General features: G+C 67.6%; 53 protein-coding genes (1 of these 53 only partly in view). 30 read left to right on the forward strand and 23 right to left on the reverse strand.

Annotated elements, in window-relative coordinates; translation table 11 throughout:
* Window positions 1–248: 248 nt before the first annotated feature.
* The 3 genes from groES (at window position 249) to FHP25_RS08015 (ending at window position 2853) form a co-directional block, all read left to right on the forward strand.
* Entirely contained in the window at window positions 249–563 is a 315-nt protein-coding gene (groES, locus tag FHP25_RS08005; protein WP_147846401.1) for a co-chaperone GroES, read from the forward strand.
* A gap of 54 nt (window positions 564–617) precedes the next feature.
* Entirely contained in the window at window positions 618–2261 is a 1644-nt protein-coding gene (gene groL, locus FHP25_RS08010; RefSeq protein ID WP_147846402.1) for a chaperonin GroEL, read from the forward strand.
* Window positions 2262–2424: 163 nt separating this feature from the next.
* A complete protein-coding gene (locus FHP25_RS08015) occupies window positions 2425–2853 on the forward strand; it encodes an NUDIX hydrolase (protein ID WP_147846403.1) in 429 nt (142 codons plus the stop codon).
* Here the strand turns inward: FHP25_RS08015 and FHP25_RS08020 are convergent.
* Window positions 2804–3829 (reverse strand): hypothetical protein, encoded by a 1026-nt coding sequence (locus FHP25_RS08020; protein WP_218578258.1) that lies wholly within the window; start codon window positions 3827–3829, stop codon window positions 2804–2806. The genes FHP25_RS08015 and FHP25_RS08020 overlap by 50 nt on opposite strands.
* Before the next feature lie 79 nt (window positions 3830–3908).
* Between FHP25_RS08020 and FHP25_RS08025 the strand changes: the two genes are divergently transcribed.
* A complete protein-coding gene (locus FHP25_RS08025; protein WP_147846404.1) occupies window positions 3909–4673 on the forward strand; it encodes an alpha/beta fold hydrolase in 765 nt (254 codons plus the stop codon).
* Window positions 4674–4719: 46 nt separating this feature from the next.
* Here FHP25_RS08025 and FHP25_RS08030 read toward each other — a convergent pair whose 3' ends face one another.
* The 6 genes from FHP25_RS08030 to FHP25_RS08055 are packed head-to-tail and all read right to left on the reverse strand — an operon-like array spanning window position 4720 to window position 10303.
* Window positions 4720–5946, reverse strand: a complete 1227-nt coding sequence (locus tag FHP25_RS08030) for an ABC transporter substrate-binding protein (RefSeq protein WP_218578259.1) — start codon at window positions 5944–5946, stop codon at window positions 4720–4722.
* Between the two features lie 53 nt (window positions 5947–5999).
* On the reverse strand, window positions 6000–6335 hold the full coding sequence (locus FHP25_RS08035) for a putative quinol monooxygenase (protein WP_147846405.1): 336 nt from the start codon (window positions 6333–6335) through the stop codon (window positions 6000–6002).
* Window positions 6336–6354: 19 nt separating this feature from the next.
* A complete protein-coding gene (locus FHP25_RS08040; RefSeq protein ID WP_147846406.1) occupies window positions 6355–7341 on the reverse strand; it encodes a ketopantoate reductase family protein in 987 nt (328 codons plus the stop codon).
* Window positions 7342–7348: 7 nt separating this feature from the next.
* Window positions 7349–8407 (reverse strand): mandelate racemase/muconate lactonizing enzyme family protein, encoded by a 1059-nt coding sequence (locus FHP25_RS08045; protein WP_178133376.1) that lies wholly within the window; start codon window positions 8405–8407, stop codon window positions 7349–7351.
* A 29-nt stretch (window positions 8408–8436) separates the two neighbouring features.
* The gene (locus FHP25_RS08050) at window positions 8437–8847 is read right to left on the reverse strand and encodes a cupin domain-containing protein (RefSeq protein ID WP_147846408.1); all 411 of its coding nucleotides are present in this window, start codon (window positions 8845–8847) and stop codon (window positions 8437–8439) included.
* A gap of 52 nt (window positions 8848–8899) precedes the next feature.
* Window positions 8900–10303, reverse strand: coding sequence for an amidohydrolase family protein (locus FHP25_RS08055; protein WP_147846409.1), 1404 nt, complete (start codon window positions 10301–10303; stop codon window positions 8900–8902).
* Here FHP25_RS08055 and FHP25_RS08060 point away from each other — a divergent pair, their 5' ends adjacent.
* Window positions 10304–11284 carry a LysR family transcriptional regulator gene (locus FHP25_RS08060; RefSeq protein ID WP_147846410.1) on the forward strand — a complete coding sequence of 327 codons (981 nt, stop codon included), beginning with the start codon at window positions 10304–10306 and terminating at the stop codon, window positions 11282–11284.
* 37 nt (window positions 11285–11321) lie between these two features.
* Here the strand turns inward: FHP25_RS08060 and FHP25_RS08065 are convergent, their stop codons facing one another.
* The 3 genes from FHP25_RS08065 to FHP25_RS08075 form a co-directional block, all read right to left on the reverse strand.
* Window positions 11322–12176, reverse strand: a complete 855-nt coding sequence (locus FHP25_RS08065; protein ID WP_147846411.1) for an SMP-30/gluconolactonase/LRE family protein — start codon at window positions 12174–12176, stop codon at window positions 11322–11324.
* 30 nt (window positions 12177–12206) lie between these two features.
* Window positions 12207–12791 (reverse strand): DUF1330 domain-containing protein, encoded by a 585-nt coding sequence (locus tag FHP25_RS08070; protein WP_147846412.1) that lies wholly within the window; start codon window positions 12789–12791, stop codon window positions 12207–12209.
* A 146-nt stretch (window positions 12792–12937) separates the two neighbouring features.
* Window positions 12938–13816 carry a pirin family protein gene (locus FHP25_RS08075; protein WP_147846413.1) on the reverse strand — a complete coding sequence of 293 codons (879 nt, stop codon included), beginning with the start codon at window positions 13814–13816 and terminating at the stop codon, window positions 12938–12940.
* Between the two features lie 106 nt (window positions 13817–13922).
* Between FHP25_RS08075 and FHP25_RS08080 the strand changes: the two genes are divergently transcribed.
* Complete coding sequence (locus tag FHP25_RS08080; RefSeq protein ID WP_147846414.1) at window positions 13923–14840, forward strand: LysR family transcriptional regulator; 918 nt, start codon at window positions 13923–13925, stop codon at window positions 14838–14840.
* A gap of 21 nt (window positions 14841–14861) precedes the next feature.
* On the opposite strand, the gene FHP25_RS08085 is transcribed toward FHP25_RS08080, so the two are convergent.
* The 6 genes from FHP25_RS08085 to FHP25_RS08110 form a co-directional block, all read right to left on the reverse strand.
* A complete protein-coding gene (locus tag FHP25_RS08085) occupies window positions 14862–15785 on the reverse strand; it encodes a pirin family protein (RefSeq protein ID WP_147846415.1) in 924 nt (307 codons plus the stop codon).
* A gap of 211 nt (window positions 15786–15996) precedes the next feature.
* Window positions 15997–16980: an ABC transporter ATP-binding protein gene (locus tag FHP25_RS08090; protein WP_231712242.1), complete on the reverse strand. Its 984-nt coding sequence runs from the start codon at window positions 16978–16980 to the stop codon at window positions 15997–15999.
* Window positions 16964–17941, reverse strand: a complete 978-nt coding sequence (locus tag FHP25_RS08095) for an ABC transporter ATP-binding protein (RefSeq protein ID WP_147846417.1) — start codon at window positions 17939–17941, stop codon at window positions 16964–16966. Before FHP25_RS08095 ends, FHP25_RS08090 begins: the two co-directional genes overlap by 17 nt.
* The gene (locus tag FHP25_RS08100) at window positions 17941–18831 is read right to left on the reverse strand and encodes an ABC transporter permease (protein WP_231712243.1); all 891 of its coding nucleotides are present in this window, start codon (window positions 18829–18831) and stop codon (window positions 17941–17943) included. The genes FHP25_RS08095 and FHP25_RS08100 overlap by 1 nt, the downstream gene beginning before the upstream one ends.
* Window positions 18831–19847 carry an ABC transporter permease gene (locus tag FHP25_RS08105; RefSeq protein WP_147846418.1) on the reverse strand — a complete coding sequence of 339 codons (1017 nt, stop codon included), beginning with the start codon at window positions 19845–19847 and terminating at the stop codon, window positions 18831–18833. The genes FHP25_RS08100 and FHP25_RS08105 overlap by 1 nt, the downstream gene beginning before the upstream one ends.
* Before the next feature lie 101 nt (window positions 19848–19948).
* The gene (locus FHP25_RS08110) at window positions 19949–21577 is read right to left on the reverse strand and encodes an ABC transporter substrate-binding protein (RefSeq protein WP_147846419.1); all 1629 of its coding nucleotides are present in this window, start codon (window positions 21575–21577) and stop codon (window positions 19949–19951) included.
* A gap of 141 nt (window positions 21578–21718) precedes the next feature.
* On the opposite strand from FHP25_RS08110, the gene FHP25_RS08115 reads away from it, so the two are divergent.
* The 8 genes from FHP25_RS08115 (at window position 21719) to FHP25_RS08150 (ending at window position 30216) form a co-directional block, all read left to right on the forward strand.
* Window positions 21719–22552, forward strand: coding sequence for an IclR family transcriptional regulator (locus FHP25_RS08115; protein WP_147846420.1), 834 nt, complete (start codon window positions 21719–21721; stop codon window positions 22550–22552).
* The gene (locus FHP25_RS08120; protein ID WP_147846421.1) at window positions 22549–23616 is read left to right on the forward strand and encodes a DUF917 domain-containing protein; all 1068 of its coding nucleotides are present in this window, start codon (window positions 22549–22551) and stop codon (window positions 23614–23616) included. The genes FHP25_RS08115 and FHP25_RS08120 overlap by 4 nt, the downstream gene beginning before the upstream one ends.
* Window positions 23613–25193, forward strand: coding sequence for a hydantoinase/oxoprolinase N-terminal domain-containing protein (locus FHP25_RS08125; protein ID WP_147846422.1), 1581 nt, complete (start codon window positions 23613–23615; stop codon window positions 25191–25193). Before FHP25_RS08120 ends, FHP25_RS08125 begins: the two co-directional genes overlap by 4 nt.
* Window positions 25162–25482, forward strand: a complete 321-nt coding sequence (locus tag FHP25_RS08130; protein WP_147846423.1) for a RedY protein — start codon at window positions 25162–25164, stop codon at window positions 25480–25482. Before FHP25_RS08125 ends, FHP25_RS08130 begins: the two co-directional genes overlap by 32 nt.
* A 70-nt stretch (window positions 25483–25552) precedes the next feature.
* Complete coding sequence (locus FHP25_RS08135) at window positions 25553–26587, forward strand: LLM class flavin-dependent oxidoreductase (protein ID WP_178133377.1); 1035 nt, start codon at window positions 25553–25555, stop codon at window positions 26585–26587.
* On the forward strand, window positions 26584–27456 hold the full coding sequence (locus FHP25_RS08140; RefSeq protein WP_147846425.1) for an FAD binding domain-containing protein: 873 nt from the start codon (window positions 26584–26586) through the stop codon (window positions 27454–27456). Before FHP25_RS08135 ends, FHP25_RS08140 begins: the two co-directional genes overlap by 4 nt.
* Window positions 27456–27956, forward strand: coding sequence for a (2Fe-2S)-binding protein (locus FHP25_RS08145; protein WP_147846543.1), 501 nt, complete (start codon window positions 27456–27458; stop codon window positions 27954–27956). Before FHP25_RS08140 ends, FHP25_RS08145 begins: the two co-directional genes overlap by 1 nt.
* On the forward strand, window positions 27946–30216 hold the full coding sequence (locus tag FHP25_RS08150; protein ID WP_147846426.1) for a xanthine dehydrogenase family protein molybdopterin-binding subunit: 2271 nt from the start codon (window positions 27946–27948) through the stop codon (window positions 30214–30216). Before FHP25_RS08145 ends, FHP25_RS08150 begins: the two co-directional genes overlap by 11 nt.
* A 3-nt stretch (window positions 30217–30219) precedes the next feature.
* Here FHP25_RS08150 and FHP25_RS08155 read toward each other — a convergent pair whose 3' ends face one another.
* Window positions 30220–31086 (reverse strand): sulfurtransferase, encoded by an 867-nt coding sequence (locus FHP25_RS08155; protein ID WP_218578260.1) that lies wholly within the window; start codon window positions 31084–31086, stop codon window positions 30220–30222.
* 356 nt (window positions 31087–31442) lie between these two features.
* The gene (locus FHP25_RS08160) at window positions 31443–31847 is read right to left on the reverse strand and encodes a tellurite resistance TerB family protein (protein ID WP_147846428.1); all 405 of its coding nucleotides are present in this window, start codon (window positions 31845–31847) and stop codon (window positions 31443–31445) included.
* A 159-nt stretch (window positions 31848–32006) separates the two neighbouring features.
* Between FHP25_RS08160 and FHP25_RS08165 the strand changes: the two genes are divergently transcribed.
* On the forward strand, window positions 32007–32945 hold the full coding sequence (locus FHP25_RS08165; RefSeq protein WP_178133378.1) for an AEC family transporter: 939 nt from the start codon (window positions 32007–32009) through the stop codon (window positions 32943–32945).
* A gap of 119 nt (window positions 32946–33064) precedes the next feature.
* Complete coding sequence (gene mscL, locus FHP25_RS08170) at window positions 33065–33487, forward strand: large conductance mechanosensitive channel protein MscL (RefSeq protein ID WP_147846430.1); 423 nt, start codon at window positions 33065–33067, stop codon at window positions 33485–33487.
* Between the two features lie 3 nt (window positions 33488–33490).
* Here mscL and FHP25_RS08175 read toward each other — a convergent pair whose 3' ends face one another.
* Window positions 33491–36337, reverse strand: coding sequence for an ATP-dependent DNA helicase (locus FHP25_RS08175; RefSeq protein WP_231712244.1), 2847 nt, complete (start codon window positions 36335–36337; stop codon window positions 33491–33493).
* A 107-nt stretch (window positions 36338–36444) separates the two neighbouring features.
* On the opposite strand from FHP25_RS08175, the gene FHP25_RS08180 reads away from it, so the two are divergent.
* From FHP25_RS08180 to FHP25_RS08195, 4 genes are all read left to right on the forward strand, one after another.
* On the forward strand, window positions 36445–38211 hold the full coding sequence (locus FHP25_RS08180) for a sulfatase-like hydrolase/transferase (protein WP_147846432.1): 1767 nt from the start codon (window positions 36445–36447) through the stop codon (window positions 38209–38211).
* 113 nt (window positions 38212–38324) lie between these two features.
* Complete coding sequence (locus tag FHP25_RS08185) at window positions 38325–39935, forward strand: lysine--tRNA ligase (protein ID WP_147846433.1); 1611 nt, start codon at window positions 38325–38327, stop codon at window positions 39933–39935.
* A 550-nt stretch (window positions 39936–40485) separates the two neighbouring features.
* Entirely contained in the window at window positions 40486–41640 is a 1155-nt protein-coding gene (locus FHP25_RS08190) for an Acg family FMN-binding oxidoreductase (protein ID WP_218578262.1), read from the forward strand.
* Window positions 41641–41642: 2 nt separating this feature from the next.
* Window positions 41643–42137 (forward strand): MarR family winged helix-turn-helix transcriptional regulator, encoded by a 495-nt coding sequence (locus FHP25_RS08195; protein WP_147846435.1) that lies wholly within the window; start codon window positions 41643–41645, stop codon window positions 42135–42137.
* Between the two features lie 36 nt (window positions 42138–42173).
* On the opposite strand, the gene FHP25_RS08200 is transcribed toward FHP25_RS08195, so the two are convergent.
* The 3 genes from FHP25_RS08200 to FHP25_RS08210 form a co-directional block, all read right to left on the reverse strand.
* The gene (locus FHP25_RS08200) at window positions 42174–43031 is read right to left on the reverse strand and encodes a branched-chain amino acid aminotransferase (protein ID WP_218578263.1); all 858 of its coding nucleotides are present in this window, start codon (window positions 43029–43031) and stop codon (window positions 42174–42176) included.
* Between the two features lie 133 nt (window positions 43032–43164).
* Window positions 43165–43557 (reverse strand): YkvA family protein, encoded by a 393-nt coding sequence (locus FHP25_RS08205; RefSeq protein WP_147846437.1) that lies wholly within the window; start codon window positions 43555–43557, stop codon window positions 43165–43167.
* Between the two features lie 105 nt (window positions 43558–43662).
* Window positions 43663–44076, reverse strand: a complete 414-nt coding sequence (locus FHP25_RS08210; RefSeq protein WP_147846438.1) for a VOC family protein — start codon at window positions 44074–44076, stop codon at window positions 43663–43665.
* 171 nt (window positions 44077–44247) lie between these two features.
* On the opposite strand from FHP25_RS08210, the gene FHP25_RS08215 reads away from it, so the two are divergent.
* From FHP25_RS08215 to FHP25_RS08260, 10 genes are all read left to right on the forward strand, one after another.
* Window positions 44248–45765, forward strand: coding sequence for a UxaA family hydrolase (locus tag FHP25_RS08215; RefSeq protein WP_147846439.1), 1518 nt, complete (start codon window positions 44248–44250; stop codon window positions 45763–45765).
* A gap of 322 nt (window positions 45766–46087) precedes the next feature.
* A complete protein-coding gene (locus FHP25_RS08220) occupies window positions 46088–47332 on the forward strand; it encodes a cytochrome P450 (RefSeq protein ID WP_147846440.1) in 1245 nt (414 codons plus the stop codon).
* Window positions 47333–47431: 99 nt separating this feature from the next.
* The gene (locus FHP25_RS08225) at window positions 47432–48454 is read left to right on the forward strand and encodes an NADP-dependent oxidoreductase (RefSeq protein ID WP_147846544.1); all 1023 of its coding nucleotides are present in this window, start codon (window positions 47432–47434) and stop codon (window positions 48452–48454) included.
* Complete coding sequence (locus FHP25_RS08230) at window positions 48447–49172, forward strand: TVP38/TMEM64 family protein (protein ID WP_147846441.1); 726 nt, start codon at window positions 48447–48449, stop codon at window positions 49170–49172. Before FHP25_RS08225 ends, FHP25_RS08230 begins: the two co-directional genes overlap by 8 nt.
* Before the next feature lie 18 nt (window positions 49173–49190).
* Window positions 49191–50321 (forward strand): aromatic ring-hydroxylating oxygenase subunit alpha, encoded by a 1131-nt coding sequence (locus FHP25_RS08235; RefSeq protein WP_147846442.1) that lies wholly within the window; start codon window positions 49191–49193, stop codon window positions 50319–50321.
* A gap of 160 nt (window positions 50322–50481) precedes the next feature.
* A complete protein-coding gene (locus FHP25_RS08240) occupies window positions 50482–50904 on the forward strand; it encodes a response regulator (protein ID WP_147846443.1) in 423 nt (140 codons plus the stop codon).
* 140 nt (window positions 50905–51044) lie between these two features.
* Window positions 51045–51635, forward strand: coding sequence for a cupin domain-containing protein (locus FHP25_RS08245; protein ID WP_147846444.1), 591 nt, complete (start codon window positions 51045–51047; stop codon window positions 51633–51635).
* 7 nt (window positions 51636–51642) lie between these two features.
* Complete coding sequence (locus FHP25_RS08250) at window positions 51643–51945, forward strand: 2Fe-2S iron-sulfur cluster-binding protein (RefSeq protein WP_178133380.1); 303 nt, start codon at window positions 51643–51645, stop codon at window positions 51943–51945.
* A 30-nt stretch (window positions 51946–51975) separates the two neighbouring features.
* The gene (locus tag FHP25_RS08255; protein ID WP_147846446.1) at window positions 51976–53118 is read left to right on the forward strand and encodes an epoxide hydrolase family protein; all 1143 of its coding nucleotides are present in this window, start codon (window positions 51976–51978) and stop codon (window positions 53116–53118) included.
* 342 nt (window positions 53119–53460) lie between these two features.
* On the forward strand, window positions 53461–54711 hold the full coding sequence (locus FHP25_RS08260) for an MFS transporter (RefSeq protein WP_147846447.1): 1251 nt from the start codon (window positions 53461–53463) through the stop codon (window positions 54709–54711).
* A gap of 16 nt (window positions 54712–54727) precedes the next feature.
* On the opposite strand, the gene FHP25_RS08265 is transcribed toward FHP25_RS08260, so the two are convergent.
* Window positions 54728–56113 carry the 3' portion of an acyl-CoA synthetase gene (locus FHP25_RS08265; RefSeq protein ID WP_147846448.1) on the reverse strand. It continues 138 nt past the right edge of the window, so only the last 1386 of its 1524 coding nucleotides appear in the window; its start codon lies off the right edge, out of view — the gene reads right to left on this strand; the stop codon is at window positions 54728–54730.

Here is a 56113-nt window from a genome sequence, read left to right on the forward strand (position 1 = left end):
ACTTAGCAGCAATTGGGTAAGAGTGCTGCCATTCCTGGCGAATGCCGCTGCGGCAACCTCCCGGCTCGGCCGCTAACGGTCGGAGAAATAACGGCAATCCACGCCGCCGCGGCCTTGACTCAAGGCAGGCCGACACTTAGATCAGCGCCGCGCCTTGGCACTCGATCTGATCGAGTGCTAACAGCGATGACACCGGTTGGCCCCAGTCTTCGGCGGGGTCTTTGTTTGATGTTTGGAGGAGGGAGTCCATGCAGTTTCGTCCGCTGCACGACCGCGTCGTGGTGAAGCGCGTCGCGGAAGAGGAGAAGACCAAGGGCGGGATCATCATTCCCGACACCGCCAAGGAAAAGCCGATGGAAGGCGAGATTGTCGCCGTCGGCCCCGGCGCCCGCGATGAGAAGGGCGTGCTCGTGCCGCTCGACGTCAAGGTCGGCGACCGCATCCTGTTCGGCAAGTGGTCGGGCACCGAGGTGAAGCTCGATGGCCAGGATCTCCTGATCATGAAGGAGTCCGACATCATGGGCATCCTCGAGGTCACGAAGAGCGCGAAGAAAGCCGCCTAAATCCGTCCAGCGCCGCCGCGCGGACGGATTTTCCATTTTTGAGAGGTAGGAACGATGGCTGCCAAGGACGTACGTTTTTCAGGTGACGCCCGCGACCGCATGGTGCGCGGCGTCGACATCCTCGCCAATGCCGTGAGGGTCACGCTCGGTCCGAAGGGCCGCAACGTCGTGCTCGACAAGTCGTTCGGCGCGCCGCGCATCACCAAGGACGGCGTCACCGTCGCCAAGGAGATCGAGCTCGCCGACAAGTTCGAGAACATGGGCGCGCAGATGGTGCGCGAGGTCGCCAGCAAGACGAACGACGTGGCCGGTGACGGCACCACGACGGCGACCGTGCTGGCCCAGGCGATCGTGCGCGAGGGCGCGAAGCTGGTCGCCGCCGGCATGAACCCGATGGACCTCAAGCGCGGCATCGACATCGCCGTCGCGGCGGCGGTCGAGGACATCAAGGGCCGCGCCAAGAAGATCTCGTCATCGGACGAGGTGGCGCAGGTCGGCACGATCTCGGCCAACGGCGAGGAAGCCATCGGCAAGATGATCGCCGAGGCGATGAAGAAGGTCGGCAACGAGGGCGTGATCACGGTCGAGGAGGCCAAGAGCCTCGAGACCGAGCTCGACGTCGTCGAGGGCATGCAGTTCGATCGCGGCTACCTGTCGCCGTACTTCATCACCAACGCCGAGAAGATGACGTCGGAGCTGGAGAGCCCGTTCATCCTGCTGTTCGAGAAGAAGCTCTCGGGCCTGCAGGCGATGCTGCCGGTGCTCGAGGCGGTCGTGCAGTCGAGCAAGCCGCTGCTGATCGTGGCCGAGGACGTCGAGGGCGAGGCGCTGGCCACCCTGGTCGTCAACAAGCTGCGTGGCGGCCTCAAGGTCGCGGCCGTCAAGGCGCCGGGCTTCGGTGACCGCCGCAAGGCGATGCTGGAGGACATGGCGATCCTGACCGGCGGCCAGCTGATCAGCGACGATCTCGGCATCAAGCTCGAGAACGTCACGCTCGACATGCTGGGCAAGGCCAAGCGGGTGATCATCCAGAAGGAGAACACCACGCTCGTCGACGGCGCCGGCAAGAAGAAGGACATCGAGGCGCGCATCCAGCAGATCAAGGCGCAGATCGAGGAGACCACCTCGGACTACGACCGGGAGAAGCTGCAGGAGCGGCTGGCCAAGCTGGCCGGCGGCGTGGCCGTGATCAAGGTCGGCGGTTCGACCGAGGTCGAGGTGAAGGAGCGCAAGGATCGCGTTGATGACGCGATGCACGCGACCCGCGCTGCGGTCGAGGAAGGCGTTGTGGCCGGCGGCGGTGTGGCGCTGCTCTACGCCACCCGCGCGCTCGACAAGCTGCGCACCAGCAACGCCGACCAGAAGGCCGGTGTCGACATCATCCGCCGCGCCCTGCAGGCGCCGGTGCGTCAGATCGTCGAGAATGCCGGCGATGACGGCTCGGTTGTGGTCGGCAAGCTGCTCGAGTCGAAGGACACCAACCATGGCTACGACGCCCAGAAGGGCGAGTACGTCAACATGGTGAAGTCCGGCATCATCGATCCGACCAAGGTCGTGCGCACGGCCCTGCAGGATGCTGCTTCGGTGGCCGGCCTGCTGATCACCACGGAAGCGATGATCGCCGAGCGTCCGGAGAAGAAGGCGCCGCCGATGCCGGGCGGTGGCGGCATGGGCGGCATGGGCGACATGGACTTCTAAGTCCGACGCCGTTCCGCTTGGAACAAGGAAGGCCGGGGCGCAATCCCCGGCCTTTTTTGTCATCGGTCTGGCCGGGCCGGGCCAGCGGCGCTCATGATATCAGCCGACGAAGAGCGTCGCTGGAGCCGCACGGTCCGATCAACGGCTACCTTGGAGCGCCACCATGTCGGCAGGAACGCACTGCAACGGGCATCCCGTTTCCGTCAAGGGCGTGCTGCTGGTCGAGGGCCGTGTGCTGCTGCTGCGCAACGACCGTGACGAATGGGAGCTGCCAGGCGGCCGTCCCGAGATCGGCGAGACGTGGCCGGAAGCCCTCGTCCGCGAGATCCGCGAAGAGGCGGATCTGTCGGTCGACGTGGGCGCCTTGCTGGAACAATGGCCCTACGAGGTGCTGCCCGGCCGTTTCGTCTGGATCGCCGCCTATGGCTGCCGGCTCGTGGGGGCGCCGTCGCCATCGGTCAGCGCCGAGCACCGCGAGCTGCGCTTCTTCCGGGCGGTGGAGCTCGATGGCCTGGCCCTGGACGCGGGCTATCGCCGGGCCATCAGCCGATCGTCCACGTCACCTCACCGCCCGGATCGCCCGCCAGCGTGACCGGCATGAACCGGTCGTGCGCCAGGGCGGCACCGATCCATAGCTCATTCCATGCCCGCAGGGCGGCCGGCACGTGCTCCTCCCGGGCGAAGCCGACGCCGCGCATCAGCCGCCAGCCGCGCTGGCGGACGGTGGCCCGGAGGCCATCGATATCGCATGTGACGTCCTCGCCCTGCGCCGCCAGCAACGCAGTCATGTAGCGAGCGAAGGCCGGCGCATCATCGGCATCGATGCCCAGGGCCGAAGCGGTCTCTTCGTGAAGCTGCATGCCGATCAGGCGGGCTGCGCGGCCGATTTCGGCCTCGGCCTCGGCGGTGCCGAGAAGCTCCATCAGGGTCGGCATCAGGGTCCGGACGTACTCCATGGCGTAGGACCGGTATGTCCGGCGCAGGCGCTCCTGCGGCCAGGCGGACGTGTCCAGTCGCGGCTGCTGCGCCAGATCGACCTGCGGCATGCGCTCGTCGGTGACGAAGCGCACGCGCTCCTCGGGCGCAAGCGGACGATCATATTCGTGGTAGTAGCCCTCAAGCCCGGGTGCGCCGGTCGTGATCATGCCGGTGCAGACGAATCCCAGGCGCGGATTGCCCAGCGACACGCCGTTGTGGCCATGCCAGCCGTGGAGCATGGCTTCGTTGACCGGGTGCGGCACCGCGCAGGCGGCGGTGCCGCGCCAGATCCAGCGCGGCGGTGGATAGCGCACCCAGGCCTTGCGGTCGGTCTCGCGCCAGTACTCGGTCTTCACGCCACCCAGCGCGTTGGAATGGTAGTGATAGAGCGCGCAGGCGACCGCGGCCGGCTGGCCGTCAAGCCCCAGCTTCTTCAGGCCGGGCAGGAACTTCTCGTGGTGCTGCCGGCGGAAATGGCGGAACACGAACTCGCGCGCGGTGTCGGCGCCGCGCCGGGTCACCAGCGACAGCACGATGCCGGTCATCAGCGCGTTGTAGAGGGTGGCCAGCGTCTGGTACGCAGCCGACATGTCTTGTCGGGAAGCTGTCGCGGCGGGGACGGTCATCGGGTTAGGCTGCTGCTGTTGAACATCAGGGATCGGCAGCACCATGGCACAGTTCGCATCGGATGGCGTCACCATTGCGTATGACGACAGCGGCAAGCGGCCCAGTGGCCGCACGGTCGTGATGGTCCATGGCTTCACATCGAACCGCTATGAAAGCTGGCGTCGCGTCGGCTGGTACGATGCGCTGGAGCGCAAGGGCATCCGCGGCGTGGCGCTCGATTGCCGCGGCCACGGCGAAAGCGGCAAGCCGCATGACCCGGCTGCCTACGGCCGCGCGGCAATGGTGCGCGACATCGTGGCGCTCATGGACCATCTCGGCCTCGCGCAGGTCGACCTCATGGGCTACTCGATGGGGGCGCGGCTCGCCTTGGCGACCGCGCTGGAGCATCCCAAGCGCATCGACAACCTGGTCCTGGGCGGCGTCGGCGGGCGCCTCCTGGAGCCGTCCCCGAATGACGGGCGCATGGCCGCGGCCATGGAAGCAGACGATCCGGCCAGCATCGAGGATCCGCTGCTGCGCAGCTTCCGGCATTTCGCCGACGAGCAGCGCGAGGATCGCCTCGCGCTGGCCGCCTGCTCGCGCGGCGCCGGCGCGCCGGTCGACCAGGCGGCGCTGGCAGGCCTGCGCATGCCGGTGCTGGTGGTGGTCGGCGCGCGCGACGGCCTGGCGGGCAGCCCCGACGGTCTGACCGCGGTCATCCCCGGCGCGCGTTCCGTGGTGCTGCCGGGCTGCGACCACTTCTCCGCCATCCCGCACGCGCTGTTCAAGGCGGCGGTGTTCGATTTCCTCGAAGGCTACCTGGAGTAGCGGCCAGCGCCGTCGGAGGCCGGCGCTGGCACGTGCGCTGCCGCGTCTACTGGGATGCGGCAGCAACCAGCGGGCAGTTGCCCTCCGCGAGCGGACGGACCGCGTCCTTGCCGGCATTCGTGACCATGTGCTTGTAGATGTCCCAGCCGCCCGTGGATTCCGCGGCTGTCTTGGCCTGGAACACGTGCATCTCGCGCTCGACCCGTCCGTCGATGCGCAGCGGTGCGGATCGGGTCATGAAATCCTCGACCGGGATGGCCCGCATCTGTTTCATGACGGCCATGGCTTCCTTCGTGCCCGCGGCGCGCACGGCCTTCAGGTAGTGGAGCACCGCTGAGGCATTGCCGGCCTGTGTCATGGTCGGAGTCTTGCCGGCACGGGCCTGGAAGCGCTTCGACCATGCGCGAGTGCGATCATCAAGGTCCCAATAGAAAGGCGACGAGAAGACCATGCCGCCGGCGGCCTTGGGGCCGATGGAATAGATGTCGTGCTCCGTGACCACGGAGGCGACGAAACGCTGCCGCCTGGTGATATCGAACTCCGCGCCCTGCTTGACGACATTGACCAGGTCGGCGCCCGCGACCGCGACGCCGATCAGGTCGGCGCCGGACGCCTGGGCCTGCAGCAGGAACGAAGAAAAATCGGCGGTCGCCAGCGGCACGGCGACGCGGCCGATGATCTTGCCGCCTGTCGCCTCGATGACCGCGCGCGCATCCCGTTCCAAGGCATGGCCGAAGGCGAAATCACCGGTCAGGAAGAACCACTTCTTCGGGCCGTAGAGCTTGTCGACCGCCTTGACCGTCGACCGGGCGAGCGCGCTGGTGTCGTACAGCGTCTGCACGGTGTTGGGTGAGCAGAACTTGCCGGTCAGGTCGGAGCTGCCCGCCCCGACGAACAGGGCGAGCCGGCGCTTCTGCTCGACCAGCTCCTTCACCGCCAGGCAAACGGCCGAATTGTTGACATCGACAATGACATCGACGTCTTCCTGGTCGAGCCAGCGCCGGGCGATGCTGGCGCCGATGTCGGCCTTGTTCATGTGATCGGCGCTGACGACCTGCACGGGATGGCCGAGCAGCTGCCCGCCGAACTCCTCGACGGTCATGCGGATGGCTTCGAGCGACCCCTTGCCGCTGGAGTCGGCATACACCGACGAAAAATCCGAGAGCAGGCCGATCTTCACACCCGCGGCCGCGGCGCTGGCGCGCGACGCCAGCAGCGATGCCGCCAAGCCTGTTCCGACCACGAACGACCGACGCCCCATCATGCTACGCATGTGGCTTCCCCTCCCTCTTCATGAATCAAGGCCAGAGCATCTGCCCGGCCGTCTCATCCTGGTGCGCCGCCGCTTGCGGGCGACGGCAGTCCTTTGCCGGCTACGAGCGATAGCCAATGGATTTCCGGCGGTGCGGCCAGCACGGGCTTCAGGCTTGCCAGCACCGCGTCGTGTGTGGCGCTCGTCCGATGAATCTCGAACGCGGCTTTGTCCTGGTAGCGCTCGTAGAACCAGACGACATCCGGTTCGTTGTCCGAGAGGTGCATCAGATAGAGCAGGGTCCCCGGCTCCTTCTCCACCTCGTTGAACATCGGCTTCAGGATCGCGACCAGCTCATCGCGCTTTCCAGGCCGTGCCACGAATCTCACAACATGGCCATGCGTCGCCATCGTCGTTCCTCCTCGCCGATCAGTGACCAATAGCAACCGCGGTCGAAAGCTGCCCGCGCAGCACGTCCGGGGTCATGGTGCCGGGCTGCACGCGCTCGCGCGCCATGCGGCGCGCGAGCTGCTGCAGGAAATCATTGACCGGAGTCGGCACGCCATGGGTGCGGCCCAACAGCGTGATCTCCCCGTTGAGCCAGTCGCCCTCGATGCTGCCGGTGCCACGTGCCAGGCTCTGCCAGGACGAGCCGCCGGGAAACGGCGCACCGTCGACCTGCTTCAGAGGCAGCAGCGCCGCCATCCGTTGCGCCCGCTCCTCGGCCGACGCCCAGGCGATGCCGGCGGCCCGGTAGCACGCTTCGCCCTCGGCTCGCGCCGTGGCGTAGATGTCGCTGGTATCGGCGCCGGGACCGCATGCGGCATGCAGGGCGTTGGCGAGGTTGGCGAGCAGCTTGCCGTGCTTCCATCGCATGACGTCGCTGCGGCACAGACTGTCGAAGCCCGCGCCGGCAAGGTCGCTCGCCACCCACGACGCGAGGCTGTCGGCGCCGTCGGGGTAGCCGCCCACATCGAGCACCCCGTGACAAGGGGCCGTGTAGCCATGCACCAGTCCGGGTGCGAGGTGCAGGCCGAAGATATAGACATACATGCCGTAGACCCGGCGGAAGCGCCGCAGCGCCTGGCTTTCGTTGGCCACACCGTTCTGCGCGCAGAAGATCGGCACGTCGGCAGGAGCCGCGTCGGCCAGCGCATCCAGCGCGGCGGCGGTGTCCTGGCTTTTCACCGCCAGCACGACGGCGTCGTCGGCGGTAATCGCGGCTTCGCGCGGGTGCCCTACGGCCTGAACGGCAAGGATCTGGTCGGTCTCCGGCGTGCGCAGTTGCAGTCCGTCGCGGCGCAACGTATCGAGCGTCGCGCCGCGCGCGATAAAGGTCACGTGCTGCCCTTGCTGCTGCAGGCGGGCGCCGATGATGCCGCCGATGGCGCCCGCGCCATAGATCACGTACCGCATCGGGCCCTCAGGAGACGCGCAGCCTGCGGACGGCGTCAGGATCAAGCTCCAGTCCATGTCCGGGCCGCTCGCTGAGCACGAGCTTGCCGTCCACGAGATCCGGCAGTCCGCAGAAGAGACCCTGGGTCCAGGGCATCCCTTCGACGATCAGGCCATTCGGGATCGCCGCGATGCAGTGGCAAAACACTTCCGGGATCAGATGGCTCGCGACCGGGACGCCGAACGCCTCGGCCATCGCCGCGACCTTGCGGAACTGGGTGATGCCGCCCATCCGCATCATGTCGACCATCAGGTAATCGACCGCGCGCGCCTCCAGCAGCTTGAGCAGCGGCGGCATGTCGTAGTGGTATTCGCCGGCGCAGACCGGCACGTCAAGCGCCCGGGCGATGGCGGCTTGGCCAACCACGTCGTGCATCAGCGTCGGGTCCTCGATCCAGAACAGCTCGAAGGGCTCGAGTGCCCGCCCGACCTGGATCGCGCGCGAGGGAGTCCAGGTCTGGTTCACGTCGTACATGAGATCGACGTCGTAGCCGATCACGTCACGGACGGCGCGGACGCGCGCCACGGCGTCAGCGGCCCGGCCGTGGCGATCCGGCCCTGGCCGCATCTTCATCGCGCGGTAGCCGGCTTTCAGCGCGGCTTCGGCGCCGCGCTGGATGGTGTCGATGTCGACACCGATCAGCATGCCGCTTTCGTAGACCCGCACCCGGTCCGTGGCGCCGCCCAGCAGGCGCCATAACGGTTGCCCGAGATCCTTGCCGACGATATCCCAGATCGCGATGTCGATGGCGCACGCCGCGATATTGAGCATGCCGCCCGGCCCGACCCAGTTGGCTGGGTACAGCATCTTTCCAAGGCACTGCTCGGTCCGCCGTGGGTCGAGGCCGATCAGCGACTCGCCGAGCTCGCCGACCATCGTTGCCAGCGAGCGGGTGAACTCGTGATTCAGCGTGATCGTATGGCCGATACCCTCGATGCCGGTATCGGTGCGGACAATGGCGACGATGGTCGGAAGCTCCTCCCAACGCCGGTTTTCGTAACCGCGGGGAACGGCGCGCGGCATCATCGCCGTCAGCACCTCGACGCTGGTGATCTTCATGGCGTACCCTTCGTGTCGGATCGCGTCGTGGTCGATGTTCCGGGCAGGAAGAAGCGCAGGCTGTCACGCGCGAACGATCCCGCGCAGGGGTCCTTCAGATCGATGATCAGCTCGCGCAAGGTGCGGTCGGGCGAGACGTTGCGCGCCATCTCCGCCTGGTCCGTGCGGGGGACGCAGAGCACCTGGCCGTCGGGGATCTCGAGGTGCGCGCTCGTCCCATCGGCACGCCGGCCCTCGATCGTGGCGCCGTCGACGACCACGAGAAGGTGGTCATGCTCGTGGACATGCCAGTTGCAGATCTCGCCGGGCTTCATGATCAGCTCCCAGATGCGGATCCGATCGTTCTCGAACAGCAGCGTTCCTGGATCGCCAGGACAATCCGGACTCATGCCGGGGATATGAGCCATGGGGTTCCTCCGACGGCCGGGTTGCCGGCGCGTCTCTCGGTAAGCCTTCAGATCAGGCGACAAGCCCCAACCGGTCGGCTGTCGGCGCGATGCGCTCGATCAAGGCGGTGAACTCGCTCTTGCGGACGGGGAAGGCGCGGTGGATGTCCTCGCCGAGATAGCCGCGCATGGCCCGTTCCGGGAGGCCGCCGACCAGGGTGCGCAGATTGTCGAGCCCTGATGGCCAGATACCTTCGCCATGGCCGAGGTCGGCGCCCCACAGCAGGTTCGGAACGGCGCCAAAGGCGTCGCCTTCGAGATCCTGGCGATTGATCAATCCGGAATAGGCGATGAAGCATTGCCGCCGGAAATACGCCGAAGGTGTCATTGACAGCTTCACCTTGCGCGGCGAATCGGAGAAAACCGCGTGATCCTCCTCCGCGTACTTGTCCATCTGGTCCAGCAAGGGGGCGACCCAGTGGGTGCCGAACTCGGTGAACACCAGGCGCAGCTTCGGGAAGCGCTCCAGCACGCCGCCGAATATCAGGCACCACAGCGGGCGCTGGGCAAACCAGCGTGCCTCCAGGCTCCAGATCCGGGAGATCACCCAGGGTTCGCTGCCGACCCATTGCGGTCCGCCCTTGGAAATGTGGCAGACCACGCTCAGGTCGAGCTCCTGCAGAACCGCCCAGAGCGGATCGTAGCGGGGGTGATGGTATAGGGGGAGGTAGTACTCGAGTGGCAGCAGGACTCCTGTCCTGAGGCCGGCATCATAGGCACGGATGATCTCGTTGACGGCCCAGTCGACATCATCGAGCGTGCCGAGGATCGTCAGGCCCAGCAGCCGCTTCGGATCGGCAGAGCAGAAATCGGCAAGCCAGCGGTTGTAGGCGCGGGCGCCGATGCGCTGCCATTCCGGCGAATAAGATTCGTAGCCGCTGCCGGCCACGGCGGCGGTCGCGAGTCCGGAGCCGAACGGCGGATCATTGCTGTTCTGGTCGTCCGGGACGAGAACTTCGGCGACGATGCCTTCGCGGTCGTACTCCTGCAGCCGGAACGCGGCGTCCCAGACGATCGGCGAGCCGCGGGCCGGGTCGAAACCGGCCGTGGTGCGCATCCTGTCATGCAGCGCCGGCTCGAGCAGCGATTCCGGGTGCGCCGGCGACCACAGCCACTTGTGATGCGCCAGGTATTCGTCGAAGGCCGTGAAATACCGGGATTCGAGATACTTCCGATAGACTTCGGTGGGCGCGCCGACATGCCCGTCGGCGGAGGCGAGAAACACTTTGTCAGCAGCAGTCATGATCACCTGCCTTGCGGTCCGTCCCTGGGCTTCTTCGGCGTCTTCGTTCCACGCCGTCTGCATGCGGCCGTGTCGCTGTGCCGGTGATAGGCGGTAGCCGATAGCCACGGAAGTTCGTAATCTGCACGGGTCTGCTGACTTATCCGAACGAATGCCTCCGGAGGAGGGCTGCAAATGGATGTGGAGCTTGCAGCGCTGTTCATCGCTGTTGCCGAGACGGGCAGCCTCGCGGCCGCTGCTCGGCGGCAGAACATCTCGGCATCCTTCGCCAGCCGGCGCGTGTCGCAACTCGAGAGGGAGCTGAACACCCGCCTCCTGAATCGGACCACGCGCAGCCTCTCCCTCACGGAAGCAGGGCGCATGTTCCTGCAGTGGGCCCGGGAAGCCGTCGACCGGAAGGAGCGTCTGCACGAGCAGATCGCGGCGCTCAGATCGGCGCCGGAAGGGTGCGTGCGGGTGGCGATCGACGCCTGGATCGCCTCGTCCTACCTGCCGGACGTGCTGAAGCAGTTCTCAGCCGCGTACCCGGAGATCACGCTGTCGGTCGTCACCTGCGATTATCCCCCCGACATGCTCGACGGAGCGTGCGATCTCGCCGTGCATGCCGGCCTGCCGCCGCGCGACGACCTCGTCGGGCAACGCGCGTACGACTACCGGCGCTTTCTCTGCGCTGCCCCGGCCTATCTGGAACGGCACGGCACGCCGCGCACGCCCGCCGACCTGGACCGCCACAAATGCCTGGTGCATGGCTCGCCGGCGGAGCGGGTTTGGATGCTTCGCTCGAAAACCGGAGACGTGACCTCGGTTGCGGCGCAGCCCTACGTCGAGACCAACAGCTGGCTGCTGCTGCGAACCATGGCGATCGAAGGGCTGGGGATTGCCCATCTTGGCGGGCCGCTGCCCGGCGCCGATATACGCAGCGGGCTGCTCGTGCGCGTTCTGCCGGAGCTCGACGGCATTCCCGCCGGTGGGTCGAGGCTCGGTGTCTGGGTCATCCACGCCGACGCGCATCCGCCGCGGCGGGTCCAGCTTCTCGCCCGCTTCCTTGCCCGCTACCTGCGCGCGACGATCTCGCCGCGGGAGGCGGCGCCCAGGCTGCCTCCCGACACGCTGCTGAAACGCAACACAACACGGCGCCGTCGGCCGGCCCGCTGACGGGCACGTGATTCAGGGCCGAGGGGGCGATGCGTGATCAGCCCAGGGCCACCCGGGCTGGCGCGAGCGGCAGGCCGGGCACATCGACACGGCTGCGGAACACGGTGCCGCAGTTCTCATGCGGGCCGCCGCGCGAGCCGGTCACGACATAGAGGTCGCGCATGTCGTCGCCGCCGAAGCACAGGCTGGTGACCATGGGCAGGGGCACGGCGACATCCGTGCGATGGCTGCCGTCGGCGTTGAACACCGCGACCCGGCCGCCATGCGCGTCTGCGACCCAGACCGAGCCGTCGCTGGCGACCTTCAGTCCGTCGGCGACACCATTCTCGCCCAGGGTCACGAAGCGGCGCCAGGGCCCGACCGAGCCGTCGTCGTTGACATCATAGACCCGCACCAGCCCGCCGCGCGCATCGGAGTGGTAGAGGCGCTTGCCGTCGGGCGAGAAGCCAAGGCCGTTGGTCAGCATGATCCCGTCGGAGATCGTGCGCGCCGTGCCGTCGAGGTCGATGACATGCAGGTGCCCTGGCCGCGGCTCATCGCCGCCGAAGACGCGGAAGGCGAGCGATCCGACATAGATGCGGCCGGCCTGATCGGTGGTCAGGTCGTTGAAGCCGATGGCAACGGGCGTGACATCCTTGGTGAGCAGCGTGCGGGTCTCGCCGCCGTTCCCCAGGCCGACATGGGCGATGTCGCGGCCGCCCACCACCAGGCCGCCGGCTGCATGCAAGGCCATGCCGCCGATGCCGCGCCGCTTGGGAACCGCGAGGGAGACCTTGTCGGCGCGGTCGAGCAGGTAGACCCCGCCATTGGGCACGTCGCTGAAATACAGTCCTGTGGCCGGATCCCACACTGGCCCTTCGATCAGTCCGTAGCCGCTCGCCAATGCCTGCATGATGTGTCCCTCGCTCTATGCGTCGTGGCCTTACACCCCCTCGACCAGGATGGCGCGCGAGCGGGTGGCTGACAGGCGTAGATTACGCAGTGCCTGATAGGCATCGCTGAAGTAGCAGGCGCGCAAAGCGGCCATGTCGGGAAAGCCGACCACGGTCAGCCGCTCGGGCTGCCAGCCGGCCTCGATCGCCTCGGTCTTGTCGGATCGCACCACCAGGCGGCCGCCTTGCGCGCTCACCAGGGGCTGCACCTGCCGGAAATAGGTCGCCAGCGTGGCCGGATCGGTCACGGCGAAATCCACCATCAGGAATGCGTGTGACGGCGCGCAAGCCTCGCCCTCGACCGCCACCGCCCGCGAGCGGCCGGCGTCCAGGCGCATCTGCAGCACGGGCTGGTATGCCGGTGCGGCGTAGAACGCCTTCAACGCCGCCATATCCGGGAACTCGATGAACACGATGCGCTGCGGCTGCCAATCGCCCTCGACGGTCTCGGTGGCACCGCCGCGCACGGTGAAGCGGCCGCCGAACTGGCCGACGAGGCCGGGCGTGTGCTTGCGGTACTCGGTCATGAGCTCCTGGTTGTGAGTCTCGACCTCGACCAGCAGATGGGCAGGCATGACGGCTCCTGTCGATTGCGAACGACAGGCTGGATAGCGCGAATCGCGGGAGAGCGAAAAGGGGGACCGGCGATCATGCGCCGCGCCGGATGACCCGGCCGGGAGATGCGGCGGGCGGCTGTGGCGCCGCCCGCCGATCCTTGTCCTCAGAACCGTCCGGCGTTGTAGTCCTGGACGGCCTGGATGAGCTGGGCCTCGGTGTTCATCACGAACGGGCCGTACTTGGCGATCGGCTCGCGCAGCGACCGTCCGGCGACGAGCAGGGCCCGTGCCGGCCCGCCGTCAGCGTGCAGCGTGATGGTGTCGCCTGCGTCCAACACGCCCAGCTCGCCGCGCCGCAGGCTGTCGCCGTCGGCGCCGCCGCCGATTCGGATCGATCCCTCGAACGGGTAGACGAAGGCGGCGTAGTCCGTCGGCACCGCGTGGCTGAACGTGGTGCCGGCGGGCAGGCTCACGTCGAGGTAGGTCGGGTCGGTCGCGACCGCCCGCACGGCGCCCTCGACATCACCCACGCGCCCGGCGATGACCTTGACGCGCACCCCGTCCGCCAGCTCAAGCACGGGGATGTCTTCCGGCTCGATGTTCTGGTAGCGCGGCGCCGTCATCTTGTCGGCCGCCGGCAGGTTGACCCAAAGCTGGAAGCCCCACATCAGGCCGTCCTCCTGCTCGGGCATCTCGGAGTGCACGATGCCGCGTCCGGCGGTCATCCATTGCACGCTGCCGGGCCGCAGCAGGCCGCTGTTGCCCTGGTTGTCGCCGTGGCGCATCCGCCCGGCCAGCATGTAGGTGACCGTTTCGAAGCCGCGATGCGGGTGATCCGGGAAGCCGGCCAGGTAGTCCGACGCGGTATCGGAGCGGAACTCGTCCAGCATCAGGAACGGATCGAGGTCCGGCAGACCGGGGCGGCCGATCAGGCGGGTGAGCCGCACGCCGGCGCCCTCGCTGGTCGGCATGCCGTCGTAGCTGCGCTCGACGCGACGGGTGGTGGTGCCGGCGGTGGCGGCACGACGGGTGGCTGTGGTCATGGCTCTCTCCTGGGTCGGAGGGTTCTTGGCATGGGCCTCATGTGGGTATCGGCAGCAGAGCATGGAATGCGTTCCACGCGAAGGCGGTGTTCGCTAGGATCGAACGATGAAGTGGCGTTTTGACGATGTCCTCACCTTCCTGGAGGTGGTTGAAGCCGGCGGCGTGACGGCTGCCGCGAGCCGGCTGAACGTGTCGAAATCGGTGATCAGCAAGCGCATTGCCGACCTCGAGGCGGCGCTGGGTGTCGACCTGTTCCAGCGCTCCAGCCGGCATCTGCGGCCCAGCGACAACGGCACGGCGTTCTATGAGCACATCCGGCCGCTGGTGCAGGCGATCAACGAGGCCGCCGAGCGGATCGGCAGCCGCACCGAGGCGCTGCAGGGCCGGTTGCGCGTCACGGCGCCGATGACGTTCGGCACGATGTATCTCGGGCCGATGATCTTCGACTTCGCCAAGGCGCATCCCGGCCTGGAGCTGGCGCTGGACTACGATGACCGTATGGTCGAACTGGTGCGCAATGGCTACGACGTCGGCATCCGCATCGGCATCCTCAAGGATTCGAGCCTGGTCGCGCGCAAGCTGTGCACGGTCCGCCGTGTCGTGTGCTGCAGCCCCGGCTATGCCCGAGACAAGGGCCTTCCCGAGAGCATTGCGGCCCTGTCGTCGCATGATTGCATCGACTACGCCAACGTGCACACCAGTCAGCTCTGGCAGTTCCAAGCGCGCCGGCCGGGAGGCAAGCCGGCAGCGGTGATGCTGCGCAGCCGCATCGTCGCCAACAACGGCGAAGCCATGCGCGATGCCGCGATCGCCGGCCTGGGGCTGGCGGTGCTGCCGATGTTCCTGGCCGCCGCGCCATTGCGTGAAGGCCGGCTGGTGGCCGCGCTGCCCGGCGAGACGCCGCCGCCCTACGCCATCCATGCGGTCTATCCGCCAACCCGTCACGTTCCGGCCAAGGTCAGGGGCTTCGTCGACCATCTCGCCAAGGCGTTCCGGCCCACGCCGCCCTGGGAGCGCGATTGATCCAAGCTGCGTGATGCGGCGTCACGGCCCGTCGGGCAGCGGAATGAACTCGGTCTCGCCCGGCACCACCATGTCGAACCGGTTGCGCGACCAGTCGGCCTTGGCCTGCTCGATGCGCTCGCGGCGGCTGGAAACGAAGTTCCACCAGATGTGGCGTGGGCCGTCCATCGGTTCACCTCCCAGCACGACCAGACGCGCTGCCGTGCGGGCGGCCACGACGATCTGTCGGTTGGGGGTGAGGACCAGCAACCGTCCCGGCTCGAACGTGGTGCCGTCGATCTCGACCGTGCCTTCCAGGAGGTAGGCAGCGCGTTCCTCGTAAGCCGCGTCGAGCGCCAGTCGCGCGTTGGCCGTGAGCGCGACATCGGCGAAGAAGAGGTCGGACAAGGTTTCGACGGGCGACGTCTTGCCGAAGGCCGTGCCTGCGACGAGCCGCACGGTGGCGCCGTCGCCCGCGATCTGCGGCAGGCCTGCGGCGCCGTAGTGCTTGAAGGCGGGCGCGGTCTCCTCATGCCGCTCGGGCAGGGCGACCCAGAGCTGCAGGCCGTACAGGTCCTGAGGCGCCTTGCGCAGGTCCTGGTCGGACCGTTCGGAATGGACAATGCCGCTGCCGGCCGTCATCCAGTTCACGTCGCCCGGCGTGATCAGCTGCAGGCTGCCCAGGCTGTCGCGGTGGATGATCGTGCCTTTCAGCAGATAGGTGACGGTCGCCAGGCCGATATGCGGGTGCGGCCGCACGTCGATGCCGGTGCCGGCGTCGAACCGGGTGGGGCCCATCTGGTCGAGGAAGACGAACGACCCGACCATGCGGCGCTGCACCGAAGGCAGGACACGACGGACCTCGAAGCCGCCAAGGTCCCGCGCGCGCGGGACGATGACCGTCTCGACCGAGTTGCATTGCACGGTGTCGTCCGTGCGGGGCGTGTCGCAGGGAACCCAGCTCATGGCGATCTCCGTTGTGGGGAAGACGAACCATAGGCCTGGCACGCGTCGAAGTTAAGCCGTTCTACCGTCAACACCGGGTTCTGCCCCGGCAAACCTTTTTGGACCGCGCGCGTCCACGCGCGCACTCGCTCGCAGCGAAGCGGAGAGCGAAACCTTGTCGGCGCTGACGCGCCGATGCGCGCGTGGACGCGCGCGGTCCAAAAGAAATTTTTTAGCCCTTACCCACGAGGTGGCAGGCGACCCAGTGGCCGGGTGCCGCCTCGCGCAGGGGGACCGGCTGGGCGCAGATCGGCTGCGCCAGTGGGCAGCGCCCGCGCAGGCGGCATCCTGCGGGGATGTCGACCGGGCTGGGCACCTCACCCGCCAGCGCAAACCGCTCGCGCCGCGCATCGGGATCGGGGATCGGCACGGCCGAGAGCAGGGCGCGCGTATAGGGGTGCAGCGGATTGGCGAACAGCTCCCGGGTCTCGGCCTGCTCGACGATGGCGCCCAGGTACATCACCGCGACGCGATGCGCGAGGTACTTCACCGTGGCGATATCGTGCGAGATGAACAGATACGAGAGCCCACGATTTTCGCGCAGCGCTTCGAGCAGCAGGATGATGCGCGAGCGCAGCGATACGTCGAGCGCCGAGGTCGGCTCGTCGAGAACGACGAAGCGTGGATCGGTGACGATGGCGCGTGCGATGTTGACACGCTGCTTCTGGCCGCCCGAGAGTTCGTGCGCGTAGCGCGCCGCAAAGTCGGGCCCCAGGCCGACCGCGACCAGCACGTCATCGACGCGCGCGCGCCGCTCGCTCGGCCCGAGCGTGGTGTGCAGGCGCAGCGGCTCCTCGACCATCCGGCGCACCGACAGGCGCGGGTTGAGCGCCGCGGTCGGGTCCTGGAAGACCATCTGCATGCCGTGGCGCAGGCGTTGCAGAGCTGATCCGTTCAGCCGCGTCACCTCGGTATCGTCGAGCCGCACCGAGCCTGATGTCGGCTCGACCAGGCGCAGCAGGCAGCGTGCCACCGTGGATTTGCCGCAGCCGGACTCGCCGACCAGCCCCAGGGTCTCACCCGGCGCGATGTCGAACGACACGCCGTCGACGGCGCGCACGTCGGTGCGCCGGCCGCGCATGCGGTCGAGCATCGGGCCAAGCCCGCGCATCGGAAAGCTCTTTGAAAGGCCTTCGACCTTAAGCAACGGCGGCACGATTCGCCTCCAGGGCGTGACATGCGACGCGGTGATCGGCCTCGACCACGTCCAGCGACGGCTTGTTCTTGCGGCACACCTCCAGCGCATGCGGGCATCGCGCCATGTATCGGCAGCCTGGCGAGGCATGCAGCAGCGACGGCACCGCACCAGGGATCGGCTCCAACGCCACCTCGCGGTCGATGCGCGGAATCGAGCGCACCAGAGCGCGTGTATAGGGATGCAATGGCTGACGGAACAGCGCCCGCACCGTGCCGGTCTCGACCAGCTGGCCGGCATGCATCACCGCGACGCGATGGCAGGTCTCGGCGACGACGCCGAGGTCGTGCGTGATGAGGATGATGGCCGCGCCCGTCCTGGTGCCCAGCTCGCGCAGCAAGCCCAGGATGCGGGCGGCGATCGAGACGTCGAGGCCGGTCGTCGGCTCGTCGGCGATCAGCAGCTGCGGCGAGCTGGCCAGGGCCATTGCGATCATCACGCGCTGGCAGGTGCCGCCGGACAGCTGGTGTGCGTATTGCCCCATGCGGCGTGCGGCATCGGGCACGCCGACCTGGTCGAGGGCCTCGATGCCGCGGTTCCAGGCGGCGCGGCGGGAGAGGTCGCCGTGCAGCTCGAACAGGCGTGCAATCTGAGTGCCGATCGTGATCACCGGGTTGAGCGCCGTGCGCGGACTTTGCGGCACGAGCGCGATGCGGGCGCCGCGGATGCGCCGCATCTCCTCCTCGGGCAGGGTCAGAAGGTCGCGCCCGTCGAGCCGGACGGACCCGCGCACGATCCGTCCGGGCGGACGGATCAGGCGCAGGATGGAGAAGCCGGTCACCGACTTGCCGGAACCCGATTCGCCCACAAGCCCCAGGATCTCACCGGCGCCCACCGACAGGTCGAGGCCGTGCACGGCCTCGACAGGGCCGTCGTCGGTGGCGAAATGCACGGTGAGTCCGCTGACCTCCAGCAAGCTCATCACCGGACTCCCCGCATGCGCGGATCCAGCAGGTCACGCAGGCCGTCGCCGATCAGGTTGAAGGCAAGAACCGTGGCCATGATGACAAGGCCTGGAAACACGAACAGCCACCACTCGCCGGTCACCATGTGGCTCGCACCCTCGGCGGTCATCTCGCCCCACTCGGCGTCGGGTGGGCGGATTCCCAGGCCGAGGAACGACAGCGCCGCCATGGTGAGCAGCGCGAACCCCATGGCGAGCGTCGCCTGCACGATCAGGGGTGGGATGCAGTTGGGCAGCAGGTGCACCACGACGATGCGCCAGGACGGATTGCCGACGGTGCGCGCCGCCTCGGCGTACTCCATCTCGCGCACGCGCAGCATCTCGCCACGGATGAGGCGGATGTAGATCGGGACCTGCGTGATGGCGAGGGTCAGGATGATGTTGCCGATGCTGTTGCCCAGCGCCGCCGTCAAGCCCATCGCGAGCACGAAGGCGGGAAACGCCAGCACGGCCTCGACCATGCGCATGATGACCTGGTCGACCCAGCCGCCGCGGTATCCCGACAGCGCGCCGATCAGGGCGCCGATCACCAGAGCGGCGGCGGTCGACGCGAACGGTATGATGAGGTCCAGACGTGCGGCGTGGATCAGGCGCGAAAGCTGGTCGCGGCCATAGACGTCGGTGCCCAGCAGATTCTGCCAGGTCGGGGCCGACAGCGCGATCGCAGGATCGGTCGCCTCGGGGTCGAACGGCGCCACGACCGGTGCCAGCACGGCGACAACGGTCAGGACGACGATCACGCCCAGCGCGCCCAGTGTCACAGGGTTGCGCCGCAAGCGCCGCCACATCGCGGCCAGGGGCCCGCGGCGCTGCGCCGGCAGGGGGAGTGCGGTTGCCGCGTCGGTCATCAGCTCAGCCGGGTGCGGGGGTCGACGACCGCATAGAGCAGGTCGACGATCAGGTTGACGATCACATACATCACCGCGACGAACAGCACGAACGACTGGATCGGGCCCGAATCCTTGGTCATCAGGGCGGTGACGGCGTAATTGCCGATGCCGGGCCAGGCGAACACGGTCTCGACCACCGCGTTGCCCGCCATCAGGAAGCCGAACACGACACCCAGCGTGGTGACGACGGGGATCAGCGCGTTGCGCAAGGCGTCGCCATAGATCACGCGCCGGCGCGGCAGCCCTGCCGCCCAGGCCGCCGTGATGTAGTCCGACTGCAGGATTTCCAGCATGGTGGCGCGCACCATGCGCGCCACCGGCGCCATGACGCTGAACGCCAGCGTGGCCGCCGGCAACGCCAGCTGACCCAGGCTCGACCACAGCGTGCGCCAGTTCCCGGTCAGCAGCGAATCCACGACGTAAAGGCCGGTGATCGCGGTGGGCGGCGTCAGGCCCGAGGCCAGCCGTCCCAGCGGGGCAGGCGCGATGCCGATCAGATAGAAGAGCACGTAGATGAACAGCAGGCCGGTCCAGAAGGTGGGCATCGCGACGCCGGCGACGCCGACGATGCGTCCGACATGGTCGATGGCGGTGTCACGATGCACGGCCGAGAGGACGCCCAGCGGCACGCCGATCAGAATGGCGAGGATGAGGCTGGCCAGCGTCAGCTCCAGCGTCGCCGGCAGGCGCTGGGTGAAGTCCTGGAGCACCGGCCGCCCGGTTGCGGCGCTTTCGCCGAGATCGCCGCGGAACAGGCCGCCGACATAGCGGCCGTACTGGACCCACATCGGCTGGTCGAGGCCCATCTGCCGCTCGACCTCGGCCAGATACTCGGGTGTCGCCAGCGGACCGGCCTTCACCTGCGCCGGATTGCCTGGGAGCATGTAGGTGAGGAAGAAGCTGATCAGCGTGACGCCGAAAAGCGTGGGAATGACGGACATCAGCCTGCGCAGGACATAGAGCGCTAGCGCCATCGTGCTTCGGCCTCACTCTGCATGCATCTCAAGAGCAGAAAGTCCGGGATGCACGGATCGAGCCGGATCCCGGACGCAATCTTTCATATGAGCGTCGCCGCTCAGGCAAGCTTCATGCCGTAGTAGCGCTCGAACGTGTCCCAGCGCTTTTCGACGCCAACCAGATCGGCGCGCATCACGCGTGTCCAGCTGTCGTACCACAGAAAGCCCCAGACGGCATCGTCGATCAGGATCTGCTGCGCCCGCCGGGCGGCGGCCAGGCGGCTGGAGCCGTGGGGGCTGCGCATGTTCTCCTCGATCAGCTTGTCGAGCTCGGGATTGGCGTAGAACGCCGTGTTCGTGGTGACCGACTTGCTGTGGAAGTTGAAATGGAGGTGGTAGAACGGATCGTTGATCCACGACTGCCACGTCTCGATCGAGAGCTGGTGGCCGCCTTTCGATGCGACCTGCCGGAAGGTCGCGTCCGTCTCCTTGACGATGTTCACCTTGAAGCCGATCTGCTCCAGCTCGCGCTGGATCCACACTGCCGCCTGCTCGTGCGGCTGCCAGCCCACGCGCACGGCCAGCTCGATCGTGATCGGCAGCGGCCCGACCCCGGCTTCGCTCATCAGGGCCTTGGCCTTGGCGATATCGTGCTTGTAGGGCGAAAGCTTGTCGTCGTAGCCCGGCGTCAGGCTCGGCACGGGGCTCTTCATCTGCGTGCCGTAGCCGAACAGCACGCTGGGGATGATGGCGTTGATCGGAATGGCGTAGTTGATCGCCTGCCGCACCTTGACGTTGTCGAACGGCGCCTTCTTGGTGTTCATGCTGAGCCAATGGCAGGTCGTGTCCGGCACGCTGAAGATCTTCAGGCCGGCCTCGCCTTCGAGGCTCTTCACGTTGCGCGGTGACAAGCCGGGACGGCCGGTCACGATATCGACCGCGCGGCGCTTGAGCAGCAGCACGCGGTCGGCCTCGCTGGGCACGAACTTGAACACCAGCCGCTGAAAGAACGGCTGCGGCCGCCAATAGTTCTTGGCTGCCTCCAGCACGACCTCGACACCCGGCTCGTTCTTCACCAGGCGATAGGGGCCGACGCCGGCGACGTTGCGCTTCAGCCAGTCCGTCGCCCACGGATCCTTTTCGCTCGCATGTGCCTTCACCTCGTCGGGGTCGAGGATGGCGTTGTTCGACAGCGCCAGCACGTCGAGCGCCATGGGGCTGGGAGCCGGCATCTCGATCGCCAGGGTCTTGTCGTCGCGCACGACGATCTGCTCGGGCTTCGTGACGCCGAGCAGGACCGGGAACAGCAGCCGGATGTAGCCAGGCGACTGCAGGCCGCGGTCGAAGGCGTATTTGACGGTATGGGCGGTGACGGGCTTGCCGCTCGGCAGGGTGAGGCCGTCGCGGATCTTGAGCACCACCGTGGCGCCGTCCTTCTCGAACGACCATGCCTGGGCGGCGCTGGGATCGAACTCGCCAGGCCGCGAGCGGAACAGGCCGGGCTTGCCTTGCTCGGGCTGCACCTTCCACATCAGCGGGCTGTCATAGACATTGGCCTGGACCACGTAGGCGCCGATCGACTTGAACGCCGCAGGGTCCAGCGTGTCGATATCGGTGTCCCACGCGATGGTGAGCGTGCGCACATCCTGCGCCGCAGCGCGCTGCGTGAAGGCGGTGCCCGCCAGCGCCAGCGAGGTCGCGCCGCCCGCCAGCTTGAATACGTCCCTTCGCCTCAGATCGTCGACCATCGCGCTCCCCTTTATCGCCCTGTGATGGCGGCCCGTCACCGAGCGCGCCGGAACTGCCGTTCCTCCACGTCACCAGTGTCCGGCGCGGGTCTTGCCCCGCGTTCCGAGACGTCCCCGCACGCAAGAGAGCTTGAATAAATCGTGTGGTTGCATTATTGTCAACTCCAGTTCCATTTTTTGCAACTTTCAACGATGTCAGCCCTCTCGAACGCAGTATCCGTGCTGCGTCTCTTCTCCACGGAACGGCCGGAGCTCTCGGTCACCGAAGTCTCGCGGCTGCTCGACATGCCGAAGAGCTCGGCCTCGCGGCTGCTCAAGTCGATGCTGCGGGAAGGGCTGCTGGCGAACGTGGGGGCGACACCGCGCTACCGCGTCGGCCACGTGTTCTTCGAGATCTCGCGTCTGTACGGACGCAATTCGACCTTGATGGATCTCACCGACAACGCGTTGGGCGAGATCTGTCGCGCGGTGCGGCACGGCGGCTATATCTCCATACTCGACGGCGCTGATGCGCTGGTGCTGCGCGCCTATATCGGACCCGAGACCCTGCGCGTGGTGACGCCCTTGGGCAGCCGCATGGCGGCGTTCGCGACCTCGACCGGCCGGACGCTGCTGGCACGGCTGAGCAACGAGGCCATCAAGGCGTTGCATCCGCAGCCGCTCGTGCCGCCTTCGCCGAACGCGCCGCAGAACATGGGCGAGCTGATGGAGCGCATCGACCAGATCCGCCGCTGCGGCTGGTGCGAGGCGATCGACGAAGGCGTGCCGGGCGTCGGGTCGGTGGCGGTCAGCATCGCGGATCGGGCAAGTGCGGAGACGCTGGCGTTCTGCGTGTCGTTCCCGGCGCATCCGGTGTCAGAGCTGGAGCGCCGTCGCTTCGCCGTGACGCTGACCGATGCCGCGCGGCGCCTGGCGACGCAGGTCGATGATCAATTCTGGACGCGGGTGAAGGCCCCCAAGGCAGTTGCGGCATGAGAGAGCTTTCCGCTGACGATATCGAAGCGCTGGCCGTGGGTGCCTGGATCCTGGGCACGGGCGGCGGCGGCAGTCCGTATCACGGGCTTCTCAACATGCGCCGGCTCTACGACGAGGGGCTGCGCGTGACCCTGATGGACCCGCAGGCGCTGGCCGATGGCGACGACGTCGCCGTGGTGTCCTACATGGGCGCGCCGCTGGTGACCCAGGAGCGCCTCGTCGACAGCCGCATGACGGCGCGCTCGGTCGAGGTGATGGAGGAGTATATCGGCCGCAAGTTCAGGGCGGTGATGGCGATCGAGATCGGCGGCGGCAACGCGATGCAGCCGCTGATGGCCGCGGCGCACCTGAAGATCCCGGTGGTCGACGCCGACGCCATGGGCCGGGCCTATCCGGAAGCGCAGATGACCACCTTCGCGGTCGGTGATCTCGCGCCGGCACCGCTCACGTCGATCGACCCGCGCGGCAACGAGGTGATCGTCTCGCGCGCCGCGACCTGGAAATGGATGGAGCGCACCAGCCGCAAGGTGTGCACCGAGTTTGGCTCCATCGCTGCCACCTGCAAGGCGCCGCGCACCGGCGCGGAGGTCAAGCGCTGGGGCATTCCCTACACCACGACCAAGGCCATCAACCTGGGCAAGGCGGTGATGGACGCCAACCGCCGCCACGAAGATCCGATCGCGGCGATCCTCAAGGCCGAACGCGGCAAGCGGTTGCTGGCCGGCAAGGTCGTCGAGGTCGAGCGGCGCACCACGGAAGGATTCCTGCGCGGCCGTGCCGTGCTGGAGAGCGACGGGCGCGAGACGATCGTGCTGGATTTCCAGAACGAATGGACGGTGGCCTGGCACGACGGCCGGCCGCTGGCGTCGACGCCGGAGCTGATCTGCGTGCTGGACAGCGACAGCGGCGAGGCGATCGGCACCGAGATGGTGCGCTACGGACAACGCGTCACCGTGATCGTGCTGCCGTCGCCGGAGATCTTCCTCACGCCGCGCGGCCTGCAGAACGTAGGGCCGCGCGCGTTCGGCCATGACATCGACTTCCGCTCGGTATTTTCATCGTGAAACGCATCGGTATCGACGTCGGCGGCACCAACACGGATGCCGTCCTGATCAATGACGGCCGTGTCGACGGCGCCGTCAAGGCATCGACCACCGCCGATGTGACCGGCGGCATCCTCGCCGCGATGCGTGCCTTGCGCGCGCAGTCGGGTGACGGGGCCGACGTCGACGCCGTGCTGGTCGGCACGACTCACTTCATCAACGCGGTGATCCAGCGCAAGCAGCTGCACAAGGTCGCCGCCATCCGGATCGGCGCGCCGGCCACGACGGCGTTGCCGCCGTTCTGCGACTGGCCCCGCGACCTGGCGCACCTCGTGGACGGCGGCATCTGGATGATCGAGGGCGGCCACGACTACGATGGCCGCCGGTTCATGCCGCTTAACGTCACGCAGGTGCGCGAGGCGGCGCGCGAGATCAGGCGGCGCGGGCTGGCCTATGCGGCGGTCACGGCCATGTTCTCGCCGCTCGATCCCTCGGACGAGGATGCGGTGGCGGCGATCCTCCAGGAGGAGGTGCCGGGGATCTCGGTCACCTGCTCGCACATGCTGGGCGGCATCGGCGTGCTGGAACGGGAGAACGCGGCGCTGCTGAACGCGGCGCTGATCGCACTTGCCCGCGATACCGTCAAGGGCTTCGAGGAGGCGATGCGCAGCAGCGGCATCGATGCGCCGCTCTTCATCACGCAGAACGACGGCACGGTGGCTGCCGCGGCGCACGCCGTCGCGCTGCCGGTCTACAGCTTCGCCTCGGGGCCGACCAACTCGATGCGCGGCGGCGCATACCTGTCGTCGCTGCAGGAGGCGGTGGTGGCCGATGTCGGCGGCACCACCACCGATTTCGGTCATCTGCAGAACGGCTTCCCGCGCCAGGCCAACACGGTCGTGCATATCGGCGGCGTGCGCACGCTGTTTCGCATGCCCGACCTGATCTCGATCGGGCTTGGCGGCGGCAGCCTGGTCGATACCGAAAAGATGACCATCGGGCCGCAGAGCGTCGGCTTCCGGCTGACCCAGGAAGCCCTGGTGTTCGGCGGCACGCAGCTCACGGGCACCGATATCGCCGTGGCTGCCGGCTTGCTCGACATCGGCGAGCGGCAGCGGGTTGCACATCTGCCGGCGGCCCTGATCAAGGGCGCGCTGAGGCGCGCCCAGGCCATGGTCGAAGAGCATGTCGATCGCATCAAGACGGCGGCCGGTGGCGTGACCCTGCTGGCGGTCGGCGGCGGCGCGTTCCTCATCCCCGATCGCCTCGAGGGCGTGGATCGCGTCATCCGCACGGAGCATGGCGGCTGCGCCAATGCCGTGGGTGCGGCCATTGCGCAGGTCAGCGGTGACGTTGACCAGGTCTTCCAGGACCTGTCGCGGACCGAGGCTGTTGCCAAGGCCCGCGCGCTGGCCGATGAACGCGCCGTGGAGGCGGGGGCCGATGCCAGCACGCTTTCGCTGGTCGAGGCCGAGGACATCCCGATCGCCTACCTTCCCGGCAACGCGCTGCGCGTGCGCGTGAAGGTCGTCGGTGACATCAATTCCAGGCAAGGGAGCACGCCAAATGCCCGTGACGTTCGTCATCAGCACGCTTAAGCCGGGCGTCGACCCGGCCGACTATGAGCGCTGGGTGCGTGAGCGCGACTACGCGTACACGCGCAGCAATCCGAATTTCATAAGCTACGTCGTGCATCGCATTGATGCGCCGGTCGAAGGCGTCCCGAATGCCGGCTGGCGCTACGTCGAGCGCATCGAGGTGAAGGACGCCGAGCAGCATCGCAAGGACCTCGCCTCGCCCGAGGGCAAGGCCCTGCTCGATGAGCTCTACGGACAGTTCCTGGACCGCACCAAGAACGTCTATATCCGGACCAACGTGGTCGACTAGAACGTCCCTTCTCTCCGCTGCGCGGAGAGAAGGTTGGAAGCAGCACTTCACTCCACCCGGGATCCGTATCATGACCATCGAGCTGCTCGTTCTCGGCGATTCCTCGATCAACCGCATGGTCGAGAGCGTCAAGCTCGCCGAGGCCAACGGCTTCGACAAGGTCTGGCTTGCAGACGAGCGCTTCTACCGCGAGGTCTATTCCTGCCTCTCGATCTTCGCCGTCAACACCTCGCGCGTGAAGCTCGGCCCCTGTGTCACCGATCCATTCGCGCGGCACCCGGCGCTCACCGCCATGGCGATCGCGACCCTGGATGAGATTTCCGGCCAGCGCGCCATTCTCGGCCTCGGGGCCGGCATCTCCGGCTTCGGCGAGCTGGGCATCGTCCACAACAAGCCGCCGCGCGCGATCCGCGAGTCGATCGCGCTGATCCGGGAGCTGCTCAAGGGCGGCCAGGTCGATTTCCAGGGCGAGGTCATCAAGTTCAACGACGGCCATCTGAGCTTCAAGCCGGTGCGGTCCGACATCCCGATCCATGTCGCCAGCAACGGCCCCCTGGGGCAGCGTGCGGCAGGGGCCGTCGCGGATGCGCTCATCATGGAGGCTTGCGGCTCGGTGGCTGAGGTGCAGGCGCTGAAGGCCGAGATCGTGCGCGGGGCGCAGAAAGCCGGGCGTGATCCGGCCGAGGTCAAGCTGGTCGCGCGCCTGAACGCCTGCGTCGACAACGACGGCCGCGCCGCCCGCGATGTCGTGCGGCCCGGTGTCGCCCGCCTGCTGGGCCGCGGCTCGCTGAAGCTGGCCACTGCCGAAGCGGAGGGCCTGACGCTGCCGGCCGACGCCGTCGCCTCGGTGGGACCGGCGCCCTACGCCGAGGGCGTGAAGCCCTATCTGAAGCTCCTGCCGCTGGTCTCCGATCGTCATGTCGACGCCTTCACACTGGCAGGCACCGCCGATGAGATCACCGAGCACGTGATTGCGTTGCGCAAGGCGGGTATCGATTCGATCATCATCCGGCCACTGGCCAGCCCGGGCTGCTCGATCGACGATACGATCAGGATCTTCGGAACCCGTATCTGGCCAGCGGTGGAGGCTGCGACCCCGGCATGAGCTTCCAGGTGCACCATCCGCAGTCCGTCGCCGACGCGATCGCGCTGTCGCAGCAATTCGGCGATGCAGGGCGCTTCATCGCCGGCGGCACGGATCTGGTCATCCAGATCAACCGCAAGCGGCAGACGCCGGCGCACCTGATCGATCTCAATCGCCTGGACGAGCTGGCCGGGATTGCGCAGACGCCGGATGGCTTCGCGATCGGCGCGCTCGCGACGCACAAGGCGGTCGAGCGGCATCCGCCGTTCCAGGACGCATTGCGTGGCCTGGTGGAAGCCGCGCGCGTGGTCGGTGGGCATCAGGTCCGCAACATCGCGACCGTCGGCGGCAACATCGCCAACGCATCGCCGGCCGCCGATGTCGTCGTGCCGCTGCTGGCGCTGGACGCCCGTGTATCGCTGGTCGGTCCGCGCGGGGCGCGCACATTGGCGCTGGGCGATTTTCTGCTCGGGCCCGGGCGCACGGCGCGCGAAGCCGGCGAGCTGATCGATTGCATTCACATTGCACGGCTGCCGCAACGCAGCGCCACGGCGTTCCTCAAGGCTGGCCGCCGCAAGGCGATGGAGATCTCCGTGGTCTGTGTCGCGGCACGCCTCACGCTCGATGACGAAGGGCGCTGTGCGGCTGCTTCCCTCGCTCTGGGCGCCGTCGGCGCGACCGCCATGCGGGCCGGAGAGGCGGAGAAGGCCTTGGTCGGCCGCGTTCCGGACGACGCCGCGTTGCGCGACGCCGCGCAGGCGGCGGCGGCCGCCTGCAACCCGATCAGCGACGTGCGCGCCTCGGCACGCTACCGCCGCCTGCTGGTGGAGGCGCTGGTGCCGCGCGCGCTGCGGATCTGCGTCACGCGGATCCGGGAGGGGCGGACGTGATGCGCAATCCCCTGACGCTGACGATCAATGGCGAGCAGCATGACCTGCTGATCGAGCCGCATTGGACGCTGCTGCACGTCCTGCGGGGCCAGATCGGCCTTGCCGGCAGCAAGGAGAACTGCCTGGAAGCCGAATGCGGCGTCTGCACCGTGCTGCTTGACGGCAAGGCCGTGAATTCCTGCATTCTGCTGGCGTCGCTGTGCGCCGGACGCAGCATCGTCACCATCGAGGGCCTGGGCGACCCCGAGCATCTGCATCCGCTGCAGGCGGCATTTGTGAAGCACGGGGCCGTGCAGTGCGGCTACTGCATCCCCGGCATGATCCTGACCGCCAAGTCGTATCTCGACGAGCACCCGGATCGCATGCCGTCCCGCGACGAGATCCGCGAGGCGATCTCCGGCACCCTCTGCCGCTGCACCGGCTACCAGAAGATCATCGACGCCATCGCTGCGGTGGCGGCCGAGCGCGCCGGGAAAGGGGCACAAGAAGATGCGCCCTAACCAGAACACGGTCGCCGGTCGGCGGCTGCCGCGCCTCGATGGCGCCGCCAAGGCGACCGGCCGCTACGTCTACGGCACGGATGTCACCTTGCCGGGAACGCTCTACGGCAAGGTGCTGCGCAGCGACATGCCGCATGCGCGCCTGACGCGGATTGATGTCAGCGCCGCCCGCGCCATGCGCGGCGTGCGCGCCGTCATCACCAGCGCCGACGTGCCGCAAGTACGCTACGGCAATGCCGTCAAGGACCAGACGGTGTTCGCGACCGACACGGTGCGGTTCGTCGGGCATCCACTGGCGGCGGTGGCAGCCGACACGCTGGAGATCGCCGAGCAGGCGTTGAGCGCGATCGCGGTCGAGCTCGAGCCGCTGCCGCCGCTGTTCGATCCCGAGGCGGCGCTGGCACCCGACGCGCCGCTGCTGCATCCGGACTGGCAGGACTACGTCGCGCTGCCGGTGATCGCCCGCGAAGGCAATATCGCCGGTCGCTCCCGCATGCGGCACGGCGATGTCGAGGCTGCCTTCGCGCAGGCCCATCGCGTCTACGAGCACCGCTTCACCACGGCGCTGCAGCACGCCGGCTATACCGAGCCGCGGGCGGCATCGGCGGCGTGGGACAGCACCGGCGTGCTCACCGTGTGGTCGAACGGCCAATTGCCGTTCGAGGTGCAGGCCACGCTGGCTGACATCCTGGAATTGCCTGTTTCGCGCATCCGCGTGGTGGTCCCCGGCATCGGCGGCGGCTTCGGCGGCAAGCTGCGGATCGGCGTCGAGCATTTCGCGGCGCTGCTGGCGCGCCAGTCCGGCCGTCCGGTGAAGATGATCACCACCAGCGAGGAAGAGCTGATCGCGGCGCATCCGCGCCAGGCCGCGATCATCACGGTGAAGACCGCGGTCAGCGCCGACGGTCGGATCCTGGCCCGCCAGGGGCGTGTGGTCGTCGATTGCGGCGCCTGCTCGGGCTCGGGGCCGGGCACCGGCGCGGTCGCGCTGCAATGCCTGGTGGGTCCGTACCGCACACCGAACCTGCTGATGGAGAGCCTCGCCGTCTACACCAACAAGGTGCCCAGCGGCTCGTTCCGTGCGCCGTCCGGTCCGATGGCGAACTTCGCCGTCGAATCGCAGATGGACATCATCGCGAAGGATCTCGGCATCGATCCGCTGGAGATCCGGTTGCGCAACATCGTGCGTGAAGGCGACCTCGGGCCGGCCGGCGAGGTCCTGAAGGATGTCAGCATCGAGGAATGCCTGCGCCGCGCCGCCGATGCCATCGGCTGGCATGACCGCGCCGCAGAGCCGGGCCGTGGCAAGGGTATCGCCTGCAGCTGGTGGATGACCACGGGCGGCTCGTCGGCCGTGTTCATCAAGCTCAACGGCGATGGGACCGTGGCCCTCACCAGCGGCGCCGTCGAGCTCGGCACCGGCGCCCTCACCGGCGCGGCGCAGATCCTGGCCGAGGAATTGTCGCTCGATCTCGAGGATGTGCGGGTCGCGACCGTCGACACGCTGCATGTGCCCTACGACTATGGCGCGCAGGGCAGCCGTACCGCGTTTTCCGTCGGCAATGCCTGCCGGGCCGCGGCGGCCGATCTGCGGCAGCAGCTGTTCGCGCTGGTCGCGGCCCAGCATGGCGTGCCGGCCGAGGAGATGATGCTGCGCGACAAATGCGTGGTCGCGGGCGACAAGCGCATTCCCCTGGCCGACATTGCGCGCCAGCAATACACGGGCGGCGGGCTCGTCGCGCGCGGCACCGCGCTCAATCCGCCGCCGGCCTACGATCCCGCACGCGTGGAGAACCACCCGCTGCCGGTCTGGAACACGCCGAGCTTCCACGCGCACGCCGCCGATGTGAGCGTCGATACCGAGACCGGTGAGGTGACGATCAATCGCTACGTGGTGGCGCAGGACGTCGGCTATGCGATCAACCCGACCTACATCGAAGGCCAGATCGAGGGCGGCGTGAGCCAGGGCCTGGGCCAGGCCTTGTCGGAGGAGATCGTCTACCAGGACGGGCGCGTGCTGAACGCCAACCTCACCGACTACAAGATGCCGACGTCGCTGGACGTGCCGCCCATCGAATCGATCCTGGTCGAATGCCCGAGCGCCGCCGGCCCATACGGCGCCAAGGGTGTCGGCGAGCCGCCCTGCATCGAGCCGCCGGCCACCATCGCCAACGCCGTCGCCGCGGCGACCGGGTTGTGGATCACCTCGCTGCCGATCACGGCCGAGAAGATCCTGCTGCGCTTGAAGGGCGAGCCGTAGCGCCTACCGGCCTGCGGTCGCCATCGGCAGCGACGGATCCGTCGCCCACTCCTGCAGCGAGTTGTCGTACACCGTCACGTCACGGTGTCCCAGCACGGCCTTCAGCGCGAAGGCATCGCCGGTGGCGGCGATGCCGCCGCCACAATAGGCGACGACCCGCCTGCCGTCGCGCGCGTCGACAGTCTCGAAGATCTTGGCGAGCTCGGCAGGCGACTTGAAGGTATTGTCCGGATTGAACAGCCCGGCCGCCGGCACGTTGAGGCTGCCGGCAATGTGGCCTGGCCTGCCGTAATGGACGGGGCTGCTGCCGTCATGCTGTTCCGGCCGCAGGCAATTGACGACCACGGCGTTGTTGTCGTCCAGGGCTGCAAGCACGCCCTGCTTGTCGACAAAGGCCTCCGCCCGCGGCCGCGCCGTCAGCGCCGCCGGCGGATAGGTGCGTGCCGCCTTTTCCAAGGGGCGTCCCTCCGCCATCCACTTCTTCAGGCCACCATCGAGGACGGCGGCACGGTCGAAGCCGATCGACCAGAGCAGCCACCAGACGCGCGTTGCCCACCAGATGTCGCCGTCGCAGTACAGCACCACGTCGCTGTCGTCGCCGATGCCCTTGTCGGCAAAAGCACGGGCCAGCGTGTCGGGCCGCGGCGCGGTGAAACGCAGCTTGCTGGCCGGATCGGAAAGGTCGGCCTGCAGGTCCAGCAGCACGGCACCGGGAATGTGGCCGCGCTCATCGTAGAGCCGACGGCCGGTCTCGATCGTGAAGCCACCCTCCGGCCGCGGCCGCAGGAAGGTCGTGCAATCGAAGACGAGCGGAGCCGCCGGGCTGCTCAGCCGCGCTGAAAGGTCAGCCGTTGAAATCAGGACATCCACGATCACCTCCGCCATGGCCGGCGGCGAGAATGGATCATGATGGGGGAAGGGCTCAAGGCCATCGGCGTTCGCAGTGCGAATATCTGCGACACGCCACACTTTGCGACCTAATATCTGCACGCCCTTGGATCCGTATGGGGATCCAAGGCCGGCCGGCGCAGGTCGCAATTGCACCGGCCGGCAGGAGGATGCGTTCGCATATAACTTAACGAACGCCTTGTTTCTAACTTTCCCAAAGACTTGTGTCAATCCTGTGATGTGCTGTGACAATCCCGTGGATGTGAATTCGCATTCATTGTGTTATTTGCACGCGCGACCTACGATGGGCGGTAGGTATTGTTCCGCAGTGCGATTGATCAGGGCTTGGCGTAACGCGCCCGAGCCGCCGTTTCCAGTGCCGCGCAGGTAAGCGAATCGATATCGAACAGCTCGGCCAGCAGGTCCAGCACCCCGATTTCGGTGTCGCGCACCTGGCCTTCGGAGGCGATCAGATCGCACGCCAGGGCATAGGCCGTCTCGCCGAAGCGCTTCGGCACCGTCTTGCGGATGAAGGCTGTCACCTTGTCCAGCCCGCCATCGGCGACCAGCGCCGTGGCGCAAGCCTCCGTCACCGTCGGCAGGCGGTCGGCTTTGAAGCCTCTGAAGACGGGCAGGTGCTCGACGAGGTCGCGCATGGTGTCGACCTCGGCCGGAGACAGGTCACGGTCAGCCGCCGATGCCAGCACCATGGTCCAGATCAGGCCGTCCTGCAGTGCCGACATGGTCGCTCCTTCTTCCGATTGAATCGCTGTCGCCCGGTGTGCCCGGCGTGGCGAGACGGGTCAAGCGGGCGGCCGGCTCGACGTGCCGGCGTCCGATCTCTATGGTGCGTGGCGCGGAGCGTCCCGCTCTGTCCCGTCGTCTCGTTCCGTGCGGGCCGCGTGCACGTCCTTCTCACCGTCGCCTTTCCCGTCTTCGCCCTGATCGGCATCGGCTGGCTCGGGGGCCGGTTGCGGCTGCTGGGACCGCACGGCACGATGGCGCTCAACGGCTTCGTCGGCTGGTTCGCGCTGCCGGCCATGCTGTTCACGGCGCTGGCCAAGGTCAGCATCGCCGAAGTGCTGAACGGCGCGTTCGTCATCGTCTTCGGTGGCAGCATGCTGCTCACCTACGTCGCCGGGATGGTGGCTGCGCGCCTGATGTCGGGGGCGCGGCTGGCCCATATGAGCCTGTTCGGCCTGTCGGCATCATTCGGCAATGTCGGATACATGGGCATCCCACTTTGCGTCACGGCATTCGGGCCTGAAGGCGCGTTGCCGGGAACCCTGGCGGCTGTCCTCGGCGCGGCCGGCATCCTCACCTTCGGGCTCATTCTTGTAGAGGTCGATGTCCAGCGCGGCCACGGCGCTCAGGCTGCGCGCGGGCGCGTGCTGCGGGCGGTGCTGCGCAGCCCGATCGTTCAGGCGGTGGCGCTGGGCGCGATGGTCAGCGCGCTGCGCATTGCGGTGCCGGAGCCTGTGATGCACTTCCTCGACCTGCTCGGCTCGGCGGCCGCCCCCTGTGCCTTGTTTGCCATCGGCCTCTTCCTGTCGGACAAAGGGCTGGGCTCTGCGCGGCGCGAGGTTTTCGTGGCCAGCCTCGGCAAGGTGCTGCTGCAGCCGTTGATCGCACTGGCGCTGCTGCCCTGGTTCCTCGACCTGGGGACGATGTGGGGCAAGGCTGCGGTCCTGTGCGCGGCGTTGCCGACGGCGGCCAACGCCTTCGTGGTGGCGAAGGAGTATGAGACGTTCGTCGAGGGCGCCTCAGGCACCATCCTGCTGTCCACGGTCGCGTCGGTGGCCACGGTGTCGGCGCTCCTGGTGCTGCTGAGTATCGGCTGATGCGATAGGTAGCGTGCGCGCGCGCCGCTACCCACAAAAGATTTGATGAAGGCCTATTGCGCGCGTCATACTTTCGCGTCCGCGGAAGCGCATCGCGGTCATGCGAAGGAGTGGGGAATATGCTCCAGGAGTTCAAAGAATTTGCAATGAAGGGCAATGTCCTTGATCTCGCCATCGGCGTGATCATCGGCGCTGCGTTCGGCAAGATCGTCGAATCCTTTGTGGGCGATATCATCATGCCGATCATTGGCATGTTCGGCACGGTCGACTTCTCGAACCTGTACATCGTGCTGAAGGGCAGCGTGCCGGCGGGCGCTTCGCTGGCCGACGCCAAGAAGGCCGGCGTCGTGCTCGGCTATGGGAACTTCGTCACGATCGCCATCAACTTCCTGATCATTGCCTGGGCCTTGTTCATGGTGGTCAAGGGCGTGAACCGCATGAAGCGCGCGGAAGCGGCCGCCCCGGCGCCGGCGGCGCCGTCGCCGCCGACCCGCGACCAGGAGCTGCTGATCGAGATCAGGGATCTGCTGAAGAAGCAGTAGAGCTCAAGCCGGCCCGCCGGCCGACTCCAGGAACAGCCTGGTCTCACGCACTGCGTCGGCGAGGCCGATGCGGTGGATCGGAACGCCGGCCGGGAAGGCTGTCATCAGCCGCGATGGCAGCCGGTTGTCCAGCATCACGAACACGCCGTGGTCGTCAGCGCGCCGCACCAGGCGGCCGAAGGCCTGCTTCAGGCGGAAGCGGGTGAGCATGTCATCGTACGCGTTGGGCGGATGGCCCTCGGCACGGTAGGCGAGCTTGCGTGCCCGGTGAAGGATATCGGGTCGCGGCCAGGGCACGCGGTCGAAGACGATCAGCCGCAGCGAGCGCCCCGGCACATCGACGCCGTCGCGCACCGCGTCGGTGCCCAGCAGGCAGGACCGTTCCTCGGCGCGGAAAATATCGACCAGGGTGGCTGCGTCCATGCCGCCGATATGCTGCGCGTAGAGCGGGATGCCGTGCGCTTCCAGCGGCTCGGCGATGCGGCCATGCACGGCCCGCAGCCGGCCGATGGCGGTGAACAGTCCCAGCCCGCCGCCATCGGCGGCCAGGAACAGCTCGCGATACGCGGCGGCCACCTGCTCCAGGGAGTCGCGGCCGACGTCGCGCACCACCAGAACCCGGGTCTGCGTCGCATAGTCGAAGGGCGAGGCGACGGCCGCCCGGATCGCCGGCGCGGTGAGGTGCCGTGCGCCGGTGCGGGCCTCGGCCACCTGCCAGTCGGCGGCCTCCTGGGTGGCGACCCCGATCGGCGGCGCCGGTGGCGGGTCGTTGGCGCCGCTCCAGTCGCGCAGGGTCGCCGATGTCACTACGACGCCATGCGCCGGCTTCACCACAGCCTCGGCGAACGGTTCCATCGGGTCGAGGTAATGCCGGTACATGCCGACATCGATCTCGCGGCCTTCGATGCGCGCGATCGCGAACCAGTCGACGAACGCCTCGCTGGGGGTATCCGACTCCAGCGCCCGCAGCATGGCGATCCATGCCCGCAGCTGCAGCTCACAGCGATTGAGCAGCGAGCGCGAGACGCCTTCGATGCGATTGCGTGTCGCCGTGTCGAGCTCCGCCGCCTCGTCGTCGAGCTTGGCGCGCAGCGCCTGGCGCAGCGCTGCAGCCGGACGCAGGAGCCGCTCCAGCGTCTCGACGCAGCTCTGCGCCGCCCCGACGAGGCCGGGCGCCGTCGGGCGGACGTCACATTCGATACCGTAGGCGTTCTCGTCGGCGGTGGAGCGCGCCAGGACCTGCTGGCGCACGAGGGCGAGAAACTCCTCGGGTGCGCCCAGCACGGTGCCGTCGGCCAGGCGCGTCTGCCAGTTGGCGGCCGGCAGCTCGCGCGCCGCCGCCAGCAGGGTGCGAAGCGCGCCGGCGATGGCTGCGTCGTCCTCGGCCAGCTCGGCGACACGGCGCTCCAGTCCGCGTGCCCGGCTGCCGCGCCGTCCTTCGGCGCCCAGCAGCCAGCGCCGCAGATCGGCGGTCTCGATGCCGGTCAGGTGGGCGGCGAAGGCGCCATCGGCAGCGTCGAAAAGATGGTGGCCCTCGTCGAACACATAACGGCTGGGTCGCGCATTGTCGTCCAGGCCGCCCGTGGCTGCCTGCATCATCACCAGGGCGTGGTTGGCGACCACGATGTCGGCATGCCGCGCCCGGCGGATGGTGCGTTCGACGAAGCAGCGCCGATAGTGCTCGCAACCGGCGTAGATGCACTCACCCCGATGGTCGGCCAGCCGCATCAGGCGGCTGCGCCCGATCAGGGCGCCCAGCCACGCCGGCAGGTCGCCGCCCACCATGTCGCCGTCGCGGGTGGCGCTGATCCAGCGCGCCAGCAGGCCCAGGCCGACAGCATTGGCAGGATTGGTGATGGCGCGCTGCGCCGCTTCCTCGAAGTTCAGCAGGCAGAGATAGTTCTCACGTCCCTTGCGGATCACGACCTTGCTGCGCTTGGTGATGCGGTCGGGGTGCAGCCGGTCGAGCTCGTTGTCGATCTGGCGCTGCAGATTGCGCGTGAAGGTCGCGATCCATACCGGCGCCCCGTTCTTTTCGGCCCATAGCGAGGCCGGCGCGACATAGCCGAGGGTCTTGCCGACGCCGGTCCCGGCTTCGGCCAGCACGACATGAGGCTCGCCTTCGCGCTCGCGCGGCCGGAAGGCCAGCGACACGGCCGAAGCGTAGTCGCTCTGCGTCGGCCGCGGCTCGGCCGGTGCGCCGCCCCGCGCCAGGAGCTGCGCCAGCCGGCTGCGGGCTTCCGGCGGCTCCACCGGATGCGATGCCGGCGGCGTCGCCGGAGGATCGTCCTCCCAGATGGGCAGCCGCTTCCAGACGTCGAGCCCGGCCAGGCCGCGCGGCCGCGGCGTCTGCGGCGCGATGCCCAGCGCCTGCAGCACCGCCGCTCCCCATGGCCATCCGCCATGGTGCATCGCCAGCGCCAGCGCCTGGGTTTCGGGTGGCTCGCGATGGGCGCGGTCGGCGATCTCGTCGAGCAGGGCCGAGATGACCGCGAGCAGGGTGCGCGCCTCGGCTTCGGTGCTGGTCGGGAGCGGCAGGTCGAGGGCTTCCGCCAGACCCCGCACGGTCGGCAGGCAGAAGGTCGCCGGGCGTGCGAACGCAAACAGCTCCAGGGCGTCATGGGCCGGGAAGTCCTCGAGGCCCAGCCGCAGGGCGGTCGCCGGAAAATGGCAGACCACCGGCATCTCCAGCGTCGCGCGCGCCCGGGCCGCGCTGTGCGTCAGAGTCTCGACCGCGCCGTCCCAGCCTGCCCATGCCGCCGTGCTCGCGGTCACGACCAGTGCCGCGGGCTGGCTTCGGGCACCGCCGGCGGGTGGCAGGCTCTGCATCATGGCGCGGGCATAGCACACCCGGCGCAGGCTCCGGATGCATTCACGGATGCGATCGGCTTTTTTTCGACAGAATTGTTACATAGAACATTACGGTCCCAAGACGGAATAATGACAAGGCCCGCAACGTGGTCACCGACCGCGCCGCAGTTGATTCCCTCCGCCCGTCACGCACGAAGGCCATCCTGAGCGCGCTGCTGCTGGTCGCGCAGCTGCTCTGTGCCGGCTGGATGGCCTATCTCGTGCAGCGTGATGAGAGCGGGCTGCTCCAGCAGACCTATGTCTTCCTGATCTTCGGACTGCTGGCGCTGCTGGTGTATGGCGTCACGCGCCGGCCGGCTTTCAGCCTGGGGCTTGTGTCGCTGTTCATCGTCGCCATCCACGCGCTGTCGCTGGCCAAGTTCGAGTATCTGCGGGCCCCGATGCTGATCGAGGACGTCTCGCTGCTGCTGCGGCCTGAGATCAGCGACCTGCTGCTGCAGGGCTATCCGCAGCTGTCGTGGATCTTTGTCGGTGGCCTGGCCGTGTTCACCGCCTACTGCATCGCCGCGGTGCGGCTCGAACCGCCACGACCGGCCCGGAACCGCGCATGGACGTCGGCCGGTGCTATCGCCGTCGCATTGGCAGGGCTTGTCGTGGTGGTTCCCGGCCCCGGGCCGCTGTCGGTGGCGACGGCGGAGGATGCCGATCCGTCGACGGCCAACAGCGACTGGGACGTGATCAGCCGCTTCTTCGCGTCGTCCATGCATATGGGCCTCAAGCGGCCGGTCTTCGCGGCGCCGATCAGCCCCTGGCTGGCCACGGGCGTGGCAGCATCTCCGGCGGTCTCGGCAAGGCGGCCCGACATTGTGGTGGTGTTGGAGGAATCGACCTTCAACCCGCAGCGCATCCTGCCGTTCTGCACGCCGGACCTTTGCGAAAAGCCGTTGCTGACCGGCATGCCCAACAGCGCGGCCGTCGGTCCGCTGCGGGTGCACGTGGTCGGCGGGCTCACCTGGCTGTCGGAGTTCGCCCTGCTTGCCGGGATGCCGCATTCGCTGTTCGGCCAGGCCGGGCAGTTCGCGCCGTCCAAGGTCCTGCCGCGGGTCAAGTACACATTGCCGCGCTGGCTGAAGATGCTGGGCTACCGCACGGTTGTGGTCTACCCGGTCGAGAAGCATGCCTATGGCGGCGCGGTGTCCTATCCGCTCTATGGCTTCGACCAGGTGCTGCCGCACCCGCTGATCACCAGCGGCCATCGCCAGGGCTACTGGGACCTGTCCGACCGCGAGATGCTGGCGTATGTGCGGCAGGTGATCGCCGAGGAGGACGCCAAGCCCGACCGGGCGCCGCTGTTCATCTTCATGCTGACCCTGCAGCAGCACGGGCCGCATGCTGCCGCGCTGAACGGTCAGCCCCCACGCGACGACCGGCCGACGTTTCCCACCATCGAGCGCGAGCTGAACGCCAAGCTGAACGACTACCTGACCCGGCTGGCGTGGTCGAGCGACGCCATGCGCGATTTCGATGCGGCGATGGCCCGGCGCGGGCAGCCCTATGTGCTGGCCCATTTCGGCGACCATCAGCCCTCCTTCGAGGGCCTGCTGCGCGGCGTGCCCAAACGCCCGCAGCCCCAGCGGGCGCCGGCCGACTTCGTCACCTACTTCAACATCCAGACGGGCGGCGGCCTGCCGCGGTCCGGCTATCGCGTGTCGGCAGCCTATCGGATGCTCGATGTGGCGCTGCTGGGCGGCCTGATCCTCGATATCGCCGGGCTGCCCAAGGATCCATATTTCGCGGCCAATGTCCGCCTGCGCGAGCGTTGCGAAGGCCTGTTCACCGAGTGCGCCGACACCGAAACGCTCTCAGCGTACCAGCAATACATCTTCGACGAGCTGAGCGCCGTCGCGTTCTAGCTCGTGCTATGGCTTGTCGCGGCCCTGGGAGATTGACGCTGTGCCGGCGCGTCCCTAGGTTGGCCGTTTCCGCGCGGACGCGGATTTTGCGGCACACCTGAAAGCAGCGACTCATGAGCACGGAGCGGCAACTGGCGGAGCAGGCACGAGCCTGGCCTTTCGAGGAAGCGCGCAAGATCGTCGCGCGGCTCGGCGGGGCGGACGTGTCGAAAACGCCGGCCAAGGGCTACGTGCTGTTCGAGACCGGCTACGGCCCTTCAGGCTTGCCGCATATCGGCACCTTCGGCGAGGTCGTGCGGACCACCATGGTGCGCCAGGCATTCCGTCGCCTGTCGGACATCCCGACCCGGCTGTTCTGCTTCTCCGACGACATGGACGGGCTGCGCAAGGTGCCCGACAATGTCCCCAACAAGGAGATGCTGGCAGCGCATCTGGGCAAGCCGCTGACGTCGGTGCCGGACCCGTTCAGCAACGAGCATCCCAGCTTCGGCGCGGCCAACAACGCGCGCCTGCGGGCTTTCCTCGATTCGTTCGGCTTCGACTACGAGTTCCAGTCGGGCACCGACTGGTACAAGTCGGGCCGCTTCGATCCCATGCTGCTGGCCATGCTGCGGCACTACGACGAGATCCTGGCCGTGATGCTGCCGACGCTGGGGGAGGAGCGGCAGCAGACCTACAGCATCTTCCTGCCGATCTGCCGCAAGACCGGCCGCGTGCTGCAGGTGCCGGTGGTCAAGATTGACCCCGACGCCGGCACCATCGTCTACCGCGACGAGGACGGCAGCCTGGTCGAGACACCGGTCACGGGCGGCAACGTCAAGCTGCAATGGAAGGCCGACTGGGCCGGACGCTGGTTCGCGCTGGGCGTCGACTACGAGATGTACGGCAAGGACCTGATCCCGTCGGCCGAGCTCAGCGCCAGGATCGTGAAGATCCTGGGCGGGCGACCGCCGGAAGGGTTCAACTACGAGCTCTTCCTCGACCAGGAAGGCAAGAAGATCTCCAAGTCCAAGGGCAATGGGCTGTCGGTCGAGGAGTGGCTGCGTTACGCACCGCCCGAGAGCCTGGCGCTCTACATGCATCAGCAGCCGCGGCGCGCCAAGCGGCTCTATTTCGACGTGATCCCGCGCGCCGTCGACGAATACCTGTCGCTGGTCGAGAAGCTCCCGAAGGAGGAGCCGGCCAGGGTGATGGAGAATCCCGCCTGGCATGTCCATGACGGCAAGGCCCCCGAGCATCATGCAGGCGGCGTCAGCTTTGCCATGCTGTTGAACCTGGCGGGCGTGGCGCACACCGACGACAAGGACGTGCTGTGGCAGTACCTGCGCCGCTATGTGCCGGGCGCCACGCCGCAAAACGCGCCGTACCTCGATCGGCTGCTGGCCAACGCGGTGGCCTACTACGTCGACTTCGTGAAGGCGCACAAGAAGTTCCGGCTGCCGACGCCGGCGGAGCGGGCGGCGCTGGCCGATCTCGCCGACACGCTGCGCCGTCTGCCGGAGGATGCCAGCGCCGAGTTCATCCAGAACGAGGTCTATGAAGCCGGCAAGCGGCACTTTGCGCAGGCCGAGCTGCGGCAGTGGTTCAAGACCCTCTACGAGGTGCTGCTGGGCAGCGAGCAGGGCCCGCGCATGGGCGCCTTCATCAAGCTCTACGGCCGCGATAACGTCGTGCACTTGATCGACCGTGCGCTGGCCGGCGACGATCTCGGCGAAGCCGCATAGGCGGCCTCCCAGCCGTTTGAGAGCCTTTGTGATGTCGTCGCCAGGCTTGTGGTCGAGGTGGCTGGCGACGCTTTCGGCCAAAGCCGACACGGATGGCTTTGGCAGCCAACTGGGTTGAACCTTTTCATAGTCCGGCTTTGTCATAGTGGTCGTCGGTCCACAATTGTCTGAAGCGCCTTGCCTTGAAAGGTACGAGTTGCTCCCACGGCAGCGAGAGTGGGTTTTTGTACCTTATTTGTGCACAATTGTCAAGCTCTTCTCGTCAGATACGAGCAAATGTCACGACGCCCACACGAGGTAGATGCGCTGTCGGACTGACTTCGCGAGTGGCAGTGGCCGTGTAGCGTGGGGGCGCCTTCATCAAGCTCCGCCGCCAGGACAACATCGCGCGCCTGATTGAGCGCGCTGGCCGGCGAAAATCTCGCAAAGTCGCATAGGCTCATTTCAAGTTCCCGGAGATACCTTCGGCCAGGGCAGTCTGCGCTTGCCATAATATATTCCGTAGAATATAAAATGAATTCCATGGAATGTTATGGGGATCGACATGGCCATGGCCCGACGCAATTTCATCCGCGTGATCGGCGGCGGCATCGTTCTGGCAGCAGGGACGGCGGTGGCGGTGCCGCGGCTGGATGCCATGCCGGCGGCTGCGGTCGAGGGTTGGCGCGGCCCCAGGCCGCAAGAGCGCGACCCGCGGCGGCGTGCGCTTGCGTGGGCGATGCTGGCGCCCAATCCGCACAACATGCAGGCCTGGCTGGTGGACCTGAGGCAGCCGGACGAGATCGTGCTGTATGTCGATCGCGAGCGGTTGCTGCCGCAGACCGATCCCTTCAGCCGGCAGATTGTCGTGGGGCAGGGGACGTTCCTCGAGCTGCTGGTCCTGGCGCTGGCAGCCGACGGCTATCGCGCCGAGATCGTGCTGTTTCCCGGTGGCGAGTTCGAGGCCGAACGCATCGATGCGCGGCCCGTGGCGCGCGTGCGGTTGGTCAGGGACAGCACGATCAAGGTCGACCCGCTGTTCGCCCAGATCCCGCACCGGCGCTCGATCAAGACCGAGTATGCGAAGCAGCCCGTGTCGGCGGCGCACCTGGCGGCCCTTGCGGCGGCGCACCGCGCAGTCAGCGACCTGACGCTCGATTTCGCGACCGATCCAGCGGCGCTCGATGCGCTGCGTGCGATTGCCGCCGGCGCGAGCGAGGTCGAGATGATGACGCCGCGCACTCACAAGGAAAGCATCGACCGCCTGCGCATCGGCGCCGATGAGATCGCAACCCATCGTGACGGCCTGGTGCTCACCGGGCCGATGATCTGGGCGCTGCGCCACGCCGGCATCTTCACGCGCGACAAGGCGATGACCCCCGGCACGCTGGCCTGGAAAGGCGGCCGCGACGTCATCATGACCGGCTATGCCAGCGCTGTCGCCTTCGGCTGGATCGCGACACCGCTCAACACGCGCACGGCCCAGATCGCGGCGGGGCGTGCCTATGTGCGGCTCAACCTGAAGGCCACCGAGCTGGGGGTGGCGATGCATCCGCATAGCCAGGCCCTGCAGGAGTTCGCCGAGATGGCTGACATGCATCGCGCCATCCACAAGGCGACCGGCATGCCCGATGGTCACACCGTGCAGATGTTCTTCCGCCTCGGCTATGCTGCCGATCCTGGGCCGACGCCCCGTCGGTCGCCCGACAGCATCGTGATGGCCTGAGCATGCCAGCAGCGCGCCGCACCCCGCAGCAGGACACGGCATCGCCGGCGCCCGCATCGGCAAACCCGCTGCCCTTCCGTATCGTCAACTGGATCGGCATCATCGACCAGCTTGTCGGCACGCAGGCCAACCGGCTGCTGAAGGATCATGGCTTGGCGCTGCCGCAATTCATCATGCTGAACCACTTCAGCCACCGTCCGGCCGAAGGGAAGACGGTGACGAGCGTGGCGCGGGCCATGCAGCAGCCGCAGCCCGGCATCACCAAGACCATCCGGAAGCTGCTGGCCAAGCATTGGCTGCGCGAGGAGGCAAATCCCGAGGACGGCCGCTCCAAGCTGCTGTTCCTGACGCCGGCCGGGTTGGCACGCCACAATCAGGCCGTCGCCGTTTTCACGAACGCATTGACGCCGGCGTTCGACGGCTGGTCATCGGCCGAGCAGGAGCAGCTGTTCGCCCGGCTCGACCGGCTCAAGAGATGGCTGGATGACAACAGGTGACGCCGCGGGCGACGTCACCCGGCAACGGCAGAATCCTCAACAGATCCGCTGCGTGTGCGCGTAGTCGCGGTAGAGCTGGGCAGCCTTGCGCCCGATCGGGCCCGGCTGCAGCTCACGGCTTTCATAGCGGATCACCGGCTGCACCTTGCCTGCGTTGCCGGTGGTGAAGATCTCGTCGGCGCTGTCGAGCTCGCCCGGCAGCACGGTGCGCTCCTCGACACGGGTGCCGCTGCCACGCAGCAGCTGGATCGTGCGGTTGCGGGTGATGCCGGCAAGGAAGGTGCCGTTGGCGATCGGCGTGATCGCAACGCCGTCCTTCACCAGGAAGATGTTGGAGCTGCAGGTCTCGGCCACGTTGCCCAGCGCATCGAGCACGACGCCGTTCTGGAAGCCGCGGGCCAGGATCTCGGCCACGCCGCGCGACGAGTTGGGGTAGAGGCACGACGCCTTGGCGGCGGTCGGTGCGCTCTCCGGCGTCGGCCGGCGGATCGTGCGGCACAGGCCCAGCGACAAACCCTGCCCGTTGGGCAGCGGCGAGACATAGACGCAGAGGCAGAACCTGGTGCTGGTGGGATCGATCGAGATCGGGCCGGGGCCCCCCTTGGTGGCCCAGAACATCGGCCGCACATAGAGCTCGGCCTTGCTGCCGAACCGTCTCACAGCTTCCTTGGACAGCGCCAGGATCTCGTCCGCCGTCTGGGCAGGCTGAAGCCCCAGGGTTCGCGCCGAGCGCACCGCCCGGGCGGCATGCAGGTCCAGGTCCGGGCCGCAGCCCTCATAGGCGCGGCCGCCGTCGAACACGATCGAGCCCAGCCAGAAGGCATGATCCCGCGGCCCCATCAGGGCCGGATTGCCCTCGTGCCACTTGCCCTCCCAGAAGGTCAGGGTATCCATTCTTGTCCCTCCGCCCGTGCGGGCCATTGGAGGGCGGAAAATAGCAACTTGGCTGACCTATTCGAGTCAGAAATTGTCCGGTTACACCTATCCGGATTGCACCCTGGTGAATGCTGGATCGCCGTTACCTGGATCAGCGGGCCCAGGACGTCCACGCCCACCAGATGAGGCCAGCCGCAGCCAGGATGGGCAGGATCACGACGAGGGCAGCGGTAGTGCGAGAGAGGCTCAGGCCGGCGTCCAGGCGGCGTGCCGCCTCGTTGCGGGCGTCGCTCAGCACGATCGCCGGGGTGAGGTGCAGCGCCCCCCACAAGATCAGCGGCACCACCACGGCATCGTCGAGCAGGCCGACCACCGGGATGGCATCCGGGATGAGATCGATGGGGCTGAAGGCATAGACGGCCGCGCCGAACACCAGGAACTGCACGGTCCAGGGCGTGCGCGGATCCTGTGCCGCCAGCCAGACGGCGAGCGCCTCCTGTTCCAGGCGGCGTGTCCAGCCATGCGGGGGTGCGATATGGATCATCCGTCCCTCCCTTGTTCGCGAAACCGGCTCGCAGGGTCAGGTCTGTCGGGACGCTTGGCAGTTTGCGCCGGCGCGCGGTGGACGTCCAGCGATGCGTGATGCCCGTCAGGGTGCGTGGACGTACTCCAGCTTCAGCCCGTCCGGATCGGTAAAGAAGACCGCGTAGTAGCCGGGGCCATACTGCGGATACTCGGCCGGCGGGTCGAGAATGGTGGCCCCGAGGTCCATCAGGTGTGCGTATAGCTGATCGACGTCGGCGCGACTGTCCGCACGCCATGCAACGTGATGCAGACCCGGCGCATACCGGTCATGGGGGCGTGTGCGCCCGTCGCCTTCGGCCTTGACGATGCCGATCGAGCACGAACTGCTGCCGTTCGGCGTCACGAGATCCCAGTCGAAGCCACGCGCGTCTTCCTTGACGCACCGATAGCCCATCAAGCCCAGCACCGCCTCGTAAAAGGCACGCGAGGCCCAGGGGTCCTTCACGGTGAGATCGAGGTGATGGATGGCGCCGCGCATGGTTTGATTGTGCCTTCGTTAAGCCAGTCATTCAGGATGAAACCCGCTTGTCGAGTATAGACAATCTGGCGATTTCCCAAGTCAATGGCAGGGGCCGGTTGTGTCCGCTGGCCGACAGAGGCCTCTCGGGTCTAGACTGCATCGAACGAAGACCATCGGAGGGCACGCCCCATGACAGCCCCGCTCGCCATCCGCCTGCATGCTGCCGACAACGTCGTGGTGGCTCGCATGGACATCCTGCCGGGCACCGATGTCGAGCCCGGCGTGGCGGCGATCCAGCGTGTGCCGCCTGGCCACAAGATCCTGACGGCGCCGGTGGCCAAGGGCGCGCCCATCCGCAAGTACAACCAGATCATCGGCTTCGCCACCGAGGACCTGCCGCCAGGTACACATGTCCATACGCACAACTGCGTCATGGGCGATTTCGAGCGCGATTATGCCTTCTGTGCCGATGCGCACCCCACCGACTACGTGCCCGAAGCCGAGCGCGCCATGTTCCAGGGCATCGTGCGGGCCGATGGACGCGTCGCCACCCGCAACTATATCGGCATCGTCACCACGGTGAACTGCTCCGCCGCCACCAGCCGGATGATCGCCAACAAGGTGACACCGCTGCTCGACGCGTTCCCCAATATCGATGGCGTTGTGCCGCTGACGCATGGCACCGGCTGCGGCATGGCCTCGGCCGGGCTGGAGATGGATGTGCTGCGCCGCACGCTGGCCGGCTACGCGCGCCATCCCAACATGGCGGCGGTCGTGGTGCTGGGGCTGGGCTGCGAGGCCAACCAGGTGGCCGGCCTGATGAATGCCGAGAAGCTGAACACCGGCCCGATGATGATCCCGATGACCATCCAGGACGAGGGTGGGGTATCCAGGACGGTGATGCGCGCCACGGGCTTCATCAAGGAGTTGCTGCCCGAGGCCAACGCCGTGAAGCGCCAGGCCGTGCCGGCCAGCCACCTGACCTTGGCGCTGCAATGTGGCGGCTCCGACGGCTATTCCGGCATCTCGGCCAATCCGGCGCTGGGCGCGGCCGTCGACCTGCTGGTGCGCCATGGCGGCGCGGCGGTGCTGAGCGAGACGCCCGAGATCTACGGCGCCGAGCACCTGCTGACGCGCCGGGCGGTCAATCGCGAGGTCGGCGAGAAGATCGTCGAGCGCATCCGTTGGTGGGAAGATCACTGCGCCAGGACCGGCGGCGAGATGAACAACAATCCCTCGCCGGGCAACAAGGCCGGCGGGCTGACCACCATTCTCGAGAAGTCGCTGGGTGCCGTGGCCAAAGGCGGCACCACTAATCTGGTCGAGGTCTACAAATACGCCGAGCCGATCACTGCCCGCGGCTTCGTCTACATGGACACGCCCGGCTATGATCCGGTCGCGGCCACCGGCCAGGTGGCGGGCGGCGCCAACGTGCTCTGCTTCACCACCGGCCGCGGCAGCGTGTTCGGCTGCAAGCCCACGCCGTCGATCAAGCTGGCGACCAACAGCGCGCTGTACCGCCGCATGACCGACGACATGGACATCAACTGCGGCACCGTCGTCGACGGCGAGGAGAGCATCCAGCAGGCCGGCCAGCGCATCTTCGACCTGATCCTGCGCGTGGCCTCGGGCGAGAAGACCAGGAGCGAGGCGCTGGGCATCGGCGACGACGAGTTCGAGCCCTGGAAGATCGGCGCGACGATGTAGGTTGGCTGGTCGACGCGCAGGGCAGCATCGTCGAGCGCTTCTTCGTCACGGTCGGGAGCGTTGATGACGAGCTGAGCGCGACGCTGTTCGCCATCGAGGACCACGCGCTCATGGCCGAGTCAGACGCTCAGGAGCAGGTCGGCGCGATGAACAATGCCGCGGCGTTCGCGCTCGCCGCGCGCGGTGTGGCGCGTGCCCGCACGCTGCTGGCGGCGCAGCTTGATGACTGAGATCGCAAATATCCCTTGGCGACTTGCAGTCCGCGCCGGTCTAACCTGGAGCTACGGCCGGACAGCACAACCATGCCATCGACGAGGCAGCGATGAGTGTGCAGATCGATTCGGCGAAGCGAGTCGGGGAGCATGTCGCCATACCGCCGCCCGATGGCGTGCCGGTTTGGGATATCGATCCTTATGGCGATGATGTTCTCGCCCATCCCGAGGCCTACTACGCCGAGCTTCGGGCGCGGGGCCCGTTCGTCTATATCCCGCGCTACGCGCTGCTCGCCTGTGGCCGCTACCCGGAGACCCGGGAGGTCTTCTCGGATTGGCAGCGCTTCGTGTCGTCGCGCGGCGTCGGCCTGACGGATTTCAAGCTGGAGAAGCCGTGGCGGCCGCCCAGCATCATCCTCGAGGTCGACCCGCCCTATCATGCCAGGACACGGGCCGTCATGACGCGCGCCATGTCCCCGCGCGCCGTTGCCGCGCTCAAGTCGTCGTTCCAGGATGCGGCCGATGCGCTCGTCGACAGGCTACTGGAGAAGGGCACCTTCGACGCGGTGCCGGATCTGGCCGAGGCCTACCCGACGTCCGTGTTTCCGCGCGCCGTAGGGTTGACGGAGGTCGATCCGCGGCGGCTGATCGACTATGGCGCCATGGTCTTCAATGCCCTGGGGCCCGACAACGTGCTGCGCCGCAACGCGATGGCCAAGGGGCCGGACGTCGTCCCCTGGATCATGGAACAGTGCCGGCGGGAGCGGCTAGCGCCCGACGGGTTCGGCGCCACGATCTACGCCGCCGCCGATAGCGGCGAGATCACGCCGGACGAGGCAGCCATGCTGGTGCGGTCGCTGCTGTCGGCGGGCGTCGACACGACGGTGAGCGGCATCGGCAGCACGATCTGGTGCCTTGCCATGTACCCCGCCGAGCTCGAGCGACTCAAGGCGAACCCCCGGCTGGCGCAACCGGCCTTCGAGGAGGCACTGCGCTTCACATCGCCCGTCCATTCGTTCTGCCGCACCGCGAACCAGGCCACGACGGTGAATGGCGTCCCGATCCCGCAGGACGCGAAGATTCTGTGCGTGCTCGGCGCCGCCAATCTCGACCCCGACCATTGGCCCACCGCGGATCGTTTCGACATCACCCGGCGGCCAATCGGGCACCTGGCTTTCGGGGTCGGCATCCATGGCTGCGTCGGGCAGAACGTCGCCCGCGCCGAAGCCGATGCCCTGCTGACAGCAATCGCCAACAAGGTCGGCTCGATCGCGCTCGCCGGCGATCCCGTCTGGCGCCCCGGCAATGCGATCCACGCCTTGGAGAGGCTGCCCCTCACCTTCAAGGCGAAGTAGGCACGGCGTGCTTCGCCTCGACGCTGCAAGGGCTTGTCACGCGAGCGCCGCGGTCGTCTTATCGCGCATCGCTGACATCATATCGGAAACCGCCCCATGATGCCGAAGACCCATCGTCGTGTCGTGCTTGTGCGCCGTCCACCGGGCGAGCCGGCGGAGAGCGATTTCCGCATCGAGGAGGTGCCGGTGCCGCAGCCCGGCCCGCGCGAGGTGCTGGTGCGCGTGATCTACCTGTCGCTCGACCCCTACATGCGTGGGCGCATGCGCGATGCGGCGTCCTACGCCGCGCCCGTGGGCATCGGCGAGGTGATGACCGGCGGCACGGTGGGCGAGGTCGTGGCCTCGAACCATCCCGGCTTCAAGGTCGGCGACATCGTCGAGGACCGGCTGGGTTGGCAGGAATATGCCATCGGCGGCGGCCCGGCGCTGCGCCGGATCGACCCGTCGCTCGCGCCGATCTCGACCGCCAACGGCGTGCTCGGCATGCCGGGCATGACGGCCTATTTCGGCCTGCTCGAGGTCGGCCGGCCCAAGCCGGGCGAGACCGTGGTGGTGTCGGCAGCGTCGGGCGCGGTGGGGCAGGTGGTGGGCCAGATCGCCAGGATCATGGGCTGCCGCGCGGTTGGCATCGCCGGCGGCGATGCCAAGTGCGCCTTCGTGAAGGACACGCTCGGCTTCGACGCCTGCATCGACTACAAGGCCACGGACGATCTCGATGCCGCGCTGCGCGCTGCCTGTCCCGACGGCATCGATGTCTATTTCGACAATGTCGGCGGCCCCATCACCGATGCCGCGCTGCGCAACCTCAACGTCCATGCCCGCGTGGCGCTGTGCGGCTCGATCTCGCAATACAACGCCACGGCGCCGGAGACGGGCCCGCGGCTGCTGGGCACGTTCGTGGGCAAGCGCGTCACGGCGCGCGGCTTCATCGTGTCGGATTTCGCCGCCCACTACGGCCCGGCGCTGCGCCAGATGGGTGCCTGGATAAAGTCAGGCCGGCTGAAATACCGCGAGGACATCGTCGAGGGCATCGACAAGGCGCCGCGTGCCTTCATCGGTCTGCTGCGTGGCGAGAATTTCGGCAAGCTGCTGGTGAAGCTGGGACCTGAGCCGCGTGCCTAGCCCGGGGCCGGCCGGCAAGGGCGTCAATTGGCGGGGGCTGCTGTTCCTCGCGGCCCTGGCCGTCGTCGGGCTGGGCATCATGCTTCACTACGGGGCGCCGAAGGACATCCTGACCGACATGGTCAAGGCGGGTGGCGACCTGCACCGCCTGATTGCTGACTGGGGCGCGGTCGCCGCTGTCCTGTTCGTTATCGGCTATGCCGGACTGATGATGAGCTTGTGGTTCCCGGCCTGGCCCTGCACCGTCGCGGCGAGCTTTCTCTTCGGGTATTGGCACGGGGTGATCTGTGCGCTTGCGGGCGCAACCCTGGGGGCAACCGCCGTCTTCCTCTTGGCGCGCAGTGGGCTTGGCGCGCTTGATCGGCGGGCGGCGCCCTTCGTCCAGCGACTCGAAGCGGGGTTTCGCGAGAATGCATTCAACTACGTCGTCGCGCTGCGGTTGTTTCCGTTCGTCCCGTTCACCATCGTCAACATTGTTTCCGCCGTCGCCGGCGTACGCCTGTGCACGTTCGTGCTGGGAACCATGATCGGCATTGTTCCCGGCACCCTCATCTATGCGATGATCGGCCAGGCTCTCGAGGAACTGCTTCGGGAAACAGGAGAAATACCGGATATCTGGTCCCGCCCGGCATTTTATCTGCCGATCGTCGGTCTCACCGTGCTCGCCGTGGCTCCGGTCGGATATCGCTATCTCGTGAGCCGATCCTGCAAGAAATAAAACCAGGATGACGGCCACATGCACGCTTCGAGCCTTCCCGCCTGGATCTACACCGACCCGCATTTCTTCGAGCTCGAGCGGGCGCGGATCTTTCGCCAGGCCTGGCACATCATGGGGCATGTCAACGACGTGCCCGGCGCCGGCGACTACATTACGTTGGATATCCTGGGCGAGCGGGTCGTGACGCTGCGCGATGCTGCCGGCGTCGTGCGCAGCTTCCACAATGTTTGCCGCCATCGTGCGTCCCGCCTGGCGCCGGATGCGCGCGGCTCATGCGGGTCGCGTCTGGTGTGTCCTTATCACGCCTGGACCTACGGGCTGGATGGCCGCCTGGTCGGCGTGCCGTCCTGGCAGGGCTTCGAGGATCTGGACAAGGCCGTCCATGGCCTGCAGCCAGTGCTGCAGGAGATCTTCCACGGCTTCATCTTCGTGCGTTTCGAGACAGGCCTGCCGAGCGTGGCCGAGATGATGGCGCCTTATGCAGCGGAGCTCGAGCCCTATGCGCTGACGGCGCTCGTGCCGCAGGGCCGCGTGACGCTGCGCCCGCGTGACGTGAACTGGAAGACCATTGCCGACAACTATGCCGACGGCCTGCATATCCCCGTCGCGCATCCCGGCCTCAGCCGCCTGTTCGGCACCAGCTACAGGATCGAAGCGCGCGATTGGGTCGACAAGATGTCGGGCGTGCTGCAGCCGGCCGCGTCGGCCCGCTGGTCGGAGCGTGCCTATCTGGCGCTTCTGTCGCAGCTCGATACCGTGCCCGCCGAGCAGCGCCAGCTTTGGGCCTACTACAAGCTGTGGCCGAACGTTGCCTTCGATGTCTATCCCGATCAGGTCGACTTCATGCAGTTCATTCCGCTGTCGCCGACCCAGACGCTGATCCGCGAGATTGCCTACGTGCACCCCGATGCCAGCCGCGAGATGAGGGCGGCGCGCTACCTCAATTGGCGCATCAACCGGCAAGTGAATGCCGAGGACACGGCGCTGATTGCGGGTGTGCAGGGCGGCATGACCTCGTCCAGCTACACGACGGGTCCGCTCTCGCCCCATGAGGTGTGCCTGCGTGCCTTCGCCGACCGCATGCGGGCGCTGATCCCGCAGGCACGGCTGGGGCGTGCGCCGGTCGCGCCTGGGCAGTCCGCACCGTGAGCGGCGGTTCGCCCCCGGCGCCCACGGTCCAAGGCGGACCAATTGCACACGCTTGACGCCAATTCGCGTCGAACCTGTCAGGGTTTCCGCCTATAGTCGGCACCGATCAGTGCGTACCTTATGCTGCGAGCAATGGTGTTGTTGTTGGGAAACCGGCGCAATGAAGATTCTCCTGGTCGACGACGAGCCTGAAATCCTGGATGAGCTGCGAGATGTCTTGAGCCGGCGCGGCCACACGGTGATGTGCGTCGATGGCGCCATGGCTGCGATCCACACGCTTGGCCGGAACGGGCCGTTCGACGTGCTGCTTACCGACATCCGCATGCCTGATGGCAGCGGCATCGACGTGGTGCGGGCCTGCCTTGACCTGCAACCCAAGGCGGCGCGCTACGTGATGTCCGGCCATGCCGGCGATGAGGAGATCGCGCGTGCCCGCGACGAGGGAGCGCTGGATTATTTTCCCAAGCCGGTCGCCTTGCGGTCGCTTATGCAGGTCCTGGCTGGACTGGGCGGAGAGCGCGACGCGGCCCCGCTGGCACGTCCTGCCAAGCGCCCGTCGCCGAAGACATTGCGCCGCCACTGACCTCATCCATCGAATCTGCGCGTAGCTGCTGCCCGGCGCCGCCATGCGGGCGGGATGACGGTGCATTGCGGCCTTGCAGGATCCGGAGATAACCTGCGCCTGCGGACGTAGAATCAGTTCACTGGCTGACGGAGACGCCGATGGCCAACCGGTCGGATGTGGCGACGCGGCGGGCGCGAGCCTGCACGGCGTTGCTGGCGCAGGTGCACGCGATCACGGACAAGGAAGGCATCACGCCTTCGGCGCTGCACGCCATCAAGCTGAGGCTGGTGGCGCTGGCGAAGCGCGCCGAGCTGTTTTCGTTGGCCGACTTCGCCATGCCCGAGGCACAAGGGCGCACGCATCCTCTGCTGCTGGAGGACAATGACGGCCATGGGCTCTACCTGACCATCAGCCTGCCCGGCAAGGAGGCAGCACCGCACGACCATGGGATCTGGTGCGTCAATGCCGGCATCGCCGGATGCGAGCGCAACGTGCTCTATCGCCGTACCGACAACGGCAGCAAGCCCGGTGTCGCTTCGGTCATGCAGGTGGGGGAGGTGCTCGTGGCGCCGGGCAACGGCATGGCGATGGCCGATCACGACATCCACAGCACCGAGGTCGTTGGCGCCGAGCCGTCGGTGACGCTGGCGTTGTACGGCTACGCCCTGGCCCGGTTTCCGTCGGTGACGTGGTTCCATCCGGCATTCTCGTCCGTGCGCACGACACCGTCGCGCCGGCATGCGGCGTGAGGCGGACATGACCGGGACATCGGCGACATTCCAGGTCACCATCGCCAACCGGGGGCGGACGATTGCCTGCGCGGCGGACCAGACCATCCTGCAGGCTGCGATCGCCGCCGGCATCGCCTATCCTTTCGCCTGCGCCACGGGCAATTGTGCGACCTGCATCTCGAAGCTCGACGACGGAACGGTGTCGCTGCTGCCCCGCACCGACGCCGCGCTGCGAGAGGCGCAGGTCAGGGCCGGACTGACACTGACCTGCCGGGCGCAGCCACGCAGCGACGTGACCGTCACGTGGCTCGCCCGGGTGGCGGACTAGGCGACACTGCAACGTTCCGTAGGGGAAACCATGACCAGCGCCATCAGGCCTTTCCGTATCGCCGTCGATGACGGCGTGCTCGACGATCTGCGCGCGCGGCTGCGCAGGACGCGCTGGCCTGAAGCGGAGCTGGTCGGCGACTGGAGCCAGGGCGCGCCGCTGGCCTGGATCCAGGACGTCTGCCGGTACTGGGCCGAGGACTATGACTGGCGGCGGCGGGAGGCGCTGCTCAACCGCTTCGCGCAGTTCACCACCACCATCGACGGGCTCGACATCCACTTTGCGCACGTCCGCTCGCCGCATCCGGAGGCCATGCCGCTGATCATCACCCATGGCTGGCCGGGCTCGATCGTCGAGTTCCACAAGGTGATCGAGCCGCTCGCCGACCCGACCGCGCATGGCGGCAGCGCAGCTGACGCCTTCCACGTGATCTGCCCGTCGCTTCCCGGCTTCGGCTTTTCGGCCAAGCCGATGGCCACCGGCTGGGGCGTCGATCGCATCGCCGCTGCCTGGGCCGTGCTGATGGACCGTCTGGGCTATGCCCGCTACGGCGCGCAGGGCGGCGATTGGGGATCTGCGGTGACCACGTCGCTGGGCGCGCAGGATCCCCGGCACTGCGCCGGCATCCACATCACGCTCGCCATGGCGTCGCGGCCCAAGGTCGAGGGCGAGCCGACGGCGGAGGAGGCGCGGGCGCTCAAGGGCATCAAGCACTATGCCGACTGGGACTCCGGCTACTCCAAGCAGCAGTCGACCCGGCCCCAGACCCTGGGCTACGGGCTGACGGACTCGCCCGCCGGCCAGGCCGCCTGGATCCTCGAGAAGTTCTGGGCCTGGACCGACTGCGGCGGGCACCCCGAGAACATCCTCGGCCGCGACGAGCTGCTGGACAACGTCATGCTCTACTGGGTGACGGCGACAGCCGCGTCATCGGCGCGGCTGTACTGGGAGAGCTTCGGCGCCGGGCGCCGCGCCGACAATCGGGTCACCGTTCCGACAGGGGTCGCGGTGTTCCCCAAGGAGATCGTCACCCCGGTGCGGCGCTGGATGGAGGACCGCTACAGCGATATCCGGCACTGGCGCGAGATGCCCAAGGGCGGCCATTTCGCCGCCTTCGAGCAGCCGGCGCTGTTCGTCGACGATGTGCGTGCCTATTTCAGGACTCTGCGCTGACGGTATCGCCTTGTCGTCGGGTGCCGGACGCGGCATACTGCGGCTTCGTGTTCAACATCGGAAAGGAGGTGATCCAGTGTCTCATTGTCATCGTCGGCCAGTTTGTGCCGGGACCTGGGTCCTCGTCGCTTCCCATCGGAACGCCGATTGATCAAGAGATCCGGCCCTCGGCGCAAACCGGGGTCGTGACAATGGAAGGGCCGCTCCCGTATCGGAGCGGCCCTTCTTGTGTGTAGCCTGTGCCGGATCCGGTCATGTCGGCCGGCAGCTTTTCTTGTCCGGAAGATCGCTGATCCCTTTCCCGCAGCAGCCGGCATCACCGACCCACGATAGAGGCGGCGCATGCGGCTGATCGCGCGCGTGCCGGCGTTGGCGCCGTTCGGCGTGCGCAGCTTCCGCTTTCAATGGCCGGCCGACCTCGCGACGTCGTGGGCGTTCGAGATGGAGACCCTGATCCTCGGCTGGTACATCCTGGTCGAGACCGGCTCTGTCGTCATCCTGGCGGCTTTCGGCTCGCTGCAGTTCCTCGGCACCCTGGTGGCGCCGCTGTTCGGTGTTGCAGGCGATCGCATCGGCTATCGCAATCTGCTGTGCCTGATGCGCGCTACGTACGCCACGCTGGCAGCCATCCTGATGATCCTCTTCCTCACCGGCACGGCAAGTCCCGCGGCGGTCTTCGCCGTCGCGGTGGCGGCCGGCACCGTCCGGCCGTCGGACCTCGTGATGCGCAACGTGCTGATCGGCGACACCATGCCGCCCGCCTTGCTGATGCGTGCCATGGGCGTCTCGCGCACCACGATGGACTCGGCCCGCGTCGCGGGCGCGCTGGCCGGCGCCGGCCTGGTCGCGTCGCTGGGCACGGGGCCGGCCTATATCGCCATCTGCGGCTTCTACGTCCTGAGCCTGCTGCTGACGCTGGGCGTCGCGGGCGGCGGCGCGCTGGCACCGGGCACGGCGCGCATGCGCGCTTCGCCGCTGCGCGACCTGCGCGACGGGCTGGCCTACATTTGGTCCACGCCGCCGCTGCGCGCCACGATGTATCTCGCGTTCCTGGTCAACCTGACGGTGTTCCCGCTGACGGGCGCGTTGCTGGCGCATGTCGCCAAGGACGTCTATCACCTCGACCAGCGCGGCCTGGGCTGGCTGGTCGCCAGCTTCGCGGCCGGCGCGCTGACCGGCTCGATCGCGCTCAGCGTGCTGGGCGCCGCCATTCGCCCGGCGCGGATCATGCTCGTCTACGGTGTGCTGTGGTATGCCGCGACCATAGCCTTCGCCCATGCCGCAGGACCCACCCTGGGCTGCGCCATCCTGCTGGTCGCCGGCCTGGTCCAGAGCCTGTGCATGGTGCCCATGGCCGTGGCGCTGCTGCGCACCGTGCCACCGGCGCTGCGCGGCTGCATCATGGGCGTGCGCATGCTGGCGGTGTACGGCTATCCTGTCGGCCTGCTGGCGGCGGGTCCGCTGATCGAGCGCTTCGGCTTCGCCGCCACGGCGACCGCCTATTGCACTGTGGGCCTCTGCTTCCTGCTGGTGATCGCCGTGCGCTGGCGCGAGCATCTCTGGCGCACCGACGCGGTGGCCAACACGCTCTGACGCGGCGCGCGGCGGTTCACGTCCGCGGCAGCTGGTGCTTCAGCACCTTGCCGGTGGCGTTGTGCGGCAGCTCGCCGATGAAGCGCACTTCCTTGGGAACCTTGTAGCGCGCAAGCTGGCTGCCGCAGTGCTCGATCACGGCGCCTTCGTCGAGATTGGCGCCCGGCTTCAGCACGACATAGGCGCGCCCCACCTCGCCCCACTTCTCGTGCGGCACCCCGATCACGGCGTTCTCCAGCACGCCGTCGAGCTGGAAGATCACATTCTCGACCTCGGCCGGATAGACGTTCTCGCCGCCCGAGATGAACATGTCCTTCCAGCGGTCGACGATGTAGTAGTAGCCATCGGCGTCCTGCCGCGCGGCATCACCGGTGTGGAACCAGCCGTCGGCCGTGAACGACGTGCGGTTGGCTTCCGGCCGGTTCCAGTAGCCGGGCGTGACGGTCGGTCCCTTGATCATCAGCTCGCCGGTCTGGCCCGGCGCCACCTCGTTGCCGTCCGGATCGCAGATCTTCAGGCGCACATAGAGCGGCGGCAGCCCGGACGAGCCGACCTTGGCCAGCGCCATGTCGGGCGACAGCAGCAGGCCCAGCGGCCCGGTCTCGGTCATGCCCCAGCCTTGCTGCAGCTTGATGCCCTTGCGGCCATAGTCCTCCAGGAGCGCCAAGGGGGCCGCGGCGCCGCCGACGCCGATGCAGACGATGTGCGACAGGTCGGCCTCGGCGAAGCCCGGCTCCTGCGCCAGCATCAGGAAATTGGTCGGCACGCCCAGCAGATGGGTCAGGTGGAGCTGCTTGTCGACCAGCAGCCGCAGGAACTGGCTGGCATCGAAGCTGCGCATCACGACGTTGCAGCCGCCGGTATGGAAGGTCGGATTGGCGTAGACGTTGAGGCCGCCGGTGTGGAAGGTCGGCAGGAACACCAGGTTCTTGCTCTGCGCCGTCAGCCCTATCGTCATGGCGCACTGGATGGCGTTGAAGACGCACATCCGGTAGGTGATCTGCGCTCCCTTGGGCCGTCCCGTCGTGCCCGAGGTGTACATGATGGTCCAGATGTCATCGAGGTCCATCACCGGCGGCGTCAGGGTGCCCGTCGCTGCCGCGAGGCCTGCCTCGTAGGCGCTGGGCTGGCCATTGGCGAGGTTGGCGACATGCCGCACGCCGGCCAGCCGCGCCACCTGCGCGGCGGCATCGGCGAACTCATCACCGTGGATCAGGGCCACGGGCGTCGCGTCCTTGCAGATGAACTCCAGCTCGGGCACGGCCAGGCGCCAGTTCAGCGGCAGGAATGTGGCCCCCAGCCGGCGGCAGGCAAACTGCAGCTCGAAGACGTCGGTGTCGTTCATGCTGAGCACGGCGACACGGTCGCCCCGCCGGACGCCGAACGCCTCTGCCAGCCACAG

This window comes from Vineibacter terrae (assembly GCF_008039615.1).
Classification (GTDB): Bacteria; Pseudomonadota; Alphaproteobacteria; order Reyranellales; family Reyranellaceae; genus Vineibacter; species Vineibacter terrae.

Excerpts from the sequence above, each read along its gene's own strand:
- groES (WP_147846401.1), top strand. The coding sequence starts at position 249 with ATGCAGTTTCGTCCGCTGCACGACCGCGTCGTGGTGAAGCGCGTCGCG.
- groL (WP_147846402.1), top strand. The coding sequence starts at position 618 with ATGGCTGCCAAGGACGTACGTTTTTCAGGTGACGCCCGCGACCGCATG.
- FHP25_RS08015 (WP_147846403.1), top strand. The coding sequence starts at position 2,425 with ATGTCGGCAGGAACGCACTGCAACGGGCATCCCGTTTCCGTCAAGGGC.
- FHP25_RS08020 (WP_218578258.1), bottom strand. The coding sequence starts at position 3,829 with ATGTCGGCTGCGTACCAGACGCTGGCCACCCTCTACAACGCGCTGATG.
- FHP25_RS08025 (WP_147846404.1), top strand. The coding sequence starts at position 3,909 with ATGGCACAGTTCGCATCGGATGGCGTCACCATTGCGTATGACGACAGC.
- FHP25_RS08030 (WP_218578259.1), bottom strand. The coding sequence starts at position 5,946 with ATGCGTAGCATGATGGGGCGTCGGTCGTTCGTGGTCGGAACAGGCTTG.
- FHP25_RS08035 (WP_147846405.1), bottom strand. The coding sequence starts at position 6,335 with ATGGCGACGCATGGCCATGTTGTGAGATTCGTGGCACGGCCTGGAAAG.
- FHP25_RS08040 (WP_147846406.1), bottom strand. The coding sequence starts at position 7,341 with ATGCGGTACGTGATCTATGGCGCGGGCGCCATCGGCGGCATCATCGGC.
- FHP25_RS08045 (WP_178133376.1), bottom strand. The coding sequence starts at position 8,407 with ATGATGCCGCGCGCCGTTCCCCGCGGTTACGAAAACCGGCGTTGGGAG.
- FHP25_RS08050 (WP_147846408.1), bottom strand. The coding sequence starts at position 8,847 with ATGGCTCATATCCCCGGCATGAGTCCGGATTGTCCTGGCGATCCAGGA.
- FHP25_RS08060 (WP_147846410.1), top strand. The coding sequence starts at position 10,304 with ATGGATGTGGAGCTTGCAGCGCTGTTCATCGCTGTTGCCGAGACGGGC.
- FHP25_RS08065 (WP_147846411.1), bottom strand. The coding sequence starts at position 12,176 with ATGCAGGCATTGGCGAGCGGCTACGGACTGATCGAAGGGCCAGTGTGG.
- FHP25_RS08070 (WP_147846412.1), bottom strand. The coding sequence starts at position 12,791 with ATGCCTGCCCATCTGCTGGTCGAGGTCGAGACTCACAACCAGGAGCTC.
- FHP25_RS08075 (WP_147846413.1), bottom strand. The coding sequence starts at position 13,816 with ATGACCACAGCCACCCGTCGTGCCGCCACCGCCGGCACCACCACCCGT.
- FHP25_RS08080 (WP_147846414.1), top strand. The coding sequence starts at position 13,923 with ATGAAGTGGCGTTTTGACGATGTCCTCACCTTCCTGGAGGTGGTTGAA.
- FHP25_RS08085 (WP_147846415.1), bottom strand. The coding sequence starts at position 15,785 with ATGAGCTGGGTTCCCTGCGACACGCCCCGCACGGACGACACCGTGCAA.
- FHP25_RS08095 (WP_147846417.1), bottom strand. The coding sequence starts at position 17,941 with ATGAGCTTGCTGGAGGTCAGCGGACTCACCGTGCATTTCGCCACCGAC.
- FHP25_RS08100 (WP_231712243.1), bottom strand. The coding sequence starts at position 18,831 with ATGACCGACGCGGCAACCGCACTCCCCCTGCCGGCGCAGCGCCGCGGG.
- FHP25_RS08105 (WP_147846418.1), bottom strand. The coding sequence starts at position 19,847 with ATGGCGCTAGCGCTCTATGTCCTGCGCAGGCTGATGTCCGTCATTCCC.
- FHP25_RS08110 (WP_147846419.1), bottom strand. The coding sequence starts at position 21,577 with ATGGTCGACGATCTGAGGCGAAGGGACGTATTCAAGCTGGCGGGCGGC.
- FHP25_RS08120 (WP_147846421.1), top strand. The coding sequence starts at position 22,549 with ATGAGAGAGCTTTCCGCTGACGATATCGAAGCGCTGGCCGTGGGTGCC.
- FHP25_RS08130 (WP_147846423.1), top strand. The coding sequence starts at position 25,162 with ATGCCCGTGACGTTCGTCATCAGCACGCTTAAGCCGGGCGTCGACCCG.
- FHP25_RS08135 (WP_178133377.1), top strand. The coding sequence starts at position 25,553 with ATGACCATCGAGCTGCTCGTTCTCGGCGATTCCTCGATCAACCGCATG.
- FHP25_RS08140 (WP_147846425.1), top strand. The coding sequence starts at position 26,584 with ATGAGCTTCCAGGTGCACCATCCGCAGTCCGTCGCCGACGCGATCGCG.
- FHP25_RS08145 (WP_147846543.1), top strand. The coding sequence starts at position 27,456 with ATGCGCAATCCCCTGACGCTGACGATCAATGGCGAGCAGCATGACCTG.
- FHP25_RS08150 (WP_147846426.1), top strand. The coding sequence starts at position 27,946 with ATGCGCCCTAACCAGAACACGGTCGCCGGTCGGCGGCTGCCGCGCCTC.
- FHP25_RS08160 (WP_147846428.1), bottom strand. The coding sequence starts at position 31,847 with ATGTCGGCACTGCAGGACGGCCTGATCTGGACCATGGTGCTGGCATCG.
- mscL (WP_147846430.1), top strand. The coding sequence starts at position 33,065 with ATGCTCCAGGAGTTCAAAGAATTTGCAATGAAGGGCAATGTCCTTGAT.
- FHP25_RS08185 (WP_147846433.1), top strand. The coding sequence starts at position 38,325 with ATGAGCACGGAGCGGCAACTGGCGGAGCAGGCACGAGCCTGGCCTTTC.
- FHP25_RS08190 (WP_218578262.1), top strand. The coding sequence starts at position 40,486 with ATGGCCCGACGCAATTTCATCCGCGTGATCGGCGGCGGCATCGTTCTG.
- FHP25_RS08195 (WP_147846435.1), top strand. The coding sequence starts at position 41,643 with ATGCCAGCAGCGCGCCGCACCCCGCAGCAGGACACGGCATCGCCGGCG.
- FHP25_RS08200 (WP_218578263.1), bottom strand. The coding sequence starts at position 43,031 with ATGGATACCCTGACCTTCTGGGAGGGCAAGTGGCACGAGGGCAATCCG.
- FHP25_RS08205 (WP_147846437.1), bottom strand. The coding sequence starts at position 43,557 with ATGATCCATATCGCACCCCCGCATGGCTGGACACGCCGCCTGGAACAG.
- FHP25_RS08210 (WP_147846438.1), bottom strand. The coding sequence starts at position 44,076 with ATGCGCGGCGCCATCCATCACCTCGATCTCACCGTGAAGGACCCCTGG.
- FHP25_RS08215 (WP_147846439.1), top strand. The coding sequence starts at position 44,248 with ATGACAGCCCCGCTCGCCATCCGCCTGCATGCTGCCGACAACGTCGTG.
- FHP25_RS08220 (WP_147846440.1), top strand. The coding sequence starts at position 46,088 with ATGAGTGTGCAGATCGATTCGGCGAAGCGAGTCGGGGAGCATGTCGCC.
- FHP25_RS08225 (WP_147846544.1), top strand. The coding sequence starts at position 47,432 with ATGCCGAAGACCCATCGTCGTGTCGTGCTTGTGCGCCGTCCACCGGGC.
- FHP25_RS08235 (WP_147846442.1), top strand. The coding sequence starts at position 49,191 with ATGCACGCTTCGAGCCTTCCCGCCTGGATCTACACCGACCCGCATTTC.
- FHP25_RS08240 (WP_147846443.1), top strand. The coding sequence starts at position 50,482 with ATGAAGATTCTCCTGGTCGACGACGAGCCTGAAATCCTGGATGAGCTG.
- FHP25_RS08245 (WP_147846444.1), top strand. The coding sequence starts at position 51,045 with ATGGCCAACCGGTCGGATGTGGCGACGCGGCGGGCGCGAGCCTGCACG.
- FHP25_RS08250 (WP_178133380.1), top strand. The coding sequence starts at position 51,643 with ATGACCGGGACATCGGCGACATTCCAGGTCACCATCGCCAACCGGGGG.
- FHP25_RS08255 (WP_147846446.1), top strand. The coding sequence starts at position 51,976 with ATGACCAGCGCCATCAGGCCTTTCCGTATCGCCGTCGATGACGGCGTG.
- FHP25_RS08260 (WP_147846447.1), top strand. The coding sequence starts at position 53,461 with ATGCGGCTGATCGCGCGCGTGCCGGCGTTGGCGCCGTTCGGCGTGCGC.